A 41,535-nucleotide genomic window follows, 5' to 3' on the forward strand; every position below is an offset into this window, starting at 1 on the left:
GAAATTTACCGCTCGGGATATCTCGGCGATATGGAATGGGTTGAGGCCGCGAAATTTCCCGGTCGGTAAAATCGTTGGCGGTTTTGTTGGGCGGGCATGGATCCTCGGCTCAAGGCCGAGGAAGACGGAGTGTGTGGGAGCGTTTCTGCCAAACCCACCCGCTCACGCGCCTACTTCCGGCCGTCAGCCCGCCGGCCCCACTCACGCGTCCGCTTCCCGTCGCCGCTCCGCCCCGGCCGCAATCGTCACCACCAGCTCGTCCACCTCCCTTGCCAGTCGTTCCAGTGGCAATCCCACAAACCGGCCTTCCAGGCTGATGCTGACCACGCCGTGGACGGCGCCGAAGAGGGTGCGGGCGCGGATGGCGCGGTCTTCGGGGGGCATGTCGGGCTGCAGTTCGGCGAGCGGTTCGGCGATCACGTCCATCAGGAAGAGGTGTTCGTCGAGGTGCCATTGCGGCGTCGGGCTGGTGTCGGGGGGGAAGTGCTCGAACAGCGCCTTCCAGAGGTTGCGGTGCTCGACGGCGAAGGCGAGGTAGCCTTGGGCGAGGTTGCGCAGGCGGTCGGTCGGGCTTTTGTCGCGGGCCTCCGGCAGGGTCAGCTTCGCCTCCAAGGCCTTCAGCGTCGACGAATTGACGTGGATGACGAGCTCGGCGAGGTCGGAGAAGACGGTGTAGAGGCCGCCGAGCGCGCAGCCGGCGTCCTGGGTGATGTCGCGGGCGCGCAGATTGGTCAGCCCGTGGCGGGCGATGCGCTCGCGCGCCGCCTCGATCAGCCGCGCCTTCAAATCCTCGCGTTTTTCTTCTCGCCTGCCGGCCATTCACCATTCCACTTCGATTTTTTGAACGACGTTCAAAAATTATCTTGAACGCCGTTCATGATTCTGCCATAACAGCACTCGTGAACAACGTTCATAAACCGGAGGCAAGAAATGTTCAAACTGATTTCCATTCTTTTGCGGGGCAGGGCGCATGATGCCGAGCAGGCCTTTGCCGATCGCCACGCCGTGCCGCTGCTTTCCCAGCAGATCCGCGATGCCGCCCAGGCGATCCAGTCGGCGCGCCGCAGCGTCGCCGTCGCCATCGCCCAGAATGAGCAGGAAAAAGCGCAGCATCAGACGATCCTTTCCCGCATCGCCGATCTCGAGACCCGCGCTTGCGCCGCGCTGGGTAAGGGTAATGAGGGCCTTGCCCGCGAGGCGGCCGAAGCGATCGCCTTTCTCGAAGCCGAGCGTGATGCTTCGGTCGCGGCGCAGGCCCAGTTCACCACGTCGATCAGCAAGCTGAAGGGCATCGTCCGCTCGGCCGAGGCGCGGCTGCAGGAGCTGCAGCGCGGCGAACGGCTGGCCCGGGCGACTGAAGAGGCGCAGAAGCTCGATGTCGTCGTCGCCGGCCCGGGCCTCGCCACCCTTGACGAGGCCGAGGAGACGCTTGCGCGGCTGCGGCTGCGCCAGAGCCAGAACGAGATGACGGCGGCCGCACTGAAGGACATGGAAAGCACGACCCGGCCGGCCGGCATCATCGAAAAGCTCGCCAATGCCGGCTGCGGCGCGCCGCTCACCGCATCGGCCGATGATGTGCTCGCCCGGCTGAAGAGCCGCATCACCCCGGCCGCCTGAATTCATCCATTCAGCCATTCACCCCTAAAAATTGAAGGGCCACTGCTATGAACGACAGTTTCCAGAAACACTCCGCCAGCTGGGTCAGCTTCTCCTACATCTCCTTTGGCGCCGCCGCCTTCATGCTGGCGCTCGGCCTTTACATGATGCCGCTCGATCTCTGGGGCAAAGGCTATCTCGCCATGGGCATATTGATGCTGGTGCAGACTACGGTGAACATCACCAAGACGCTGCGCGACAATGCCGAATCCGAGAAGCTGATCCGCAAGGTCGAGGATGCCCGCACGGAAAAACTGCTCGTCAAATTCAATCGTAGCGATGAAGATTGATCTTCCTTAACCACAGCGCAGAGTTGTTGCCGCGTTCAACCAATGGGTAACAACTCTGTGGCCTTCTCGAGCTGCCTAAAGAAGGACTCCCGCCGTGCAACACAATCTGATGACGTCTAGAAAATTCGCGCCGCTGTTCTGGACCCAGTTCCTCACGGCCTTCAACGACAATTTCCTGAAGAACACGCTGGTGTTCCTCATTCTCTTCAAGATGTCGGCGAGCGAGGGGGCTGCGCTGGTGACGCTCGCCGGCGTCATCCTCATCGTGCCCTTCCTGCTGCTTTCCGCGCTCGGCGGCGAGCTTGCCGACAAGCACGACAAGGCGAAGATCGCCGAGCTGCTGAAACGCTCAGAGATCGGCATTGCGGCGCTCGCCGTCGTCGGTCTCGGCTTCTCCTCCATCTCAGTGCTGATGCTGGCGCTCTTCGGCTTCGGCGTCGTCTCGGCGCTGTTCGGGCCGATCAAATACGGCATCCTGCCCGATCACCTCGACCGCCGCGACCTGCCGAAGGCCAATGCCTGGATCGAGGGCGGCACCTTCATCGCCATCCTCGCCGGCACGATCATCGCCGCCCTCGCTTTCTCAAGCGGCGACAATGTGCTGCTGTTCGGCTCGATGATGATGGGCCTGTCCGTGCTCTGCTGGCTCGCCAGCCGGATGATCCCGCCGACCGGCTCCAAGGCGCCGGATCTGCAGATCGACCGCAACGTCATCCGCTCCAGTTATACGCTGGTGATGGAAATCCGTGAGGACAAGCGGCTGTGGCGCTCGGCGCTGATGAACTGCTGGTTCTGGCTGGTCGGCGCCTTCGTGCTCTCCATCCTGCCGACCATGGTGACCGAGCTGCTCGGCGGCTCCGAGCTCGTCGTTCCCGCCTATCTCACGGTCTTCGCCATCGCCGTTGCCGTCGGTTCCGGCATTGCCGCCTGGATGTCGTCGGGCCGCATCGTGCTGCTGCCGGCCCCGGTCGGCACGGCGCTGCTCGGCCTCTTCAGCCTCGATCTCGCCTGGAATCTCTGGGGCCTGCAATCCACGACCCATGCGACGACGATCCTCGATTTCTTCGCCGGTGAAAACACCATCCGTGTCGCCATCGATCTCGCCGGCATGGCGATCGCGGGCGCCTTTATCGCAGTGCCCACCTTCGCCGCCCTGCAGACCTGGGCGCATGAGGATCGCCGCGCCCGCGTCATCGGCGCGGCCAATGTGCTCTCGGCGCTGTTCATCACCGTCGGCCTCGGCCTCGTCGCCGTCATCCAGGCGCTCGGCGTATCCATTCCTGAGATCCTGATCGGCCTCGGCATCCTCAATTTCGCGGTCGCCTGGCTGATGCTGAAGACGCTGCCGACCAATCCCTTCCGCGATTTCATCTCGATCCTGTTCCGCGCCTTCATGCGGCTCGAGGTCGAGGGGCTGGAGAATATCAAGAAGGCCGGCCGGGCGCCGATCATTGCGCTCAACCATGTCAGCCTGCTCGACGGCGCCTTGGCGCTCGCCATCACCGAGGAAGAGCCGACCTTCGCCGTCGATTACAAGATCGCCCAGGCCTGGTGGGTGCGGCCCTTCCTGAAAATGTGCAAGTTCCTGCCGCTTGACCCGACCAAGCCGATGGCGACGCGCTCGCTGATCAAGGTGGTGCAGGAGGGCAGCCCGATCGGCATCTTCCCCGAGGGCCGCCTGACGGTGACGGGAACGCTGATGAAGGTCTATGACGGCGCCGCCATGGTCGCCGACAAGACCGGCTCAATGGTGGTGCCGGTCAAGATCGACGGGCTGGAGAAGAGCTATCTCTCCTATCTCGGCGACGGCAAGATCCGCCGCCGGCTGTTCCCCAAGGTCAAGGTCACCATTCTCGAGCCGGTGAAGCTTGAGGTGCCGGCCGAGCTGAAAGGCCGCAAGCGCCGCACGGCGGCGGGTGCTGCCCTCTATCAGGTGATGTCGAACCTCTTGTTCGAGACCGCCGATACCTCGTCGACCGTTCTTGGCCGCGTCATTCAGGCGGCCCAGGAATTCGGCATGAAAAAGCTCGCCGTCGAGGATCCGGTCACCGGCAGCCTAAGCTATGGCAAGCTCCTGACCGGTGCCGCCGTGCTTGGCGCCAAGTTCCGCGCCCGCTTCCCGGAACAAAACCTCGGCGTCATGCTGCCGAATGCCAATGGCGCCGCCGCCACCATTCTCGGCGTCATGAGCGCGGGCAAGGTGCCGGCGATGCTGAACTTCACCGCGGGTGCCACCAACATCCTCTCCGCCTGCAAGGCGGCGGAAGTGAAACACGTGCTGACCTCGCGCGCCTTCGTCGCCCAGGCCAAGCTCGGCCCTGTGGTCGAGGAGCTGCAAAAGCAGGTGACGATCGTCTGGCTCGATGATCTGAGAGCCGAGATCGGCGTGCTCGACAAGATCCGCGGGCTGCTGCGCAAGGGCCGGCCGCTGGTGAAACGCCGGCCGGATGATCCGGCCGTCATCCTCTTCACCTCAGGCTCGGAGGGCACGCCGAAGGGTGTGGTGCTGACCCACCGCAACATCCTGTCGAACGCCGCCCAGGCCGCCGCCCGCATCGATTTCCACAGCGGCGACAAGGTGTTCAACATCCTGCCCATCTTCCATTCCTTCGGGCTGACGGCCGGCACCGTGCTGCCGCTGATCTCGGGCGTGCCGGTCTATTTCTATCCCTCGCCACTGCATTACCGCATCGTGCCGGAGCTGATCTATGTCTCCAACGCCACGATCATCTTCGGCACCGATACCTTCCTCAACGGTTATGCCAGGACCGCGCATCCTTACGATTTCCGCTCGATCCGCTATATCTTCTCCGGCGCCGAGCCGGTGAAGGCCGCCACCCGCAACACCTATATGGAAAAATTCGGCCTGCGCATCCTCGAAGGCTACGGCGTCACCGAGACCGCGCCTGTTATTTCCATCAACACGCCGATGTACAACCGCTCCGGCACGGTCGGCAAAATCCTGCCGGGCATGGAATGGAAGCTCGAACCGGTGCCCGGCATCGATGAGGGCGGAAGGCTGCATGTGCGCGGCGCCAATGTCATGGCCGGTTATCTCCGTGCCGAAAAACCCGGCGTGCTCGAGCCGCTCGCCGATGGCTGGCACGATACCGGCGACATCGTCACCATCGACGAGGATGGCTTCGTCAAGATCCGCGGCCGCGCCAAGCGCTTCGCCAAGATCGGCGGCGAAATGATCTCGCTCGCCGCCGTCGAAACGCTCGCCGCCGAACTCTGGCCCGGCGCGCTCTCGGTCGTCTCGTCGCTCCCCGACCCCAAGAAGGGCGAGCGCCTGGTGCTGCTCACCGAAGCCGAAACCGCCACCCGCGCCGAATTCCTCGCCTTCGCCAAATCGAAGGGCGCGATGGACATGATGGTCCCGGCCGAGGTCACCATCGGCAAGGTGCCGGTACTCGGCTCCGGCAAGGTCGATTTCGTCGCGGCCCGCAAGCTCGCGGAAAGCGTGGCCGAGAAGGGGGAGGCGGCGTAAGCGGGAGTGGGATGCAGGGGAGGGTACCACCTCTCCTTCACCACCCACGCACCACCTCTCCTCCGTCATCCCAGGGCTTGACCCTGGGATCCATGCGGCTGGCACTGAGCAGACGGCGATGGCCTCGGGGGAACGATTGACGGCCGCGTGCTTGGTTGTGGATCCCAGGGTCAAGCCCTGGGATGACGGAGAGTGGGGTTGGCTTGCTGCCAAACGCGCCGGCGACGCAGCTTGGGGCGCCGCGCTCGCGGTTCGCTTCATCGCGCCCGGCACGGCTTCCGAGCCCCGGCACCACCTCGCCGTCGTCGGCCCGGTACCTTATCTCCTCCTCCGCCACCCTCCAGGGTCATCCTGGCACACCGCTCCTCCACCATCCGGGCACCACCTCTCCTCCGTCATCCCAGGGCTTGACCCTGGGATCCATGCGGCTGGCACTGAGCAGACGGCGATGGCCTCGGGGGAACGATTGACGGCCGCGTGCTTGGTTGTGGATCCCAGGGTCAAGCCCTGGGATGACGGAGAGTGTGGTTGGCGTTCTTGCCAAACGCACCGCCGATGCAGCTTGGGCGCCGCGCTCGCGGTTCGCTTCATCGCGCCCGGCACGGCTTGTGAGCCCCGGCACCACCTCGCCGCCATCGGCCCGGTACCTTATCTCCTCCTCCGCCACCCTCCAGGGTCATCCCGGCACACCGCTCCTCCACCATCCGGGCACCACCTCTCCTCCGTCATCCCAGGGCTTGGCCCTGGGATCCATGCGGGTGGCACTGAGCAGACGGCGATGGCCTCGGGGGAACGATTGACGGGCGCGTGCTTGGTTGTGGATCCCAGGGTCAAGCCCTGGGATGACGGAGAGTGGGGTTGGCGTTCTTGCCAAACGCACCGCCGATGCCGCTTGGGGCACCGCGCTCGCGGTTCACTTCCTCGCGCCCGGCTTGTAGGCCTCGGGACCACCTCGCCGCCGTCGGCCCGGTACCTTATCTCCTCCTCCGCCACCCTCCACGGTCATCCGGCACACCTCTCCTCCACCACCCACGCACCACCTCTCCTCCGTCATCCCAGGGCTTGACCCTGGGATCCATGGCCGCACCCGCCGCGGTCGCATCACCACAGCGTAAGATAGAGATCATCCCATTCAGGGTTCATCGCCGCGACGAGATCGATCTTCCATTGTCGATTCCAGCGTTTCAACGACTTCTCGCGCTGGATCGCACTGCCGATATCCCAATGTTCCTCGTACCAGACGAGGCGGGTGCAGCCATATTTCCAGGCAAAGCCCGGCGTCAGGCCCTCGCGATGCTCATAGATGCGGCGCTCCAGATCGGATGTCACGCCGACATAGAGGGTGCCGTTTTTCTGGTTCGTGACGATATAAACATATCCTGCCATGCCGGCAGAGTGCTTGGTTGTGCATCCCAGGGTCAAGCCCTGGGATGACGGAGCGTGGAGCTGGCTTTGTCGCCATAGGCGCCGGAAGACCGGGAGCAGATCCCGCATCGACACCGCCTCGGCCTGCCGAGCAGCCTCAGCCCGCAACCAGCGCCGCCGTCTTCAGCCGCAACCCCAGCACCAGCGGCACGGTGAGCGCGTAGATGGCGACGACAGAGAGCCAGATGGCGCCCGGCCATTCCGCCCGGAAGAGGAAATAGAGGCTGGAAAAGCCGAGCGGCGCGACGATCGATGCGAGGCTGACGACTGAGGCCAGCACGCCCTGGAACTGGCCCTGGCTGTCATCATCGACCTGCCGGGTCGCCAGCGATTGCAGCGCCGGCACGCCGATGCCGCCGAGGGTGAAAACCGGCATGATCGCGAGGATCATCCAGCCCTGGCCGGCAAAGGCCATCACGGTGAGGGCGAGAGAGACGCCGGCAACACCGGTGAGGATGGCACCGCGTTCGCCGAGCAGCCTGACGGCCGGTCCCGGCAGGAGCGCCTGGGCGAGCGTCTGGCAGATGCCGAAGGCGCCCAGCGAAAGGCCGATCGACAGCCCGCTCCAGTGGAAGGCATCGCTGCCCCACAGCGCCCAGCAGGTGCCGTAGGCCTCGCCGGTGGCGCTGAAAATGAAGAACAGAGTGACGATGGGCAGCAGGCTTTTCACCTCCAGCACCGCGCGCAGCGGTTTGAGCGGATTGAGCGCCGCAAGATCGATCGTCTCACGGCTGCCCGGGCGCGATTCCGGCAGGACGAAGACGGCGAGCAGCAGGTTGGCGCCGTTGAGCACGGCCGCGGCGATGAAGGGCAGCCGCAGCCAGTGATCGCCGAGCACGCCGCCGGCGACCGGGCCGATGATGAAGCCGAGGCCGAACATGGCGTTGAACAGGCCGAAGCGGCGGGCGCGTTTCTCCTCCGGCGAAATATCGGTGATATAGGCTGTCGCCACCGAGATATTGGCGCTGGTCAGCCCGGCGATCGCTCGGCCGATGAACAGCAGTGTCAGATTGGGCGCAAAGGCAAGAAAGAGATAGTTGACGGCGGCACCGGCGAGCGAAATCAGCAGCACGGGGCGGCGGCCCAGCCGGTCGCTCAGCGCCCCGAGCACGGGGGCGAAGACGAACTGCATGAACGCATAGAGCGCCGTCATCGCGCCGATCATGGGCGCGACGTTTTGGGTATGGGTGATATCCTCAAGCAGCGACGGCAGGATCGGGAAAATCAGCCCGATGCCGACGGCATCGAGGACAATGGCGGTGAAGATGACGATAAGGGATCTGGTCATGGGTGCGTTCCGGGTCGACGCGAGCGCACAAGCGCCGACAGAGTGCGCCGATGGCTCACGATGAGGCCTGATCTGGTCAGGCATTGGTTTCAGGGAGGTGCTGGCCGCGCCATGGCCGAGGCGCATGGCGGGCGTGTGCTCGACCGCCTGGACGACCCATTCGTCCACCTGTTTACTCCGCCACTGAGCGGATCAAGGGAGGCAGTCGCTTTTCGCGACGGGCAAGAGATACGCCGAATGGTTGCGCGCGGCAAGCCCGTTTTTGTGTTGGGGGGTGGTTGCGGCTGTGACACTTTGTGACGCCGCACTCGCCGTTCGCTCATCGCGCCCGGCGCGCTTTTGGTCCCGGCACTACCTCTCCTCCTCCATCCCGGGCACCACTTCTCCTCCGTCATCCCAGGGCTTGACCCTGGGATCCATGCGGCTGGCACGGGGCGAACAGCGAAGGCGGCCCACTGCAGAGAAATAGAAGTCCGCGTGCTTGGTTGTGGATCCCAGGATCAAGCCCTGGGATGACGGAGAGTGTGGGTGGCTTTGTTGCCAGACGCACCGGCGATCCAGCTCGCGGCACCACCTCTGCCCCTCCATCCCAGCACCACTTCTCCTCAGTCATCCCAGTACCGCCGATCTGCAGACTGGAAAGCGGATCGCGTCCCGCCGCCCATCGCGCCATCATCAACGATACGGCCACCAATGACGCGTTTCGCCTGTCGTTCGGCGCATATGAGGTTGTCTCGCCGGAACAGTGGCTTCACCATGAAGGGAACTTCAGCTCCGGACAGAGACAGGCAGGCTATGACAGATATCGCGCAGATGCAGGAACAGCGATTGAACGCCCTTCGACAGACCGCGTCGGGCGCGCCGAAACTGCCGTCCAACCCGTTTTTCGGCGTCGGGCCGATCACCGATGCGACGACCGACGAAGTGGATAGCCGCCTGCGGCGCATCGCCTTCGACGCCTGGATCGAGAAGACCTATCGCAAGTTCGACGACCGGGGCAACGATATCGGCGGCTTCACCACGGCCGAGATTTCCCGCAGCATGCATCGCGGTTATCCGGCCGATAAGATCCTGACCGACATGATGCGGGCGATCCATCGCTATTTCGGCTTCCCGAAGACCAATCGCATGGCGGTCGGGCTCGGCGGCGGCCATAGCGGCTTCACCGTCTGCATCCAGCACCTGATGAACGCCAATGACGCCGGCCAGCGCGTCTATGTCGATACGCCGCGGCCGGAGAGCGATCCGTCCAAGGCGGCCGGCTTCTTCCGCCAGTCCTGGGCGACCCAGCTGATCGAAATGCAGCGTTTCGCCGAGAAGGGCTGCGAGAGCCGCATCCATTTCGCCGCCTCCGAAGGCGTGATCCCGACGGCGGCCGAACTGTCCAGCCTCGGCGTGTCGATCTTCGTCGGCGTCGGCCATGAGACGACGGGCGCCAATGCCTATACCAGCGGCGAGATCCGCGAGCTCCTCTCCTGGCTCGACGGCGACCCGGCCAACCGCCATGCGGTGTTCGACGCCACTTCGATGCTCGGCGCCATGCCCTGGGAGCCCGAACTCGTCAGCGCCGTCATGGCGAAGTGCTGCCTGTTCATGCCGTTCCAGAAGGCGATCGGTGGCATCTCCGGCTATTTCGTCGCCTCCTTCACGCCGCATGCGCTGGCGCTGATCGAAAAGAACCAGCAGGATCCCGCCTGGGCGATCCCGCGCCAGCTGAAGATCGCCCCGCCGATCGATCCCAGGCAGCCGTTTTCGGCCAAGCGCTCCGTCGATGCCGGCCCGTTCTACGATCCGGCCGAAGACCGCATGCTCGGCGGCGTCATCAACACCTACAGCGCGCTCGCCTTTGCCGAGACCACTTTCGGCCTGCTGCAGTCGGAAGCCCGGGTCGGCTCCATCGTCGAGCTCAACCGCCGCTCCGCCGCCAACCGCGCCGTGATCGACGAATGGGTCAAGTCGCATCCGTTGCTGTCGCTGACCGTCACCGATGCCGAGCGCCGCGGCGCCGCCGTGACGCTGCTGAAGGTCGAGGACGCTGATATCACCGATGCCGGCATCCACGCCCGCATCATCGCCCGTTCCAAGCAGCTGCTCGGCTATGAGGGCATCACCCATCCGAACGGCGAATACGAGCCCGGCCTCGATGCGGCCCGCTACGTCAATGCCTTCCCGGGCACTCCAGGTGATTACCGGGCCTGGGTCGGCGGCATCCGCGAGCCCGAGGATGTCGTGGCGCTGCTGGAAAACCTGCAATATGCCTATCTCAGAGCCAAGATCGTCGTGCTCGAAGAGGAGCTCGCCAAACACGGCGTGACCTTCGAGGCCCCCGCCAAGACCGATGGCGCCGTGCGCAAGGACGATCCGAACCGCGCCTATACCGTGCTGATCGCCGATCTGGTGGGCTTAAGCTTCGGCGCCGACGGCGAGCCCGATTGCAGCGAGGTCAAGGCCTATATCGAGGAGAAGGGCGGCGTCTTCCATCTCGGCCCGATCGGCGATCGCGCCAGCCTCGAAAAGGGCCGTATCCATTTCTTCTACCAGCCGAATCTCAGCACCGAGGCGGAGATCCTGCCGCAGACCGACAAGGGCCAGTATGACGCGCTGATCGCGGCGGCGACCTTCATCCCGAAGGCTTCGGTCTTCCCGCTCGGCGGCGTGCGCATCGGTGCCGGCACCGGCAATATGGGCTCGGCCTCCTGGGGCGGCGGCAATGGCGAGGGCGGCGAAGCGGCCCTGATGAACACGCCCGGCATCAACAGTCGGGCAACCGCCCAGATGGCTGTGAAGGCGATCCTGAAGGTCGTGCCGGATCTGCCGGTCGACCGGCTGCACCGGATGGTCGCCGGCGGTGATTTCGATACCGGCCGGCAGCTGAAGGATTTCCCGACGGCGAAACTCGAGGGCCGCAAGCTCGCCGTTCTCGGCTACGGCAATATCGGCCGTGAAGTCGCCAAGCTCGCCAAGGCCTTCGGCATGAAGGTGGCGATCTATGCCCGCGAGCATCACCGGCGCTGGATCGAAGCCGAGGGCTTCGACTATGCCGCAAGCCCGGTCGAAGCGGCAGCCGGCGCCGACGTGCTCTCCGTCCACATCGGCCTCGGCCGCCTGGATGCTTCGACCGGCACCTATTCCAATGCCGGCACCGTCGACGCCAAGGTGCTCGGCGCCATGAAGGACGGCGCGGTGCTGGTCAATTACGACCGCGGCGAAGTCGTTGATCCCTATGCCCTCGATGCGGCACTTGCCTCCGGCAAGATCGCCCATGCGGCAATCGACGCCGACCTCTTCAGGGATGCCGCGACCGGCGCGCTCAGCGGCCCGATGCTGCCCTACCTGCCGCTCGAAACGCGGCACAAGGGCAAGCTCGAACTCTTGCCGCACGCCGCCGCCGACACCGACCACCCCTCGCGGGTGACCGGCGCCAAGCAAGCGGTCGACCAGATCTTCGACGTCATCCGCTTCAAATCCGTCGTCAATCTCAAGGGCGACCTGCCGGAGGGTTACGTCTCCGCCGGCAGCCGCACGCCGGCCGGCATCGGCAAGGTGACGAAGCAGGTCGTCGCCGAGGCCGGCGGCAAGGCGGAGCTGCTCGAAGAACTGCGCCAGACCTCGGAAAAGATCGCCGCCATCACCGGCGCGCTGTCGGCCGTCTCCGATCCGGCTCATCGCCAGCGCATCGTCGAGCGCTACACCGCCCTCCTGGTCGAAAACGCCGACCGGCAGCGCGCGCTGCTCGATCAGCTCGGCCTCTATGGGCCGGCGGAGGGGTGAGACCATTGACTGCTCGGCGAGTGGCGATGGTTTGTGCTCGTTGCCGACGTGCCGTGCAGCCCCCTCATCCGACCCTTCGGGCCACCTTCTCCCCGCTGGGGAGAAGGGAGGCAAGGTGCACCGACACCACCCAAACGCAAACAGCCCGCTCAGAGGCGCGCCATCCGATGGGATCGATGGCGAAGCCGCGTGCTCCCCTCTTCTCCCCAGCGGGGAGAAGGTGGCCCGTAGGGCCGGAGGAGGGGGCCGCACGGCACAACCTCACATCATCATTCGTTCCGCGCTCCGCGCCCGATCTCATCACCTGCATCGATCCGCAACGGCCCTTCATGCGGATGCTTTGAGGCTGAACTTGTGGAGCCCAAAACAAAACAGGCGGCACATCGGCCGCCTGTTTTCGTCTCTTCCGATTGCCCGTTACTTCTGTTCGGGTGCCAGGAACTCGGCGCAATAGGACGGGCCGTTGACGCCGGGAATATCGGCGACGGTGCGGATATCGCGGATCGTGTAGTCGGAATTGGTGGTGATTTCGGCCTGGCAGCGCAGATAGGCGGTGCGGGCGGCGGCGATCTGCTTGCCGCGCTTGCCATCGGCGCCCTCGGCGTATTTGGCCGGGATGCGCACGGTCTTGTAGCCGCCGCGCCAGGTGTAGATGGTGCTCGCACCTTCCTCGCGGTCGCTGATGGGCGGCCCGTAGGCGGCAAAGAATATGCCGGCCGATTTGCCGACCCAGCGGGCCTCGATCGGATTGCCGGCGGAAGGAATGGTCGTGCATCCGGCAAGCGCAATTGCAAGCCCGGCCGCGGTAATGGTGCGGAGTTTCATCGTGTCGTCCCTGATCTCTAGCGCAATGGCTGCGAAGCCGCCGTCGCGGCGGTTTCGCCTGTCCCGCCGAGCCCTTTAGCGCGGAACCCGGCAAAAGAAAATTGCCCCTTTTGCACTTCCGTTCGATTTGCTTGCGGTGTGTCTTTTTGCTGCAGCGGCCCATTCCGGCCGCTGTCATCAACCCGTCAAAAAATCCCTCGGTTTTTTGAAATTTGGTGCTTGTGCAACCAGATAGGCTGTTCTATAGAAGCGCCGCTGGTCACGGAGTGTAGCGCAGTCTGGTAGCGCACCACGTTCGGGACGTGGGGGTCGAGTGTTCGAATCACTCCACTCCGACCAGCTAGAAACCCCACTTCGGCGGGGTTTTTCGTTTCCGCTAAGATATTGGCTTAGGGAAACGCGGTCGGCAGGCTGTCGTCCAGAATATAGAAGTGTTCGCCGATCTTGCTGACACTGATGAACTCGTCCGCACCGGGATAGAGAGTGACGCATTCCTTCTTTTTCTCCAGACAGAACGTCTGAAGGCGCTGTTGCCAGGCTGCGGATTGCGCGCCTTTGGGCAAGGCGATTTCATCGCTCTCATCATAGACGAGCGTCGAGTATGTCTTACGCCTGAACGTATCGTCCCATACGAATGTCCGGAAGCGCTGCTCCGCCCCCGGGAGATCGGCTCGTTTGATCTCTGCCAGATATGCCTGCTTGGTCAGTGCAAATCGAACGCTGTCGGGCGTTATGCCGGCGACGGCGAGAAGATGAAGGCAGACGAGCAGCAGCAGGGGCGTTATCAGCAGAGACAGGACACGTCGCCAGCGCCGCAGTACCAGGTTGAAGCAGAGGGAGCCTGCCATGGCGATCAGCGTTGCGAGGAAGACGAAAAGATCGACCGTCCACCAGTCCCATTGGGGAGCAAGCCAATAAAGCCAATCCTGCCCCAGAAACGGCAACAGCCAGAGGGCATATGTCCACGTAAACTGGTCGCCACGTTTTTCTGGCTCTGGCACGTCTGGCTACCGGCAAGTTGATTCGCTCAGCGACAATAACATGTGAGATAATCGCCTCACCCGGAACGAGTCCGAACGCCGCTCGTTGAGTCGCGTGTCCAGCGTGAGGGGCTGCATCATGAGCAAGCGACGAAGCTTCAAACCGGTGAAGATCACCATCAATGGCAAGACCAGGACGGTCTATAATGTCGTTCAGGCCGGCAATACCTTGCTGAACGATTGGCCCGAGCAGACGCCGGCGGCCAAGGCTGCCGAGCTGCTGGTGCTCGATGTCTTCAACGATATCGCCGAGCCAGAGCAGGTGCGGCGGGCATTCATAACCGCAGCCAGGGCAAGCGACATCAAGTTCACTTCCTGACCGGCGGCGCTTCAAAAAGCTTTCGCTTACTTCCATGACACATGCTCCTGATTGTCGCGATCGCGATGCTTCAGCTGCGGCTCTATCCAGGCTGCCGTAACGATCGCCGCGATGAAACCGAAGACAAGGCAGGTGATCGCTTGAATCCGCCAGGAGACGAAGGTGACCGGCGCCGGGATGATGGGCTTCTCTCCGCATTGACCGGGCGGGCAGGCGCAGCCGGAAAAGGCCTTGATGACGCAATCGGCGGACATGTCGGTTTCTCCCTCAGGCGTAAAGCTGATCGCGATCGGTGATGCCCATGATCTCGCGGGCGTAGCGGTAATGCGCCTCGACGCTGGCGGTGGCGCCGCGCAGCCATGACGGGCCGCGGACCGAATGTTCGGGGCGGCCGAGATAGGCAAAGCCGAGAGCGCCCATGCGCTGGGCCTCGTTGGCCATATAGGCATCGCAGTCATCGAGCCCGCGCACCGCATTCCAGCGGGTGTCCCGCCGGCTCTGCTCGGTCTCGATCCTGCGCATATGCTGCATTGCTCTGCCCTCTCGTGCCGGCTGGTCGGCCTGTCGATAAAGGTATATAACATACCCTAAATCGTCAATCGAAAAAGGTATAAAAAATACCTGATGGATTGACGAGGTACGAATCGTAGGCGTATGTCTCGGCCAAGTGATTGGGCGACCGGGTGCAACTCCCGAGCTGACGAAGCCCAGCGGCGCGGGAAGCGAAAGTCCTTAAGTGCGCTGTCAGAAAATCAGGACGAGGGCGAAGCGAATGGCCCCTCTGGCACGTGTCCCATCCCGGCTCCGGCCTTCAGGACATGGCCAATGCTCTCCCGGCTTCATGGGCTGTGCTCATGGGGTAGGGGGAAGCTTTGGCCGGAACCCTCCCTCACCAGCCTTCAGGAACGGGAAAGAGATAGAAGAGAGAAGGAAGAAGGAAGAAGAGAGATCAGGATACCACACGCGCGGGCGGTGACCGGCTTGGAGGCGCGTCGCGGCCTTTCAGTTTCGATGCTTGCGCTCGATCTTGGTGCCAGGCGGGCCAGTGTCGCAAGCGCGCCGCAGAGCCGTTGCGCGCTGTGATTGGAGCGCCGGCGAGACGTCCGATGCGCTTCGATATTTCAGGCTCACCTCAATGCAGCATGCTCCGCGCCGCGCCGAAAGCGATGAGCAGCACGGCAAGGCTCACGATATAGAACCAAATTCTGCCGGTGCGTGAGGAAGGACGGATCATCTTGATTCGCTTTCGCAAGAGGTTGGCGTTCTGCTGGAATGGTAAGTTCTATGTCCTGGAATCAATTTGCGTTTTCGAGAAGATCCGGGACTTTCACATCTCGATCACCGACCGGCGGACGCGGCCGACGATGGTGACGGCGCCCTGGAATTCCGGCGGCGGCACGTCCTCGTAGGAGGCCGGCTGGAAAGGCGGGTTGTCGTTCGGGCGGTAGCGCTTGTAGGTCGCAGCCCCGGTCTCGTCGGCGACGACATAGAGCGCGTTCGGCGCCAGGCGCTTGTCGCGGCGGTTGACGAAAATGATCGAGCCCGGTGGCGAGATCTTGTTCATCGAATTGCCCTCGACCTCGAGCGCGATCCAGTCGCCGTCGGGCAGGTCGAGGGCGGCGACGGTCGGGAATTCCGAGAAGTCGGTGATCGGCGCCTGCTCGGTCAGCTGCCCGGCGCTGACCCAGGAGATCTTCGGCACGTCGGCGACGGAGACCGGCCGCTCCTCCGGATCGAGTGCATCGCCGGTTCCGAACTGCAGCCAGTTGAGATTGACCCGGAACGCCTTGGCATATTTCTTCGCGTCGGCGATGCCGAAGCCGTTCCGGCCCGACTCGTGCGCCTTGTAGACATTGGCGTTCCAGCCGAAACGATCGACGATCGCCTTCGGCCCGGCAAAGCCCGCGTTCTTCCTGGCCATGACCAGACGCTTTGCGCGTTCTTCGCGCTCAAATTGTTCCTGATCTTTCAACATGATATAATTTATACCCTAAAAAAAGGTACATGTAATGCCCTAAATCGCTTGACGTGCGAGGTATTTTTAGTACCCTTATGGCCATGACACAAGCACATATCATCAACAACCGGCCGGGTCTTTCGGGCTTTGGCGATCACCGCAGCGCCCGCTATACCGGCTGCCTGAACTGCGGCAGGGCGCTGTCGATCGCCGAGGTGATCGAGCGCCATTGCGAAAATTGCGGCCGGCAGACCAACCCGGAAGAGATGCGGCAGACGACGATCCTGCCCTCTTCCTTGCCGATCACCGGATCCGACAGCCTCACTCCTCCCTGACGGCTATCGGTCGCCGGCGTCGTCGCCCTCCCTCGGTGACGCCGGCATCTCCAGGACGCGATTCGTCGCGGCCATAGGGCAATAGCCCTGAGACGACGACCGGAGCCCTTGCTCCCGCAACAGAGCCGGCTCCGGTCGTCAGCAGCGAATTCGAAAAATGAAGGACGGCCAAGGCCCGCTTTGCCGGGGGGCATCCGGCCGTGTCCGAGCGAAAGAGGATTACGCGATGAGCATCGCCCCAGCCTGTCAGGGCACACACACGGATGCCCTCGATCTCTTCCGCTCAGGCCGCGACTATATCGAAATCTCAGCCATTCTCGGCCTGCCGGTGCCGGCCGTGGAAACGGAGATCCACCGGCTGCGCAGCGCCGAGAAGGGCGACACCGCCCAGGAGGATTACGTCGCCGGCAAGGTCCGGCGGTTTGCCGGCCGCCCCGCCCGGCCGGGCGCCCCGGTCGGTTTCGCCGGCGGCCGGCGCCGGCTGCAGGTTTGAGTGGGCGAGCGGGAAAGGGATGCGCATGGAAAAGGCAACGATGGACAAGGACATCATGGAGATCCTCAGCCCGGTGCTGGGGCATGAACTGGCGGCGGCGATCATCGAGCATCGCAGCCGCACACTGAAGAAACCGCTGACGGCCTATGCGGCGAGGATCCAGCTCAAGGAGTATCTCAAGACCGGCAATCCGGTCGAGGCCGCCGAGATGCAGATCCTGCGCGGCTGGCGGGCGATCAAATCCGATTGGTATTTCAATGAGAAGGCGAGGGAAGCGGGATCGAGTGATGCAAGCACGGGCAGAAGGACATTGGTCGATGCCGCAAGAGATTTCCTCTCCGGTGACGATCATAGCGGGGATGCTTTCGGGCTTTCCGGCCTCCGCCGGCATTGATCCCGACATGCAGATCCGCGCCTATCTCGTCGCCATCGACGGCATTCCGGCCGAGGCGGTCTGGCGCGCCGCCAAGCTGTTCCTGTCAGGCAAGGTCAGGGACCACAACCGCGCCTTCGCCCCGAGTGCCGCGAGCTTTGCCGAAACGGCCCGCCAGCAGCAGGCGGTGATCTCAAGGGAAAGCCGCCCGCCGACCGAAGTGCGGCCCGAACCGCCGCAGCCGAAGGTCGCGGCCTACAAGATGCAGCTGCTGAGTCAGGCGGCGAATGGCAGCCTCAACGCCAGGCGGCAGCTCGCCCGCATGTTCCCCGACAACCCGGTCATCGCAAGGGCCGCACGAGACGCACAGGAGACAGTCGGATGAGAGACCTGTTCTGGACCGAAGACAAGATCGCCGAGGCGCAGAAATTCTGGCAGGCGGGTTTCTCGGCACGCGAGATCGCCGAGCTGTTCGGCTCGAAGAAGAACACCGTCATTAACATGGCGCACCGCAACCGCGACAGGTTTCCCTCGCGCCAGCAGGCGCACAAGCCGCCGCCCGGCGCTGCCGCCCCCGCGCCGATCCGCCATCCCGACCGGGTGACGCGGGTAACGCTGTCGGGCGCCCATGTGACGATGCCGCGCGTGCCGACCATCGACGGGCCGGCGTCATGAGTGCCGTCACCCCGCGCGAGCGCGAAATCATCGGCTGGATGGCGCAAGGCAAGACCGCCGCCGAGATCGGCACCATCCTCGGCATCTCGCCGATCACCGTCAACACCCACATATCCAACGCCAAGGCGAAACTCGGCGTGTTCAAGGAGACCGCACTGGTCGCCGCCGCACTTCGAAACGGCATCATTCGATAGGAAGGACATTAGATGGGCGGCAAGGCCACCAAGGTGAAGACACAGCGGGTAAACAAAGGCGCCGGCCGGCCGCGCAAGGCCAATGTCGAGCGTTTCCCCTGCGGCAAGATCAAGCCCTTCGAGACCGAGAAGGACAATGTCAGCGTCGCGGTGGCCGCCCGCCGCCGCATCCACGGCTTCATCAGGACGGTCGATGACGAGACGGTCAGGAGCCCCTATGCCGGCTACACCCTCGGCCGCATGTTTCTCGACGGGCTGATCACCGACGAGCAGCGCCAGGCCGGCGACGACTATGCCGAGGTCATGGCCCGCTACCACAAGACGACGGGCATCCCGGCCCCGACCCCGAGGGCCCAGTCGCTCTTTGCCGTCAAGGGCCACGAAGGCGAGGTGACCGAAAGCCTCGCCGACCGCGCCCGCAAGGCCAGCAACCGGATGATGGAACTGCAGGCCGTTCTCCTGCGCTGCGAAGACGGACCGCAGGTGCGCAGCACCGTCTATAACGTCGCGGTGATGGATTACGAACACCTGCGCCAGATGCCGCCACAGCAATTGCTGTGGCTGCGGCGGGGGCTGATCGCGCTGAGGAGGGCGAAGGGATGACGCAGGTGCGGGTGCGGCTCCTGCCATACTCTCCGCTGGCCTCCCGAAATCGGGATGTTGGCGGCTGGGGGAGATCAGGCATGGGCTCCTTCCGCAACGCGCTGATGTGGCAGCAGAGCCCACCTCACCCTCCGTCATCCCAGGGCTTGACCCTGGGATCCACGCCGACCTCCAACTCCGGGCACGGATCCCAAACTCAAGGCCTGGGATGACGGAGGCCGGTACGGGTGTTTTTCGCCGGACATGGCAGAGGCGAAGCCGAATGGAACTTCACCGGTCTGCGCTAACGGCAGGCAAATGGGAAGGTGCCGGTCCGCCATCCAAAATTGGTGGTTCCACGAACGAGAGACTGCAGCTAAAAATTGCAACAGATGAGGCACCCCGGGGACAGTATGCGCTACGTTTTGGTGATGATCGGGGCAGTCTGTCTCGTTTATGCCGTCTGGCGTCCCGCGATGGTGCGGTCGACCGCCATTCGGCTTGAGCCTGCTGGTTATCAGTTGATCTACAGCTACGCTGACATGTCGCTGCTCCTGTTAATCCCACTGGTTGTGTGCGCCTTCCCGCCGAGGAGTATCATGTACAGATTGATTGTTTTCGCAGTGATCACGATCGCGGCCGGTTCCGCCTATGCGAGCGGGGTTCCGTTTTTCGCCAGTCCTGATGTGCCCGACTATACCGCAAAGATGATCGTGCGTGACGCCTATGATGCCAAAGGGGACCGCCAGCGGGTCGTCCAGCATCACAACGGCTGGACACGTGTTGAAGAGCAAGGAAACGAAGAAACCAACCTTTCTTACGGACATTTCTTCAAGAACGTGGTTCTGAGGGCAACCAGGAGGAATGGTGAAATCTCGTCATTTGAGGTCAGGCAGGTCGAACCATCTCAGGATTATTACGGCATCACGGAAGTCAGGGAAACGGATGATGTCGAGACCGTCGGCGGTGAGCAGTGTCGCTGGCGGCAGATCGTCCGGCGCATGGACAGGGGCGAGACCAGTCCCATTTGGATGACTTGCCTGACCGAGGACGGAATAGAGATCGCGACGAAAGTCCTTTTCTCCAGCGGGAAGGTCATGTCCGAGACGCGGTTGACGGATCTGCGGCGCGGGCCTGTGCCGGAAGCGGTGGTACGACCGCCTATGCAGCTTCTCGAAGCCGGTACCTGGCTCGCGCCCTTGCCACGTTACGACGATTACACCCCAAATCCTGCAGACTTCGAGGCGGAGCTGGTTAGCCATAGATCCAAGGAGAGGCTGTTGCGTCATTATCCCTGGTGGCTCCGACAGCGCGACCGTGGAGATGGATCGATCCTGATCATCGTCTGGAACGAGCTTGAAGACCAGGGGCTTCGATATTCCGCATCCAAGGGGGAGCGCATGTTCGAAGCCGTCCGCTCCTCCTCGCTTCCCTCGCCGGAGTTCAGGAGATTCGACGAGGCTTATGGGATGGTCGACTTGAGAGAGCAGGATCGGCTGCTCGGCGAGGACTGCGCATGGTATGACCGGACGCCAAATTCGGCTGATGGGGGTCTAAGGCAATGCCTGACTTCGGACGGCATACCGCTGATAGACGACCACTGGTCTGGCTGGGGAGACAGCGAAAGATTCAAAATAGTGAAGCTGTCGCGCCGGCCGGTGGGTATGGATGAAATGCAGCCACCCCGTGATTACCTCCAGCCTGCTGCCTGGGGCTTCAGCCCTCCATACTAGAGCTTTTCCCAGGCTCAAGGCCTGGGATGACGGAGATCGGGGCGGGTGTTCTCCCGGACGTGCCCCCGGGCTGTCGCTCCCATCGCGATGCCAATCGAAGTGGGCAAGGGATGTGGGCGCTTCCAAACATATGGACGCGTCCTGGCTTTGACCTGAGTGGGCCGCACAGAGTATCGAAGTGCATGGCTGTGTTGTAAGCACCTCCGCACGGCCCATAATACTTACGATCAGCGAAGTCCGTTGTTCCCGAGCCGGCTGAATATTTTGGATCGGAGAGCGTCAGAACGATTTGAACGACGGCACATTGCCGTAAGATCAACATGGAATGAGCCAAATGCCTGTCTTTCATGCCAAGTGCAGCTGCGGCGCCCTGTGCCTGGAGGTCGATGGCGATCCAGTGCACAACCACGTCTGCACGTGCACACGCTGCCAGCGCGCATCCGGCAGCGCTCTTGCCCATAATTTGTGGTTCCGCGAGGACGACGTCCGGATCGTTTCCGGCGATTATTCCGTATGGTTTCCGCAGGGCGAAACCACGCCGGATGTGATGAAAGCCTTTTGCCGGATCTGCGGTGGAGGCGGATTTTCCAAATCCGGAACATACTTCCCCGGCACCGTCGTCATCGCCGCCGGCACCTTCGCCGATCCCTCCTTTCCTGCGCCCGATCATGTTCACTGGTGGGACGATCGCCCGCATTGGATCGACCTCGCCGACACGATCGAGCGTCATGCCGGAAATTAGTGGTTCGGGAACCGGGAAAGGGACCTCGATCGCAACAGCTGCGGGCTAATGCGAGGTTCTGACGCCGGCGCGGCACGCAATGGGTCGCCGTCGTCATCGAAGGCTTGATTGATGTCGTCATAATCGCGGGAAGGGAAGGACCCATTGCATGTCGCAGGCGAGCTGTAGCGCGGCATTCTTACGGGGGCTTTGCCGGCAGCATACCGATCCGTAAGGATGCTTGCTTCGGCTGCCGATCGCCGCAGCTTACGAAAATGTATAGTCCGGGCGAGGTCCCCGTGAGGTTTGAAGCGCAGGCTTGGCGCCGTCATTGCCAAGTCGAGGCCAGCTCTCATGAACATGCGCGCCGCACCCGCCGCCCTTATGCCGGCCCTTCATCCGGTCAGCCTGCAGGTGAATACCTACCTCATCAATCTCGACCGCGCGCCGTTGCGCCGGTTCCGAATGGAACGCCTTCTGGCGGGCTTCGGCCTTGCCTATGAGCGCGTGGCGGCGGTCGACGGTGCGGCCATAAGCCTGCCGCATCCGGGTTTCGACAAGAAATCCTATCTCAGCCTGCACGGCCGCCGGCCGAACCCTTTCGAGATCGGCTGCTATCTCAGCCATGTCGAATGCGCCCGGCGCTTCCTCGCCAGCAATGCCGAATTCGCCCTCATCCTCGAGGACGATCTCGACTTCGACGATGATCTTCCCGAGCTGATCGAGGCAGCACTTCGCCACTGCGCGCACTGGGACATTCTGCGGCTGTCGACGGTCAATTCAGGGCGAAAACACCGGGTCGAGCCGCTGACCGGCTCGCGCTCGCTCGCCATTGCGCTGACCCGCGAGAAGGGATCCGGCGCCTATCTGGTCAACCGCCAGGCGGCAGGCTGGATTGCCGGGGCGCTGCTGCCCATGCGTCTGCCCTATGATCTCGCCTTCGACCTGGAGTTCGACGAGGGGCTGCGCGCCTGCTTCGTCGATCCGCAGCCGGTGAGCCAAAGGGCCGATCCCTGCTCGCAGATCCAGGCGGGGCTTTCGGCCTACCGGCTCGGCCACCGCCGTCCGTGGAGCGTGCTGCCCTTTCGCACTGCTGCCGAAATCCGCCGTTTTGTCGCCCGCTTCATCAGGCTCGCGGCATGGCGGCTCAGGATTTCTCCGGCATCAATGGGAAGGCGATCGAAACGCGAAGGCCGGGATGATTGTCTGCCAGCGCAATCTCGGCCGAATGCAGTTCGGCGATCGCCTTGACGAGGCTGAGGCCGAGGCCGCTGCCCGGCGTCGTGCGGCTCTTGTCGATGCGGTAGAGGCGCCGGAAGACCTTGTCCCTTTCCTCGGCGGGGATGCCGGGGCCGGTATCGGCGACCGAGAGAATGGCGCGGTCCTCCTGGCGGCGGAGCGAGAGGGTGATGCGGGTTCCGGCCGCGCAGTGGTTGATCGCGTTCTCCACCAGATTGGCGATCATCTGCGTCAGGAGATCGCGGTCGCCCCAGATGACGGCGGGAGCGCGCCCGGCGATCCGGAACGACTGCCCGGCATCTTCGGCGACATCGACATAGACCTCGGAAATGACGCTCAGCACGGCATCGATATCGGTCGCCTGGAAGCGCTCCTTGCGGGCGCCCGCCTCGATCTGGGAAATGCGCAGCAGCGCCTCGAAGGTGGCGTTGATACGGTCGCTTTCGTTTCTCGCTTCATCAAGCAGAGCCGAAACATCCGCCTGCTGCTCGTTTCCGGCCACGGCGGCATCCAGCGTCAGGCGCAGTCTGTTGAGCGGTGTTTTCAGATCGTGGGCGATATCGGCGCTCACCTGCCGCATGCTCTCGACCAGCCTTTGCAGCCGCTCCAGCGCCGCGTTGATCTGGATCGCCACCGTATCGAGATCGTCGCCGTTGCCGGTGATCGGAATGCGGGCGTCGAGCGCGCCGTGAGAGACGTCATTCATGGTGTTGGCGACCCGGTCCAGCCGCGCCTGAGCGCGAACGGCGAGAAAGACGCCGCCGCCAATCGCCGTCGCCACGACGATTGCGGCCGCCCATTCGAAGCTCACCAGCACGATCCGCAGCATCTCGTCGGCATCGTTGAAGTTCTCGGCCACGACAAGGCTGTAGGGGCCGACCGTCGATACCTGCATGCGATAGCGTTCATGCCCCTTCAGCCCGACATCGCCCGAGGTGACGGTATAGACGCCGTTCGGGATGCGCGGTGCCGCGAAATTGCCGGCCAGCTTGCGCCCGCTGGCATCCGTCAGCGAATAGAGCCCGTCGGAGGTCGACTGGAAACTCGCATAATTGTTCAGCGTGTTGATCAGGTCCGCGGTGTCGCCGGGCTCGTAGGTCGAGACGATGAGCGAATTCATTTCGTTGAGCGACTGGTCGACATCGCGGCCGAGGCCGAGGCTGAGAATGTGATAGATGATCGCGCCGCTGAAGATGAAAGCGACCACGAAGAGCACGCCGAAGGTGACGGCCAGGCGGAACGGCGTGCTCCTGCGCAGGCTAGAGCATGATGCCGAAAAGTGTGCGCGGTTTTCGGACGACATCATGCTCTTACTCTTCAAATTGCGAACAGGATTTGAGATTTTCAGGCCGATGGGCCTGAAATCATCCTGTTCGAGGCGCATGCAGGCTGTATCCGGTGTTGCGGATCGTGTGCAGAAGCTGGGCCTGGAACGGTTTGTCGACCTTGGCCCTGAGGCGGCTGATATGGGTCTCCACGACGCTGGTCTTCGGATCGAAGTGGAAATCCCAGACCCGCTCCAGCAGCATCGTCTTGGTGATGACACGGCCTTCGCCGCGCATCAGCACCTCGAGCAGGGTGAATTCGCGCGGCTGCAGCTCGATCACCTGGCCGGCGCGCCGCGCCTCCCGCCGGATCAGATCGAGCTCGAGATCGGCGACCTTCAAGACCGTGCGCTGCTCCTGCACCGGCGGGCGGCGGCCGAGCGCATTGACGCGCGCCAGAAGCTCGGAGAAGGCGAAGGGTTTGGTGAGATAATCGTCGCCGCCGGCCTCCAGCCCCTCGACCCGATCGTCGACGCCGCCGATCGAGGTCAGGAACAGCGCCGGCGTGCTGACCTTGGCAGCCCTGAGTGAACGCACGATCGCCAGACCATCGAGGCCCGGCAGCATGCGATCGACGACGATGACGTCATAAGCCTCGCGCTGCGCCTGAAACAACCCGTCGCGGCCGTCGCCGATGACGTCACAGACATGCCCGGCCTCGGAGAGGCCCTTGGCGATATAACCGGACGTCTTGGTATCGTCTTCGATCAGCAGGATTCGCATCGGCCGCTCCCGGCATGCCTGGTGCGGCAAGATCTAGCCGAGACGACGGCTTGGCGGCAACTTACGGATTGGTAAGGGGGAGGGCGAGCACCGGCGCCGGCGCGAGCCTTGTGCTGCCGTGCCTCGTCCAAAGTCGTTGTGGTGCCGGCACGTCAGAGCCGGTCGCCACAAGCTAAAGCCGCTCGACGACCTCAAGCCCGCGAGTTCCAACGGCTCTTGACGGCAACAGGACAGAAGGCGTCAAAGTATCGGCAAAATCGAGGAACCTGACCCATTATGATCGACAAAATCTCGCAACTGATCGATGTTGACCAACGCAAGGAGCTTTCCTCTCTGGAGCCAGTCTCGAAAGAGGAGCTGTCGAGCATCGCGGCTCTCTATCCCGCCATTTCTCAGCAGTATCTGGAGTTCATCTGCGTCATCGGCGTCGGCTCAACGACGAGAGGGTTCTACATCTACAAGCCCGAGCCCGCATCCTTGGTTGAACAACACCCCTCGTTTCAGCTTTATCAATCTCCCAGCTACAGCGAGGTATATGGAGGGCGCCAAAAAGGCGATTCCATTCCTGCCGATGCGGTTGCAATTGCGGACTGCGGAGCTTCCTGGCGCTATTGCCTCTCGCCATCGCGAGGAGAAGGCGTCTTTTGTCTGGATATGGCCGGCCCACAGTTCGAGCCGGAAACCGATGATTTCTTTTCTTTCGTGCTGGCCAGCGTAATTTTGGATAAGGCGCGACAATAACGTGGTTGGGCGGATAGGCCGACCGCGATCTGCAGTTATAAGTTTCTGCCAAAACCTAATAACGCGTCGGCAGCCTCGATCAGCCGCGTGCATGGATCCGGAATGAGGTTAGAGCGATGTTCTGCCAAATTCGCGGACGGCGGGTCAAACTCCGGATGATGATGAAAGGCCGGCAGCGAAACCAGAAAGCTAAATCGCATTCAAGTTCCTCCAGATGTTGCCGTGTTTGCCAGACAGCGAGCTCACTCGCGTCCTCGGGACCCGAGGACTCAGGCGAGCCACCAACGGCAGCGGCTATTGAGAGCATTCTTGCTGTAGGGGCGGATCAACCCGTCTTCATTTGCTCGGGAAGCTGTCCGTAAGCCGTCAGAATCGCCCTGACCAGCCCGGGAAAGCGCTCGTCGAGCTCGGCGCAGCGGGTCTGGTTGCGCATCTCGACGCCTTGGCGCTCGCTGCGGATCAGCCCGGATTCGCGCAGCACCTTGAAATGGTTCGACAGCGACGATTTCGGAATGACGCGGTCGCCGAGATCGGCGAGCGCCGAACAGGTGCCGCCGCAGGCGGTGCCGGCGAGCTTGGCGAAGATCGCAACGCGCTCGGGATCGGAGAGCGCATAGAGGATCGCATCGGGCTTGATATCCTCCAGGGCAGGGTGAAAGAGCGGTCGCATGAATTTTATATAATGCCCCTTGAAACCGAGATCAACAGTTCCGAATTTCTGAACTACGGAACAAGGCCGTCAATTCCGGCGGGCCGTCCGGATCAGAAGGAACGAGACATGGCTAAGCTCACAGGGAAGGTCGCAGTGGTAACGGGAGCCTCCAAAGGCATCGGCGCCGCGATTGCCAAGGCGATGGCGGCCGAAGGTGCTGAAGTGGTGGTCAATTACGCCTCGAGCAAGGCCGGAGCCGACGCCGTGGTCGAGGCGATCGGCGCGGCCGGCGGCAAAGCCATCGCGGTGCAGGGCGACGTTTCCAAGGCCGAACAGGCGCAGGGCGTGGTCGATGCCGCGGTCAAGGAATTCGGCAAGCTCGACGTGCTGGTCAACAACTCCGGCGTCTATGAATTCGCCCCGATCGGCGAGGTGACCGAGGAACACTATCGCCGCATGTTCGACGTCAATGTTCTCGGCGTTCTCCTGACCACCCAGGCGGCGGCCAAGCATCTCGGCGAAGGCGGCAGCGTCATCAACATCTCCTCGGTGGTGACCAGCCTGGGGCTGCCGGCTTCCGCCGTCTACACCGGCACCAAGGGCGCCGTCGAGGGCATCAACAGCGTACTTGCCAAGGAGCTCGGTCCGCGCAAGATCCGCGTCAACGCCATTCTGCCGGGCATGGTCGAGACCGAAGGCACGCACACGGCCGGCGTCATCGGCTCGGATCTGCAGCAGACCATGGTCGCCCAGACGCCGCTCGGCCGCATCGGCCAGCCGGACGATATCGCCGACATCGCCGTCTTCCTCGCTTCCGACGATGCCCGCTGGCTGACCGGCGAACGACTGGTCGCGAGCGGCGGTTTCCGTTGAGACGGGGGTGAAAAGCGCGCGCTTCTTGAGCGCGCGCATACTCGGATACCGGTTCACCCACCCTCCGTCGTCCTCGGGCTGCCCCGAGGACCCACGCCGGCATCATCGGCTGTGGTCATGGAATCCGGGCTCAACGAGGCCGGAGGTGCGTTTCCGCCCAACTCGCCGGCGTGCGCACCGCCTCAAATCGCTACGATGATCGGCTTTGGCGCAATCATCGCCGGCGATGGTTGTTCCCGTCTGCTGTCACGTCTCCGGCAGGCCGGCCTTTCGGAAGCCGTCGACAAAGTGGTCTCGTACAGTTGCATCGCGCAGCGGCTGGGAGCTGAGCCAATGACTGATCGTGAAATGAGGGTGGGCGATCAGGAACAATTCGGCTTCTCGCCGCGCCTCGTCATGGTGGCCCAACTGCGCAAGCGCAGCAGCCAGGAATTTGCGTGAGTTGGTGCGATAGGTTTCTTTCCTGCGCAGTGTAGCGGTTGCCGCCTCATAGTCGCCCGCGGCGTATTGCGCCTGCCCAAGGTGACAAAGGTACCAGCAGGCTGGATAGGGATTGAGCCGCAGGGCTTTTTCGATCTGTGCCAGTCCGTCGGCAACCCTGCCGTCCAGCACGGACATATCAGACATGGCAGCCCAGGTGTCGGCGTGGTTGGGGTCCAGCTCCAGGGCCTTGGCGAAGGCGGCCTCCGACTCCTCCCATCGCCGCTCATAAGCCAGAATGGTACCCAGGACGTAACGGCAGCCGGCATCGTTGGGATCCAGGTCGACCGCCTTCTGCGCTGATGTCACCGCCATCCGACGGTTGGGATCTTCGGGCTCGCCGAAATGAGTCCAGGCAAGCCAACGGTTATAGGCGAGCAGACCGAGCGCCTCGGCATAGGATGGATCGAGCTTGACCGCGCGCTGGAGCAGCATATAGGCCTCACGCTCGGTTTGCGGCGACTCTTCCGTCAGCAGGCGGGCGCGCACACACAGATCGTAGGCCTCAAAGTTCTTCGGCCGATTGCGCGGCGTCGGGACGGTCAGCCGGCCGACGAGAGCTTCAACAATCTTGGCGTTGACCTCATCCTGCAACTCGAAAACATCTTCCACCGTCCGGTCAAACCGTTCGGCCCACAAGTGTTGGCCGCCAAGCGCATCGACCAACTGGGCATTGATGCGGACGCGGCCCATTGCGCGTCTGGCGCTCCCCTCGAGGACGTAGCGGACGCCGAGTTCCTGGGCGACGAGCCGTACGTCGACCGGCTTGCCCTTGTAGCCGTACACGGAATTGCGAGCGATGACGAACAGGCCAGCCGTGCGGGAAAGGTCGGTGATCAGGTCTTCAGTCAAGCCATCGACGAAAGGCTCGTCCGCTTCATTCCCACTCATATTCGTGAACGGCAATACAGCGATCGAGGGATTTTCCGGCAGCGGCAATATGCTCTGCAGCGCATCCGGCCAATGCCAAACGTGGACTGGGCGGGTCAGGTTCTTCAGGTAGCGTTCGCCTGCATCGAGGAACTGGTCGGCGATCTTGCCGACGATCTCGCCGTGAACGCTGGCTGAAATGCAGATACCTCCCGGCGCGGCCTGCGTCTGGAGGCGCGCCGCGACATTGACGCCGTCGCCGAGGATGTCTGAACCATCGTCAATGACATCTCCCAGATTGACGCCTATACGCAAAAGCAGGCGCCGGTCTCCGGAAGCCTCGATAGCAGTGGCGGTCCGTTGCATTTCCAACGCTGCAGCTACCGCGTCCACCGCGCTAGCGAATTCGATCAAGAATCCGTCGCCCACGACCTTGAAGATGCGACCGTTGTGGCGCATCACAGCCGGCTCGATAGTGCGAGAACGGAGTTCCCTGAGGTTCTCAAGCGTTGCGGCTTCATCAGCCTCCATCAGGCGTGAATATCCCACCACATCGGCAACGACGATGGCGGCAAGGCGACGCTGAAGAAATCGATCCGTCATGTGAGGACAAGCCCAATGACCGAGTTTATAAGTTATTGCCCAAATACGGGTCGGTCAACAAATCGTAAGAGGTGATGTCCAGGCGATCTCCACCTCCATCGAGCCGTCATCCTCTTTGTGGCGACGCTGAGCCTTCATTTCTGGCTAATCAGATGCGGCCAGTCTCCTCCCCGGCTATTTTCGCAGGATTTTCTCCATCGCCCTGCCCTTGGCGAGTTCGTCGATCAGTTTGTCCAGGTAGCGGATTTCCCGCATGGTCATTTCCTGGATTTCTTCCACACGGACGCCGCAGATCACGCCTGTGATCTGCGATCGGGAGGGGTTCATCTGAGGTGCCTGCGCAAAGAAATCCTCGAAGTTGGTGTTCCCCACCAACTGATCGTCGAGGGTCTCTCGGCTATACCCTGTCAGCCAGCAGATGATTTCGTCGACTTCGGCCTTCGTGCGTCCCTTCTTCTCCGCCTTGGCGACATAGTGGGGATAGACGCTCGCGATGCTGACCGAATAGATGCGATGCTTCGTCATGCGTCCTCTGAGCCGATGGCCGACAATGAGCAACCCTCCTGCGGCGGGGCGCAGGCAAGCTTGGCTCATGGACGCAAACTCTACAGCGCCGCCGGCCATTACCGCAATTGGCGCAATCCAGCCGAAGCCACTGGTCTGCTGTCGGCCCAGAGCGGCCATGCTTCGATTACGCGCGGACGTGGACAATGAACCTGGGGCAGCCGGACGGTTCGTACGATCGCTTCGCCCGGCCTACGGAAGTTCGATCTCGCCGTCCACCACGTGGTTGAGGCCGGTGCCTTCCGCCGTTAGCGTCATGCGGACCTTCAACGTCTTGCCGCCGACCTGCCCCTTGCGCACCGTCTCCTCGATCTTGCGCTGCGACGTGACGCCGACTTCCTTCAGGAACTTGCGGATCGACATGTTGAAGGCGTCTTCGCTCATGGCGGAACTCCTCTATGTGCGGAAGGGATTGTAATGGAAGGTAAATCGTCAAGGAAGCAGCAATGACGCCCTATGCCCCAGAATCTGACGCGAAAAATTTCGGCCACTAGCTCCGCGTTAGGGGCCGCTTCGGGTCGAGACGCGACATTTGCGATATCTGTGGCAAGGTGGCAGCGACAGATGACCGCTCCCGGCCCATTGCCGCCTGGCAGCATTTGCAGTCGGTCGGTGGTGTCTCTGACCTCATTTCTGCTAAAGCTGGGGAGTAGATCGCTCGCGATGTCACCAACTGCCGAAGTGTGAAGGGCGCAAGGGGCTGATGGGCCTCTCGCTCATTGGGCCTCTTGAAGGAGGAGCGCTGGGATGAGCACCGACCGGGAGACTGTGCGGTCCTATGATGCGGTCGCGGCGGAGTACGCTGCCGAGGCCGCGGTGATGCCCGAATGGGTCGCGACCGAGATCGATGCGTTCGTGACCGGGCTCCACGGCTCGGGCAGAGTGCTGGAGATCGGAAGCGGTGGCGGGCGAGATGCACTGGAGCTTGAGAAGCGGGGAATGAGCGTCCGGCGCACCGACATTTCAAAGGGTTTCGTCGAACTGCTGCGCGAAAGTGGCTTCGAGGCCGACCTGTTGGACCCGCTGACCGATGACCTGGCCGATCCGCAGCGTCCCGGCATGCCGTACGACGGGATCTGGGCCTGTGCCTGCCTGATTCATGTCGCGCGCGAGGATTTCGGCACGGTGCTTGGACGGCTTGCCGAGGCGACCCGGTCCGGTGGTCGACTGCACGCCTCGGTGAGGGAGGGCGACGGTGAGGATGTGTCCACACACGGCAGTGCTGCAGCACCTCGGCGCTATGCCGAGACCTATTGGCGCGAGCCTGCCCTGCGGTCGGCACTCACAGACGCCGGCTGGATCGTCAACGACGTAAGTCGGTACGTCGCAAGGCCCCATGATCGGTGGTTGAGCGTTCGGGCGAGCCGGGCCTGAGGCAAACAGAACTTCCCGGAAATGGCCGGTGGTGGCGCGACTATGAACTCGAGGTGATCACCGCAATGTCGGCTTCCCGGTGAAGGCAAGATCGCCCGTGGGCGACATGCGGATGCATTGCTGACATTGGGTTCCAGCCGAAAGAAAAGCCAGCCCTCCTCGGATCTCGGCACCCTCTTCACGTGTTGTTGATCGCAGCCTGGCAGCGGCTGGTTGCACCGCACACTCTTTGCTGTTCTTTTCGCACCTGCGAACGAATCGCTTCTGTAACCCGCCGGACGAGAGACATTCCTCCCCAATCCGACGTCCGGCCAGAAAGAGGATCCGAACAATGGGTGATCTCCTGAAAGGTATCTCCAGTTTTCGCGGCGCGGTTTTTCCCAACCAGTCGGCGCTTTATCGCAAGCTGGCGAGGGAAGGCCAGCAACCACAGGCTCTGATGATATCCTGCGCCGACAGCCGGGTGATGCCCGAAACCATCACGCAGGCCGGTCCCGGCGATCTCTTCGTCTGCCGCAATGCCGGCAATATCGTTCCGCCTTTCTCGACGCTGAATGGCGGGGTCTCTTCCGCCATCGAATATGCGATCCTGGCGCTTGGCGTCAGCGACATCGTCGTCTGCGGCCATTCGGATTGCGGCGCAATGAAGGGCCTGTGCCATCCGGAGCTGCTCGAGCCGATGCCCAATGTCGCAGCCTGGCTGCGCCACAGCCACGCCGCCTATTCGATCGTCTGCCGGGCCTATCCGGACGAGCTTTCCGAGAGTGACCGCGTGCGCGCGGTGGCGATGGAAAACGTCGTCGTTCAGCTCGATCACCTGAAGACGCATCCTTCGGTGGCCGCGAAACTCGCCACCAGCGAGATCACTCTGCATGGCTGGTTCTTCGACATCGAGACCGGCGAAGTCCAGGTCTATGACGGGGCGAAAGCGACCTTCACGGTGCCGCAGGAGGGAGAGCCGCTGCCGGTGGCGGTGACCGGCCGCGATCGGCCGCATGTCATGCCGCAAATCGCAGCAATGCTTGCCGCGGAGTAGCGCCATGACAGCAGTGAGCTCCACCTTTTCGCGCGACCTCGCCTCGTCGCTGGTCGTCTTTCTCGTCGCCATACCGCTTTGCCTCGGGATCGCCATCGCCTCCGGCGTGCCGGCGTCGATGGGCCTGATCTCCGGCATCATCGGCGGCATCGTCGTCGGCTTCCTGTCGGGCTCGCCCCTGCAGGTCTCCGGACCTGCGGCCGGACTTGCCGTCATCGTCTTCGGCTTCGTCGAGGAATACGGCGTCGCCATGCTCGCCCCCGTCCTGATCGCCGTCGGTTTCCTGCAGATCGCCGGCGGGTTCCTGCGGGTCGGCTCCTGGTTCCGGGCGATCTCGCCGGCCGTCGTTCACGGCATGCTCGCCGGTATCGGCATTCTGATCATATTGGGGCAGATTCATGTGCTGATGGATGCCAAGCCCGCTGCCGGCGGGATGGAGAACGTCGCGGCGATGGAAGACAGTCTCGCCCGTCTTTGGGGAACTGGCCTGACGAGCCAGGCAACCGCCTTGAAGGTCGGCCTCATATCCCTGCTTGCCATGGTGTGCTGGGAGAAGTGCCGCCCGAAATCGCTAGCGCTGGTTCCGGGAGCGCTGGTCGGTGTCGCGGCGGCGACGGTTCTTGCCGCCGCGCTGCAATTGCCGATCGCCCGCGTCGAGGTGCCCACCTCGCTCGTCGACAGCATCACACTGCCGACCGCGGAAAATTTCGCCCGGTTGCTGGAGCCCGGCGTCATTCTCATGGCGGTGATGATTGCCGTCATCGCCAGTGCCGAAACCCTTCTCTCGGCCGCCGCCGTCGACCGGATGCATGACGGCGTGCGCACCCGATTCAACAAGGAGCTGTTTGCCCAGGGCGTCGGCAACGGGCTCTGCGGCCTGCTTGGCGGCTTGCCGATCACCGGCGTCATCGTCCGCTCCTCGGCCAACATTCAGGCCGGCGCACGCACGCGGGCCTCTGCCATCTTCCACGGGTTCTGGATATTGGGCCTGGTGGCGCTGGCGCCAAGCCTCTTGACCCTCGTTCCCTTGTCGGCCCTCGCCGCGGTTCTGCTCGTCACCGGATGGCGGTTGATCAGCCTGCGCCATGTCCGCCACCTGTTCGAGCATCATGGACTGGTCCCGGTCGGCATCTGGGCGGCGACCGTTGCCATGGTCGTCCTGCAGGACCTGCTGGTCGGCGTCGCACTCGGCCTGGCGCTGTCGATCATCGAGATCGTGCCCTACCTCAGGCGAAAACTGGCGATCAGGCACGCGGAGATCGACGAGGAAATCCATGTCCGGCTCGGCGGCGCAGCCACCTGCAAGGACGTGCCCATTCTGCTCAACACGCTCGAGCAGCTGCCCGAGGGCCGCAAGGTCAAGATTGTCGGCGAGGACCTCCATTACATGGATCACACCAGCGCCGAAACCATCAGCGAATGGCTGCGACGCGAGGCGAGGGCCGGTCGGGCCATTGAAATTCATCCGCCTCCGGCGGCACGCCACCCCCGCCTGAAACCGCTGTTCCAGCGTTTTGCGACCGAAGTCGCCTGATAAATCTGGGGAGGGCAAACGCCCTCCCTATCGGTCCGCCAGGCAGGGCGGCGAACGACATCGGCATCTACGTCTTTAGGTCAAAGCGTTGTGAAACCGAACACCTCTGGCGCCTTGCAGCAGTTCAGGGCATCCTATGATGGCTGAAAGTTGTGTCTATGGCAGTTGGAGGAATGCCGATGCGTTGCTTTACCGTTCTTGGACCCTCGCAGACTGGAAAATCAACAGTCGTCGAAAAGCTCGGCTCGTTGGAGGGAACGCCGAGAAAATCCAGCTCCCCTTATGGACTGAACCTCACAGAATTCACCTTTGGAAACGAGGCGTGGTGCGCGCTGGATGCGCCAGGACCGAACGAAGCGTTGGCGCATGTGCAGCACGCGCTTCTTGCCAGCGACGCCTGCATTCTGTGTGTTTCTCCTGTTCCCGAAGAGGCCGTGCTCGCTGCGCCCTATCTGCGGATAATCGAAGCCTCGGGGACGCCGTGCATCCTCTTCGTCAACCGGATGGACGAACCGAGAGGGCGGCTGAGGGACGTGATCGCCGCGCTTCAGGACTATGCCAACCACACGCTTCTGCTTCGCCAGATCCCGATCCGCGAAGGGGACAGGATCGTAGGCAGTTGCGATCTGATATCGGAACGGGCGTGGCGCTATCGGGAAGGCCAGACTTCGGCGCTGATCGCAATCCCCGAAAGTGCCGCCGAGCGCGAGCACGAAGCGCGCAGCGAGCTCCTGGAACACCTGTCCGAATTCGATGACTGGCTTCTCGAGGAACTGATCGAAGATCGAGAGCCGGCCAGCGACGCCCTCTATGCCATTTCATCGCGGGTTCTGAGCGAAAACAGGATTATTCCGGTCCTGATCGGTGCCGCAAGTCACGGCAACGGCATGATGAGGCTGATGAAGGCGCTGCGCCACGAGGCGCCGCCGGTCACGGTTCTTCGACAGCGTCTGGCTCGTGCGGGCAATGTCGAGGAAAACAAGCTGACCGCCGTCAGCTTCCATGCCTATCATCGTCAGAATATCGGCAAGACGGTGCTGGTGCGTGCGTTTGGTGAGGGACTGCGGCAAGGCGCATCGCTGGGCGGCTCCAGCCTCGGCGCCGTGCAGGATCCTGCAAACGGCCGGTCCAGCTCGGCGATTACACCGGCACCGGGGGATGTCTTCGCGACAGTCAAGTCCGACCACTTGCCCGTGCCGTCGCTGTTGACGTCAGCCGCGACGATCGCTCCGCCCGAATGGACCGAGCCACCGACGCCGATGCTTGAAAGGATCCTGGTCCCGGGCAGCGAACGCGATGAAAACAAGCTCTCCGAAACGCTGGCAAAACTTTCCGAGACGGATCGCGGTCTTGTCGTTTTGCAGGAGGAAGGCACGGGCGCCCAGCTCGTCCGCGCCCAGGGCCCGGTACATCTGCGCGATCTCTGCCGAACCCTGTCCGACGTCTTCCACATCGAGGTAACCGATCGAATGCCCAGCCCGATCTACCGCGAGACAATCGCGAAACCATCGGAGATTCATTACCGCCATCGCAAACAGACCGGCGGTGCTGGGCAATTCGCGGATGTGAAACTGAGCATTCGCCCCAACGAGCGCGGCCGGGGCTTCACCTTCAGCGAAACCGTCAAGGGTGGCGTCGTTCCCCGCAACTATATCCCTGCCGTAGAAGCAGGCGCGCGCGAGGCGATGGAGAAAGGGCCGCTCGGCTTCCAGGTCATCGATGTCGGCGTAACGCTGTTCGATGGTCAGCACCATGCCGTCGACAGTTCGGAACACGCTTTCAGGACTGCGTCGAAAATGGGAGTGCGACAGGCGCTTTCCGATGGGTCGGCCGTTTTAATGCAACCGGTCTTCCGCAGCGAAATTCACATTCCGTCGATCTATTCCGGCAGCCTCGTCCAGATCGTCTCCGCTCTCAAGGGTCAGGTTCTCGGCTTCGACCGGGATGAAACCGCCAAGGGATGGGACATCTTCCGGGCACTTATTCCGGGCGGCGCACTTGACGATCTGGCGCGGGCGCTGCGCTCGGCAACGCAGGGCATCGGTTATTTTTCCAAGACCTTCGATCACTTCGAGGAGCTATACGGCAAGGAGGCGGACGCCATCGTGAGGGCACACGGGGAACCAGGCGTCGCACACTGAAACCTTCGCGCCACGTCATGCTCGTTCGCAGAATGGGGCTCATCTCGTTGAGTTAACCGAGTTCCTCCTCACTTCGTGTGGAGCCTGGCCTTCGGCCTGTCCGTTGCTCCGGGCAGCTCGAGCAAGTCTCTTGCTACGGTTTGCTGACCGCCTCGACGACATCACGCAGCGCGAACGGTTTTTGGAGCCTGGCGACATCGGCCAATTCTTCCGGGATCACATTTCCGCAGCCCCTGTATGAGGCATGCCGCAGCTTCCCGTCATGCGTCCATGCCCGGTATCAAGTCCCTCCCCAAAAAGGCATCGTGAACTTCGTTGACATCGGTGCGTGATCCCAGCACTGGTAGATGAGGGCGAAAGCTGCAAGTCCTGTTTGAAAAATGGCCTGAATAGCTTTGGGGGATAGATGCCTTATCTGGATTTGCCCTGGGTCATTGGCCCGGTTCCAATTATACTGACAGTCTGGGCTGCATACGCTAGCGGCATCGCTGTTGCAAAGCAAAGGCCAACCAGCGCGAAGGCTTTTTTTGGTGCCCTATTACTTCCGAGCGGTTTTATTGCAATCGCATGTCAGTTATTCCTTTCACATCGGAACTTTACTGCTCTGTTAATTTGCGATCAAATTGCCGCAAGTGTATGCTTTTTTACTATCATGCACGCCAGTGGCTTCCGCAGAGTATCGGTTGCAAATCGCACACCCAAAGAAATGTCGTCGCAGGCCAGATCGTTCGTGATTTTGTTGTCTTCTTACATGTTTTTTAATCTAATTCTCTGGCGGTTTCCCGGCCCGAATAAATGCACTATTGCGAAATGCTTTGTTTATGAATGGGCTCTTGGCAGAATAGACCATATCTTCGCAAAGCTGTACCTAGCGACTTTGTTCGGAGTAATACTGCTTATGGGAATACTGTCTTATCTTTATTACGAATTCCCAAAATGTGCCGCGATCGCTTTTCGAAGTGAGGGAGGAGATGCAGCAAATTGGCGCTTACGCGCGAGGACACCATCTGGCTAATCGTCCAGGAGAGTGGATGGAGAAGAACACCTATCTGCCGGTGGATGAGCTGGACGAAGAGGTGGGAATGGTTGAGGGGCGTTATACTTGACAGACTCTGCGCACTCCCCCAACAAGTGCCTCGCTCCTTTGATTGAGTTTATCAGGCATAGTTCGGGGCAAAGGCTGGACGTAAATGATTTTTAAAAGTTTTGCCGGGGTTGATCTTTTCTTTCGCCTTCAAAACCACGTTTTCATCAAACGATACGAGAGCCATATAAGCGGTCCACCGCTCGATATGGTTATTTTGTCTATATCCATCTTGCTTCTTTGGGTGACCAGAGCAGGCTTACTGGATCATGTCAGCCCGTACCTAAGATACATTTTGGTTATTCTGCCAAAGTACCGCTATGAACTGCCATGGCTGGCGGAAAACCATCCAGAACAAATCGCCCTTTACACATGTCTTTCGTTTTTGCTGATCACATTCACGTTCGCGAAAACATTCTTGTTTTCGATTTATATCGTTTTGTCCAAATTGGGTCGAGAAATTACAGTTGAAGATCTAAAGAGCTTTGTGAAAACCTCCTTGATATACTTACTCACATTCGTTTCTTTTACTTTTCTCATTCCTTTGCCGGTCTACGGTGCAGGGGCTTCGACAACAGTTCTCGGAAACGCGTATTTTCTCACCTTTTTCAATATAGTTCTTCTAAAGATGTTGAGCGGTGGGATCTTGTCGACCGTTTTGCTCGCGAAGAGAATCAAAAGGCCGAATAGGAGGGATGAAGTGGAACCTACTAAGCCGTGAACCTATGAGTGCTTGATGACACGTTGGGTGGAAACCGTCATGCAATTCGGCTAGTCGTCGTCCATGCTTAGGTTTGTAGAACTACAGCTCGGCCAGGGTTGGGTTGCCGAACCAAATGCCCCCCAGCCTGAAGTTTCAGTTGCGGGCTCCAACGTCAACGTCTGTTTCCGCTCGCATAGGCCCGTGCCAGACGAAAAACCGTCGGGTATTCTCAGGGCTTTGAGCCTATTTCCGAAGGCCGGTCCGAAGTTTGATGAGACATGGGGGACTCTAAGCTTCATTTGCTGCAGCCGGTGGCGCTGGGACGATACCAACGATCATGAATGGTATAAGGTAGATGCCCATGGTCGCTACAGTGGCATAGCTCCGCGATGGGGCGAGTTCTATGAGTTGGTTGGCCACGACCCGATCCGCGATGCCGTGCCGTGGGAAACAATCCAGGAAGACACCGCTAACTCACGACATTTCCTCTATTATTTTCGCGACGAAACGCTTGAGTTCATGGCCGAGGAGTGGTCGTTCATCCCTCACCTGACGGTCTAATTTGCGTTCTTTTGGCGCTGAGACTTTCCTGTCGTGACGGGGCCTGTGTGATCCGTGAGACTTGCCCCGTTTCGGCGGGGCTTTTTGTCCGGCATCGTACCGGAACCGCACTACGCCCGATCACCCCGCCGTTGATTCAGGAAGCGATCGGCAAGCTGATCGATCTTGACGAGACCGCCCGAGCCCACCTCGTCGAGTGATGTTCAGTCGATCTCATCCTAGTATCGTATCAAGGTGAAGGGTTCAAACACCCGCGGCCTCATGGCGCCGTTTCTGTTTGAGGCGCCATCGAACCGGGACGCGTCCAACTCGCGGGTTCGACGGGACAGCCTCGATCCACAGTGGGTACGACGGCAGACATTTAAGTCGCTGCTAATGCTCCCCATATTATGCTGCGCCGATCGGGTTCTTCGTCCGGCGTAGCGGCGTGCTCCTGCGTTCATGGATGGTGCAGTTGAGCCGCCGCACTTCTTTCTCAGCGGAAGCCGAAGAAGCTCAGGATAGCGAGCACGATGACAACGGCGCCGACGAGCCAGATTAAGTTATTCACGTGGAATCTCCTTCAGTGGAAATGAGCGAGGTTGCAAGCACATAATGTTTAGCGGCGGCTCATGTTCCAATATCCACAATGCCTGGCACTGCCTCATCAATGCGACGTATAAATAGATCTTCAGACTTTATCCGTCTTTTGATTCCCAGGTCTCCCATGCGTGTTATAGCTGCAGCCGTTTTTTGTTTAATTCTGACCAAGACCGCAATCGTTTACGGCGCGGAAGATAGTCGCTCTTCTGATCTGGCGTTCAACGGGGAGGATAAATCCTGCTATGCCGTCAACCGTGCATACGAAAACATGCATAATAGCGGGCGCTACAGCTATACGATATCCGAGTTGCAAGAAGATGGTCATCTCAAGCTTGCCGAAGAGGGGCGAGTGATTGACAATGTCATCTATTCCAGAATGGAAAATGGCGTCTGGGATGAAGACAGGCGGCCTATTCGTACCCCACTTGATGCAGATTCGGGGGTGGCAGTCTTCACGTCTTGTAAAGAGCTCGGCGACTCACAAACCGAAGAAGGTCTTGCTTTTCACTACTCCGCACACTGGCACCGATCCAAATGGAGTGCGGCGATAGAAATCTGGATATCGAAGACCTCAGGGAAATTCATCAAGACGATTATGCACTACGATCAGGGTGCGAGAGAGCTGCTACTTCCAGTTGCTGTCCAGATTATGGATTATGACAGAGCCCATGCCGTGAAACCGACAGTTCCACCAAGGTGTTGGACCCTTGATCTGGAAACTCCGCCGGCCATCTGCATCGATCTCACCTCTCCGAGTCCAATTACGGCGCATTGACCAGACGTTTCCCAGTTTGCTCCCAAAGCCACGACTTCGTTCTCAACCCTGCCGCCCGGTGCACGTCACACGCGCGTTTCCAGAACCGACATTACCACGTGCGATCCCCAAAATCCCGCCGACTTCCTCGGATGGATACCCCTCAGGCGACTCTGGCAGCCTTGGTCACGTCCACCGAATGATCCGTGGCACCAATCCCCTCCTGAATGCTACGGCTCAAGTCGGTGTCAACAGGTTCCCGCCGGTCGGGGCATTGGGGTCTGCCCAGCGACGGATCGTGCCGGTGCCCAAATCAGCACCGTAAAGCCAGCCGTCCGGTCCCTTCTCGATGTCTACCAAATAGGGGACGTTCGTGTCGAAGACCTGTACGTTCGTGATCTGCCGGCTTGCGTTCATTGTTGCGGTGTAGACATTGCCATTGACAAGATCCGCAAACATCAGGGTGGCGTCGTTGTAGAAGTCCCCGACCGTGATCGCAGTGGCGTTGTCGGGCGCGCCGTGGCTTCTCGATAGCAGCGGAAAAACAGCAGCCTGATCGGAAGGACTGTTTCGGTTCCCATTGTTGTAGAAGCTGATCGCCTGAGGGAGATCCTGGTAGCCGCCCGTTCGGCCAGGACCTTCCAGATACGGCCAACCGAAATTGGATCCTGCAGGGCCGGTATTTATTTCCTCCCAGCTGTTCCAGCCGACATCTCCGAGCACAGGCAGGTTGGTGACCGGATCGAAGGTGAAGCGATAGGCGTTGCGCACGCCGGAATAGAACACCTTGGACTGATTGCTGTTCGGATCCGCGGGGTCATAGAAGGGGTTCCCCGGAACGCCCGCGCCGGTCATCGGATCTATCCTCAGGACTTTGCCGGACAGATTGTGATTGTCTTGAGCGCGAACCGTGCGAGGGTCCATGAAATTGTATGACGTGCCGTCTCCGTTGCTGAAGTACAGCATGCCGTCGGGCCCGAAATGGAGAGCTCCATTGGAATGGGAGTCACTGTCCGTCGCCAGATAGTCCCGAATATTCTGGTTCTGGATTCCGGCGCGATCTGGATCGTTGTCCTGCGTTCCCACCTCGATCAGGCTTGCAGGGGCGGTAATGGTGGTGCCGTTGACGATGCCGGACGGCGGTATGTTCACAGCGCCGGTACTGTCGAGATCCGGACGGCTGGTGAATGCCCAGGTGCTGTTGGTACCGGCCAGCACGACCATGCTGGCCGGATCGGCGATCATCGTGTTGGGGTTGACTGTAAGCCGAACGAGGCGAGAAGGACGGTTCCCTTTGGTATCCGGGCCCGCCAGGCCAGTTCCATTCGCGGTTTCCGGCGGATCGTAAGTGTAGAGCAGATAGACGTATGGATTTGCCGCGAAGTTGGGATGAATGGCCAGCCCCAGCATCCCCCGGTCTCCGGGCGTATAGTTGACCTGGCTGGACAAATCGACAAGCGGCGTCGATCTCAGCGTGCCATTGTCCACCACCCGCACAATGCCGTTCTGTTGCGCGACAACCATATAGCGGCCATCGGGGGTCCAATCCAAGGCCGTTGGCTCGGTCAAGCCGGTCACGACGGTCTGTCGGACCAGATTGCCGAGGTTGCTGTCGTCGTCCAGGATGTTGACGGTCGCGGTCGCTTGGCTTCCCAGGGCAGCACCTATCGGGTTGCTCAAGGTTACAGTGAAGCTTTCGTTGCTCTCGGCCGTCGTGTTGTTGAGCAGCGGAACAGAAATGGTCTGGATCGCTTGCCCTGCGGCAAAGGTGAGCACGCCCGTTGTCGTCGTATAATCGGAGCCCGCGATCGCGCTGCCATTGCTCGTTGCGTATGCAACGGTAGCCGTGGCATCGATGTTTCCACTGCGCTGAACCGTGATAGTGGCGGCGGCCGCCGCCTCCGACAAGCTGATGACCGGATTGCTCACGGAGATGGTTGGTGCGGAATCGTTGTCGACGATCGAGACCAGAACAGTTCGCGGCGCCGCCAAGGAGCCACCAGGCCCGGGATTCTGGATGCCGACGGAAAATGTCTCGGTCCCTTCGGCATCAGGGTCGTTGACGATTGGGATAGCAAACGTCTTGCTGCTCTCGCCGTCCTCGAAAACGACTTGCCCGGTATTCGCTCGGCCATTGAAGGTCGGCAGCGTATAGTCCGCTCCAGCCTGTGCCGCTCCGGCTCCGCCGATCTCGTTGGTCGTGTACTCCAGTGTCAGCTGTCCGCTCGTGCTGCCTGTGCGAACGACGGTGATCGTTGCAGCGCCGGCTGATTCACTGACGAAGATGGTGGCGTTGTCCCGCAAGGCAACGCTTGATCCAGCAGAAAACACGACATCGCGGAAGTAGTTTTCGTTCTGGTAGACGAGGGCGGGAAACGTGCCAATGGTTTCGTTGTAGACACCGGCGCCGACCGGGGCGGTCAATCCCCCATTGCTGATCGGGTTGGCGAAGCCGTTCGAAGTCAGCGAATAGTAGCTGTTGGCATTGACCGAGACGACATAGGTGGTGCCCGCACTGATGACCAGCGG

38 protein-coding genes, 1 tRNA gene and 1 pseudogene are annotated in these 41,535 nt (G+C 61.7%); 25 read left to right on the forward strand and 15 right to left on the reverse strand.

The window, feature by feature from the left end; all coding sequences use genetic code 11:
* Positions 1-201: 201 nt before the first annotated feature.
* On the reverse strand, positions 202-819 hold the full coding sequence (locus B5E41_RS22505) for a TetR/AcrR family transcriptional regulator (protein ID WP_088396109.1): 618 nt from the start codon (positions 817-819) through the stop codon (positions 202-204).
* 111 nt (positions 820-930) lie between these two features.
* On the opposite strand from B5E41_RS22505, the gene B5E41_RS22510 reads away from it, so the two are divergent.
* From B5E41_RS22510 to B5E41_RS22520, 3 genes are all read left to right on the forward strand, one after another.
* Complete coding sequence (locus B5E41_RS22510) at positions 931-1,617, forward strand: PspA/IM30 family protein (protein WP_088396110.1); 687 nt, start codon at positions 931-933, stop codon at positions 1,615-1,617.
* A gap of 47 nt (positions 1,618-1,664) precedes the next feature.
* Positions 1,665-1,946, forward strand: coding sequence for a YiaA/YiaB family inner membrane protein (locus tag B5E41_RS22515; RefSeq protein WP_011424367.1), 282 nt, complete (start codon positions 1,665-1,667; stop codon positions 1,944-1,946).
* 94 nt (positions 1,947-2,040) lie between these two features.
* Positions 2,041-5,436, forward strand: a complete 3,396-nt coding sequence (locus B5E41_RS22520; protein WP_088396111.1) for an acyl-[ACP]--phospholipid O-acyltransferase — start codon at positions 2,041-2,043, stop codon at positions 5,434-5,436.
* Positions 5,437-6,537: 1,101 nt separating this feature from the next.
* On the opposite strand, the gene B5E41_RS22530 is transcribed toward B5E41_RS22520, so the two are convergent.
* Both B5E41_RS22530 and B5E41_RS22535 read right to left on the reverse strand, forming a co-directional pair.
* Positions 6,538-6,822 (reverse strand): GIY-YIG nuclease family protein, encoded by a 285-nt coding sequence (locus B5E41_RS22530; RefSeq protein WP_088396113.1) that lies wholly within the window; start codon positions 6,820-6,822, stop codon positions 6,538-6,540.
* A 136-nt stretch (positions 6,823-6,958) separates the two neighbouring features.
* Entirely contained in the window at positions 6,959-8,275 is a 1,317-nt protein-coding gene (locus tag B5E41_RS22535; RefSeq protein WP_088396151.1) for a TCR/Tet family MFS transporter, read from the reverse strand.
* 669 nt (positions 8,276-8,944) lie between these two features.
* Here B5E41_RS22535 and B5E41_RS22545 point away from each other — a divergent pair.
* Entirely contained in the window at positions 8,945-11,920 is a 2,976-nt protein-coding gene (locus B5E41_RS22545) for an NAD(P)-dependent oxidoreductase (protein WP_088396114.1), read from the forward strand.
* 417 nt (positions 11,921-12,337) lie between these two features.
* Here B5E41_RS22545 and B5E41_RS22550 read toward each other — a convergent pair whose 3' ends face one another.
* Positions 12,338-12,745, reverse strand: a complete 408-nt coding sequence (locus tag B5E41_RS22550) for a hypothetical protein (RefSeq protein ID WP_010055906.1) — start codon at positions 12,743-12,745, stop codon at positions 12,338-12,340.
* Between the two features lie 262 nt (positions 12,746-13,007).
* Between B5E41_RS22550 and B5E41_RS22555 the strand changes: the two genes are divergently transcribed.
* Positions 13,008-13,084, forward strand: a tRNA-Pro gene (locus tag B5E41_RS22555).
* 50 nt (positions 13,085-13,134) lie between these two features.
* Here B5E41_RS22555 and B5E41_RS22560 read toward each other — a convergent pair.
* Entirely contained in the window at positions 13,135-13,746 is a 612-nt protein-coding gene (locus tag B5E41_RS22560) for a hypothetical protein (protein ID WP_088396115.1), read from the reverse strand.
* Positions 13,747-13,864: 118 nt separating this feature from the next.
* On the opposite strand from B5E41_RS22560, the gene B5E41_RS22565 reads away from it, so the two are divergent.
* Entirely contained in the window at positions 13,865-14,104 is a 240-nt protein-coding gene (locus tag B5E41_RS22565) for a DUF982 domain-containing protein (protein WP_088396116.1), read from the forward strand.
* 26 nt (positions 14,105-14,130) lie between these two features.
* Here B5E41_RS22565 and B5E41_RS22570 read toward each other — a convergent pair whose 3' ends face one another.
* From B5E41_RS22570 to B5E41_RS22580, 3 genes are all read right to left on the reverse strand, one after another.
* The gene (locus B5E41_RS22570) at positions 14,131-14,358 is read right to left on the reverse strand and encodes a hypothetical protein (protein WP_088396117.1); all 228 of its coding nucleotides are present in this window, start codon (positions 14,356-14,358) and stop codon (positions 14,131-14,133) included.
* A 13-nt stretch (positions 14,359-14,371) separates the two neighbouring features.
* Positions 14,372-14,635 carry a hypothetical protein gene (locus tag B5E41_RS22575; RefSeq protein WP_088396118.1) on the reverse strand — a complete coding sequence of 88 codons (264 nt, stop codon included), beginning with the start codon at positions 14,633-14,635 and terminating at the stop codon, positions 14,372-14,374.
* 796 nt (positions 14,636-15,431) lie between these two features.
* Entirely contained in the window at positions 15,432-16,079 is a 648-nt protein-coding gene (locus B5E41_RS22580; RefSeq protein ID WP_064800991.1) for a S24 family peptidase, read from the reverse strand.
* An 83-nt stretch (positions 16,080-16,162) separates the two neighbouring features.
* Here B5E41_RS22580 and B5E41_RS22585 point away from each other — a divergent pair, with 83 nt between their 5' ends.
* From B5E41_RS22585 to B5E41_RS22630, 10 genes are all read left to right on the forward strand, one after another.
* On the forward strand, positions 16,163-16,396 hold the full coding sequence (locus B5E41_RS22585) for a hypothetical protein (protein ID WP_088396152.1): 234 nt from the start codon (positions 16,163-16,165) through the stop codon (positions 16,394-16,396).
* Positions 16,397-16,622: 226 nt separating this feature from the next.
* Positions 16,623-16,889, forward strand: a complete 267-nt coding sequence (locus B5E41_RS22590; RefSeq protein ID WP_088396119.1) for a hypothetical protein — start codon at positions 16,623-16,625, stop codon at positions 16,887-16,889.
* Between the two features lie 25 nt (positions 16,890-16,914).
* Positions 16,915-17,283 carry a hypothetical protein gene (locus B5E41_RS22595; RefSeq protein ID WP_088396120.1) on the forward strand — a complete coding sequence of 123 codons (369 nt, stop codon included), beginning with the start codon at positions 16,915-16,917 and terminating at the stop codon, positions 17,281-17,283.
* Entirely contained in the window at positions 17,249-17,647 is a 399-nt protein-coding gene (locus B5E41_RS22600) for a hypothetical protein (RefSeq protein WP_088396121.1), read from the forward strand. Before B5E41_RS22595 ends, B5E41_RS22600 begins: the two co-directional genes overlap by 35 nt.
* Complete coding sequence (locus B5E41_RS22605; protein ID WP_088396122.1) at positions 17,644-17,937, forward strand: GcrA family cell cycle regulator; 294 nt, start codon at positions 17,644-17,646, stop codon at positions 17,935-17,937. Before B5E41_RS22600 ends, B5E41_RS22605 begins: the two co-directional genes overlap by 4 nt.
* On the forward strand, positions 17,934-18,131 hold the full coding sequence (locus B5E41_RS22610) for a response regulator transcription factor (RefSeq protein ID WP_088396123.1): 198 nt from the start codon (positions 17,934-17,936) through the stop codon (positions 18,129-18,131). The genes B5E41_RS22605 and B5E41_RS22610 overlap by 4 nt, the downstream gene beginning before the upstream one ends.
* 12 nt (positions 18,132-18,143) lie before the next feature.
* Positions 18,144-18,734 (forward strand): hypothetical protein, encoded by a 591-nt coding sequence (locus B5E41_RS22615; RefSeq protein ID WP_088396124.1) that lies wholly within the window; start codon positions 18,144-18,146, stop codon positions 18,732-18,734.
* 578 nt (positions 18,735-19,312) lie between these two features.
* A complete protein-coding gene (locus B5E41_RS22620) occupies positions 19,313-20,446 on the forward strand; it encodes a hypothetical protein (protein ID WP_088396153.1) in 1,134 nt (377 codons plus the stop codon).
* A 334-nt stretch (positions 20,447-20,780) separates the two neighbouring features.
* On the forward strand, positions 20,781-21,188 hold the full coding sequence (locus tag B5E41_RS22625; protein WP_088396125.1) for a GFA family protein: 408 nt from the start codon (positions 20,781-20,783) through the stop codon (positions 21,186-21,188).
* Positions 21,189-21,521: 333 nt separating this feature from the next.
* Positions 21,522-22,418, forward strand: coding sequence for a glycosyltransferase family 25 protein (locus B5E41_RS22630; protein WP_088396155.1), 897 nt, complete (start codon positions 21,522-21,524; stop codon positions 22,416-22,418).
* Here the strand turns inward: B5E41_RS22630 and B5E41_RS22635 are convergent.
* Positions 22,315-23,712, reverse strand: a complete 1,398-nt coding sequence (locus tag B5E41_RS22635) for a sensor histidine kinase (protein ID WP_176439463.1) — start codon at positions 23,710-23,712, stop codon at positions 22,315-22,317. The genes B5E41_RS22630 and B5E41_RS22635 overlap by 104 nt on opposite strands.
* A 58-nt stretch (positions 23,713-23,770) precedes the next feature.
* On the reverse strand, positions 23,771-24,454 hold the full coding sequence (locus tag B5E41_RS22640; RefSeq protein WP_088396126.1) for a winged helix-turn-helix domain-containing protein: 684 nt from the start codon (positions 24,452-24,454) through the stop codon (positions 23,771-23,773).
* A 276-nt stretch (positions 24,455-24,730) separates the two neighbouring features.
* On the opposite strand from B5E41_RS22640, the gene B5E41_RS22645 reads away from it, so the two are divergent.
* Positions 24,731-25,195, forward strand: a complete 465-nt coding sequence (locus B5E41_RS22645) for an SMI1/KNR4 family protein (protein ID WP_088396127.1) — start codon at positions 24,731-24,733, stop codon at positions 25,193-25,195.
* Between the two features lie 325 nt (positions 25,196-25,520).
* Here the strand turns inward: B5E41_RS22645 and B5E41_RS22650 are convergent, their stop codons facing one another.
* Entirely contained in the window at positions 25,521-25,865 is a 345-nt protein-coding gene (locus B5E41_RS22650) for an ArsR/SmtB family transcription factor (RefSeq protein ID WP_064801000.1), read from the reverse strand.
* Between the two features lie 108 nt (positions 25,866-25,973).
* Here B5E41_RS22650 and B5E41_RS22655 point away from each other — a divergent pair, with 108 nt between their 5' ends.
* Entirely contained in the window at positions 25,974-26,720 is a 747-nt protein-coding gene (locus tag B5E41_RS22655; RefSeq protein WP_085858562.1) for a glucose 1-dehydrogenase, read from the forward strand.
* A 246-nt stretch (positions 26,721-26,966) separates the two neighbouring features.
* Here the strand turns inward: B5E41_RS22655 and B5E41_RS22660 are convergent, their stop codons facing one another.
* The 3 genes from B5E41_RS22660 to B5E41_RS22670 form a co-directional block, all read right to left on the reverse strand.
* The gene (locus B5E41_RS22660; RefSeq protein WP_088396128.1) at positions 26,967-28,673 is read right to left on the reverse strand and encodes an adenylate/guanylate cyclase domain-containing protein; all 1,707 of its coding nucleotides are present in this window, start codon (positions 28,671-28,673) and stop codon (positions 26,967-26,969) included.
* A gap of 174 nt (positions 28,674-28,847) precedes the next feature.
* Positions 28,848-29,198 carry a DUF2200 domain-containing protein gene (locus B5E41_RS22665; RefSeq protein ID WP_088396129.1) on the reverse strand — a complete coding sequence of 117 codons (351 nt, stop codon included), beginning with the start codon at positions 29,196-29,198 and terminating at the stop codon, positions 28,848-28,850.
* 231 nt (positions 29,199-29,429) lie between these two features.
* Positions 29,430-29,621 (reverse strand): DUF6494 family protein, encoded by a 192-nt coding sequence (locus tag B5E41_RS22670; RefSeq protein WP_064830019.1) that lies wholly within the window; start codon positions 29,619-29,621, stop codon positions 29,430-29,432.
* A gap of 363 nt (positions 29,622-29,984) precedes the next feature.
* On the opposite strand from B5E41_RS22670, the gene B5E41_RS22675 reads away from it, so the two are divergent.
* The 7 genes and pseudogenes from B5E41_RS22675 (at position 29,985) to B5E41_RS22705 (ending at position 39,027) form a co-directional block, all read left to right on the forward strand.
* Positions 29,985-30,611, forward strand: a complete 627-nt coding sequence (locus tag B5E41_RS22675) for a class I SAM-dependent methyltransferase (protein ID WP_088396130.1) — start codon at positions 29,985-29,987, stop codon at positions 30,609-30,611.
* Between the two features lie 331 nt (positions 30,612-30,942).
* The gene (locus B5E41_RS22680) at positions 30,943-31,647 is read left to right on the forward strand and encodes a carbonic anhydrase (RefSeq protein ID WP_088396131.1); all 705 of its coding nucleotides are present in this window, start codon (positions 30,943-30,945) and stop codon (positions 31,645-31,647) included.
* Positions 31,648-31,651: 4 nt separating this feature from the next.
* Positions 31,652-33,181 carry a SulP family inorganic anion transporter gene (locus tag B5E41_RS22685; RefSeq protein ID WP_088396132.1) on the forward strand — a complete coding sequence of 510 codons (1,530 nt, stop codon included), beginning with the start codon at positions 31,652-31,654 and terminating at the stop codon, positions 33,179-33,181.
* Between the two features lie 179 nt (positions 33,182-33,360).
* Positions 33,361-35,322, forward strand: coding sequence for an elongation factor G (locus B5E41_RS22690; protein WP_088396133.1), 1,962 nt, complete (start codon positions 33,361-33,363; stop codon positions 35,320-35,322).
* A gap of 978 nt (positions 35,323-36,300) precedes the next feature.
* Positions 36,301-36,428 (forward strand): annotated as a pseudogene (locus B5E41_RS32360) (CopG family transcriptional regulator); the annotation flags it as partial.
* Positions 36,429-37,310: 882 nt separating this feature from the next.
* On the forward strand, positions 37,311-37,670 hold the full coding sequence (locus tag B5E41_RS22700) for a hypothetical protein (RefSeq protein ID WP_245303133.1): 360 nt from the start codon (positions 37,311-37,313) through the stop codon (positions 37,668-37,670).
* Between the two features lie 706 nt (positions 37,671-38,376).
* On the forward strand, positions 38,377-39,027 hold the full coding sequence (locus B5E41_RS22705; RefSeq protein WP_088396135.1) for a hypothetical protein: 651 nt from the start codon (positions 38,377-38,379) through the stop codon (positions 39,025-39,027).
* Between the two features lie 216 nt (positions 39,028-39,243).
* On the opposite strand, the gene B5E41_RS22710 is transcribed toward B5E41_RS22705, so the two are convergent.
* A partial coding sequence (locus tag B5E41_RS22710; protein ID WP_141098799.1) for a Calx-beta domain-containing protein occupies positions 39,244-41,535 on the reverse strand: 2,292 nt, incomplete at its 5' end.

The organism is Rhizobium esperanzae (assembly GCF_002204185.1).
Classification (GTDB): domain Bacteria; phylum Pseudomonadota; class Alphaproteobacteria; order Rhizobiales; family Rhizobiaceae; genus Rhizobium; species Rhizobium esperanzae.

Bases quoted from the DNA above. Each gene is read 5' to 3' on its own strand.
- B5E41_RS22505 (WP_088396109.1), bottom strand. From the start codon at position 819: ATGGCCGGCAGGCGAGAAGAAAAACGCGAGGATTTGAAGGCGCGGCTG.
- B5E41_RS22510 (WP_088396110.1), top strand. From the start codon at position 931: ATGTTCAAACTGATTTCCATTCTTTTGCGGGGCAGGGCGCATGATGCC.
- B5E41_RS22515 (WP_011424367.1), top strand. From the start codon at position 1,665: ATGAACGACAGTTTCCAGAAACACTCCGCCAGCTGGGTCAGCTTCTCC.
- B5E41_RS22530 (WP_088396113.1), bottom strand. From the start codon at position 6,822: ATGGCAGGATATGTTTATATCGTCACGAACCAGAAAAACGGCACCCTC.
- B5E41_RS22535 (WP_088396151.1), bottom strand. From the start codon at position 8,275: ATGCGCCTCGGCCATGGCGCGGCCAGCACCTCCCTGAAACCAATGCCT.
- B5E41_RS22545 (WP_088396114.1), top strand. From the start codon at position 8,945: ATGACAGATATCGCGCAGATGCAGGAACAGCGATTGAACGCCCTTCGA.
- B5E41_RS22550 (WP_010055906.1), bottom strand. From the start codon at position 12,745: ATGAAACTCCGCACCATTACCGCGGCCGGGCTTGCAATTGCGCTTGCC.
- B5E41_RS22565 (WP_088396116.1), top strand. From the start codon at position 13,865: ATGAGCAAGCGACGAAGCTTCAAACCGGTGAAGATCACCATCAATGGC.
- B5E41_RS22570 (WP_088396117.1), bottom strand. From the start codon at position 14,358: ATGTCCGCCGATTGCGTCATCAAGGCCTTTTCCGGCTGCGCCTGCCCG.
- B5E41_RS22575 (WP_088396118.1), bottom strand. From the start codon at position 14,635: ATGCAGCATATGCGCAGGATCGAGACCGAGCAGAGCCGGCGGGACACC.
- B5E41_RS22580 (WP_064800991.1), bottom strand. From the start codon at position 16,079: ATGTTGAAAGATCAGGAACAATTTGAGCGCGAAGAACGCGCAAAGCGT.
- B5E41_RS22585 (WP_088396152.1), top strand. From the start codon at position 16,163: ATGACACAAGCACATATCATCAACAACCGGCCGGGTCTTTCGGGCTTT.
- B5E41_RS22590 (WP_088396119.1), top strand. From the start codon at position 16,623: ATGAGCATCGCCCCAGCCTGTCAGGGCACACACACGGATGCCCTCGAT.
- B5E41_RS22595 (WP_088396120.1), top strand. From the start codon at position 16,915: ATGGAAAAGGCAACGATGGACAAGGACATCATGGAGATCCTCAGCCCG.
- B5E41_RS22600 (WP_088396121.1), top strand. From the start codon at position 17,249: ATGCTTTCGGGCTTTCCGGCCTCCGCCGGCATTGATCCCGACATGCAG.
- B5E41_RS22605 (WP_088396122.1), top strand. From the start codon at position 17,644: ATGAGAGACCTGTTCTGGACCGAAGACAAGATCGCCGAGGCGCAGAAA.
- B5E41_RS22610 (WP_088396123.1), top strand. From the start codon at position 17,934: ATGAGTGCCGTCACCCCGCGCGAGCGCGAAATCATCGGCTGGATGGCG.
- B5E41_RS22615 (WP_088396124.1), top strand. From the start codon at position 18,144: ATGGGCGGCAAGGCCACCAAGGTGAAGACACAGCGGGTAAACAAAGGC.
- B5E41_RS22620 (WP_088396153.1), top strand. From the start codon at position 19,313: ATGTACAGATTGATTGTTTTCGCAGTGATCACGATCGCGGCCGGTTCC.
- B5E41_RS22625 (WP_088396125.1), top strand. From the start codon at position 20,781: ATGCCTGTCTTTCATGCCAAGTGCAGCTGCGGCGCCCTGTGCCTGGAG.
- B5E41_RS22630 (WP_088396155.1), top strand. From the start codon at position 21,522: ATGAACATGCGCGCCGCACCCGCCGCCCTTATGCCGGCCCTTCATCCG.
- B5E41_RS22635 (WP_176439463.1), bottom strand. From the start codon at position 23,712: ATGATGTCGTCCGAAAACCGCGCACACTTTTCGGCATCATGCTCTAGC.
- B5E41_RS22640 (WP_088396126.1), bottom strand. From the start codon at position 24,454: ATGCGAATCCTGCTGATCGAAGACGATACCAAGACGTCCGGTTATATC.
- B5E41_RS22645 (WP_088396127.1), top strand. From the start codon at position 24,731: ATGATCGACAAAATCTCGCAACTGATCGATGTTGACCAACGCAAGGAG.
- B5E41_RS22650 (WP_064801000.1), bottom strand. From the start codon at position 25,865: ATGCGACCGCTCTTTCACCCTGCCCTGGAGGATATCAAGCCCGATGCG.
- B5E41_RS22655 (WP_085858562.1), top strand. From the start codon at position 25,974: ATGGCTAAGCTCACAGGGAAGGTCGCAGTGGTAACGGGAGCCTCCAAA.
- B5E41_RS22660 (WP_088396128.1), bottom strand. From the start codon at position 28,673: ATGACGGATCGATTTCTTCAGCGTCGCCTTGCCGCCATCGTCGTTGCC.
- B5E41_RS22665 (WP_088396129.1), bottom strand. From the start codon at position 29,198: ATGACGAAGCATCGCATCTATTCGGTCAGCATCGCGAGCGTCTATCCC.
- B5E41_RS22670 (WP_064830019.1), bottom strand. From the start codon at position 29,621: ATGAGCGAAGACGCCTTCAACATGTCGATCCGCAAGTTCCTGAAGGAA.
- B5E41_RS22675 (WP_088396130.1), top strand. From the start codon at position 29,985: ATGAGCACCGACCGGGAGACTGTGCGGTCCTATGATGCGGTCGCGGCG.
- B5E41_RS22680 (WP_088396131.1), top strand. From the start codon at position 30,943: ATGGGTGATCTCCTGAAAGGTATCTCCAGTTTTCGCGGCGCGGTTTTT.
- B5E41_RS22685 (WP_088396132.1), top strand. From the start codon at position 31,652: ATGACAGCAGTGAGCTCCACCTTTTCGCGCGACCTCGCCTCGTCGCTG.
- B5E41_RS22690 (WP_088396133.1), top strand. From the start codon at position 33,361: ATGCGTTGCTTTACCGTTCTTGGACCCTCGCAGACTGGAAAATCAACA.
- B5E41_RS22705 (WP_088396135.1), top strand. From the start codon at position 38,377: ATGCGTGTTATAGCTGCAGCCGTTTTTTGTTTAATTCTGACCAAGACC.